Consider the following 57,149-nt stretch of genomic DNA (forward strand, 5'->3'; position numbering starts at 1 on the left):
GAATAGGTTATAGCTTTGTCGCTTACATTCTTGACGTTTTTGTTCTTAGAGAGCAGCTCCTGATCTGCCTTGGAGAAAAGTTTCTTACTCATGATAACCTCCTTAGATGCCCATACCAGTATACAAAAAGGACCCCACAGCCTAAACACTTTTTTTCAAGTGTTCAGTCTATGGGGTCCAGTTTATTAAGCGGCCTTCCTTTTCTTTCGGTCCCCCAAAAATAAGACAACGGGCGAGGAATAGAGGGAATTGTTCTCCTGGAGGAGCGGAGCGCTTGCCTTTGTCAGTGTGAAATCTCGTTAAACGAGTATAATCAAAATTTCACACTGGCAACAGCAACCGGAAGGAGAACAATTCCCGCCATGACGAGCGCACTTGTCTCCAATTTCCGCTATGACAAGCTTAGTTGTCTTTGTAAACAAAATAGTCAAAGTCTGCATACCGACTCCGTCCCGAAGTATCCTGGCATTGCATGCCGACAAATGCGCCGGTGAAGAAGCCGCCGCCTTGAATGTAATCATCCGACAGCTTATGCGATTCGAAGGTAACCGGCAGCGTTATCCAGCTCTCTCCGTCGAACGAGTACGAGTAGCGGTAAGTCAGCTCCGTAACGTCAACGCGGAGAAATACATATTCCACATTGCCTGGGATAACAACCTCTGAGCCTTGCAGCGGCTGCGAGAACGAGAAGTTATCGCACGCAACCAGCTCCAGAATACGGCCTTTCTCTTCATGCCGGGTAATCTGGCACGAAGTCCAGTTCTGCGTATTGTAATAGTTCACGAGACCGGCGGATTGCTGGAACGTCTCCGGGCTAAACGCTACCTTCGTCTCCGCGGTGAAGTTAAAATGCTGCCAGCGGCGGGCGACAAAAGCCTGCGTGAACTTCGAAGTCAGCGATTCTTTCCCATAGATACGCAGGTGGCCCGGGTTGTCCTTCAAGGACACAATCTTCTCGCCGAGCGGGATTCGCAAGGTCTGGAAATGAGGATTCAGCGTCTCCGAATCGAACTCGTCCTTCTCGGGGAAGTCGGGTCCCCACGCCACTTCTTCGATGTTTGGTCCTTCAATAGTCAGCGAAGGTTTATTGCCGCCTGCCACATAGGGCCAATCGTTATGCCACTCAAGACGTTGAATAGCCGTTTCTCGTCCAAGCGGGCAATAACCGCGCGGGTCCAGCAAAGGTTGTCCTTCGCGGGAGAGCGGACGACCTACCAGGTGGACAAGGAACCATTCATCCGTATGCGTCTGGACGATCGAAGCATGTCCCGCTTTTTGCAGCGCAATCCGCGGATGAGCGTGCGAAGAAATAAGCGGATTTTCCGGATGTACCTCATACGGTCCACGAATATCCTTGGAACGCGCAATAGTCGCCTGATGATCGTATTTAGTGCCGCCCTCAGCGGTCAGCAAGTAGTAATAGCCGCCTATTTTGTACAAATGCGGTGCTTCGGTCAGCTTAATGTCGGTGCCTTTGAAAATGATTTCCGCTTTGCCGACCAGACGTTGCTCAGCCGCATCATACTCCTGCAGCACGATACCGTAGAACGGGTGATTGCCAACGCGTTGATCCCACATCATGTTTACGAAATATTTTCTGCCGTCCTCATCATGGAAAAGGGAGGGGTCAAAGCCGGAGCTGTTCATATGAATCGGCTCGGACCATTCGCCGTCAATCGTATCGCAGGTAACGAGGTAGTTGTGGCAATCCTTCCATTGGCCTTCAACAACCTTTACGTCGGTGTAAATCAGCCAGAACTGATTGTCGCTGTAAGACAATTGAGGCGCCCAGATCCCGCCGGAATCCGGATTGCCCATCATGTTCAGCTGGCTTAGACGGTTCAGCGGGCGGGAGGCAAGCCGCCAATTTTTCAGATCCTTGGAATGGTAAATCCCCACGCCCGGAAACCACTCGAACGTCGATACCGCAATATAATAATCTTCGCCTACACGGCAAATGCAAGGATCCGGATTAAAGCCCGGCAAAATAGGGTTTGTAATAGTAGCCATTTCGACAAAAATCTCCTCTCGTGAGTCAGCAAATAAGCCATTGGAAAGACTGGAATTACATAGAAATTACCCATCTTAATCACAGAAATCCGCTGGTTGCTATGTTATAATATCTTAATATTATCAAGGGTTATCTTGTTATCCCATATCCATAGCAGGACTTTATTTACCCAAATCAATCATGCTGGGGCGGCCGCCGGAGAGGAAATTGAAATGGAGCAAAAAGAACGTCAAAAAAGGGAGTATATGCTGCCCGATATGGACTCGACCTTCAGGGTGTTCGGAGCCCACTCCCGAACCGTTGATTCCGGCTGGACTTATCCGCTTCACAAGCATCCGTTGTTTGAGATCAATCTAGTTCTGACGGGTACCCAGCAGTTTAGCGTTGAACGGATAAGCTACACGCAACAAGCGGGCGACCTGCTGCTCTTCAGGCCAGGCGACCGGCATGAAAGCCGGGTGTCGGGGGAGGAAGACATGACGTATTACTGCCTTCATTTTGACGTGGACGAGCCATCGTTCCGGGAGTTGCTTAACAGGAGTCCAAGATGCTTCTACCCTGCGGACAGCGAGCTTGCTATGGCGATAAGGCCGGCGCTGGACAAGCTGATCGGATTAACGGTGTCGAAAGAGGCGGTGCTGCGAACGGAAGCCCGCATGCATGTCCTGTCTGCATTATTCGAGCTGTTTGCCGCCCTTAGCGGTACATTGTCCAAGCTGAATCAGGACCCTGCCAATCTTAGAAACTCCGAGCTGGCTTCACGGGTCGCGGTTATGCTGGAGGAGGCCGTGGAGGATGCTGCGGCTGCCGGATTTATGAATGACAAAGATACGATCACCTCGATTGCCGCTGCGGTTGGATACAGCACCTCGTCGGTGAATCGTCTGTTTAGTAGGGCTTTTGGCGTATCCCCGAGGCAATACCTGTCCACGATTATGCTGAAGAAGGCGAAGCTTCTGCTGATGGATCCCGAGCAGACGATTGAAGAGATCTCCTCGAGACTTGGCTACAACAATATTGCTCATTTCAGCAGACAGTTCAAGCGGTGGACCGGGGAATCGCCAAGCCGTTTCAGGGATAGATTCCACGATTATACATATAGTGGTAAACTATAGGGAGAGGTATCTATCGCGAAACGCATGCTTCCGGCAGTCGTTTACGCTTAGATTTTTGAAGAGGAGTGACGCAGCCATGCATAACTTTAGTCGTATGCGCTCCCTGTTAGGACTGCTAATAGGTATGCTGTTTATCCTATCGGCATGTAGTAGAACGGAACTATCCATGAAGCCAATCTCCTCGGCAAAAACCGTTAATATCGGAGTAACGTACTCGCCAAATACTCTAAATCCATTGTCGCCTGTTGGACAGGTCTCTTCTTATATTTCCGGTTTAATGTATTTGCCGCTTTTTGAACTGGATCAGGATCTGACCTTTAAGCCGATGCTGGCGGATTCCATTACAACAACGGATCATAGGTTATTTACGATCAATCTGAATCCGGCCGCCGAATGGAGCGACGGGAGTCCAGTCACGGCGGATGATGTTGTTTTTACGCTGCAGCTAATGACAAGCAGGGAGATTGCTTCGACTTATGCGTATATGTTTTCCATTATAGAGGGGACAGATTCAGCGGGCTTCCGGCCGGAGGAGCAGTTGGCGTTAACCGGCGTGCAAGCCGTGGACGAGCATACGCTTACGATTAAAACCAAGGAACCGACAACCTTAACCATTATGCAGGACGCGATAGGCCGGAACTTGCTTACGCTCCCGAAAAAGTCGCTTGAAAATGCATCGATTGATCAGCTGAGGAATGGTGATTTTGTGCAAAAAACGGCTGTCGTCAGCGGTCCTTATCAGTTCGATAGCTATGTGCAGGATCAACTTGTCCAGCTGAAGGCAAACGCCGGTTATTTCAAGGGACCGCCAAGAATCAGCCGGTTAAACTTTAAAATATTGAAGGGCGAGGCGCTTGCCGATCAGCTCGAAAACGGGGATGTGGATCTTAATATTCCGTCGTTTGGAGTTATTCCGATTGATGACTACGGTAAGATCAAATCGCTCCCGAAGGTGACAACGATCAATGAGCCATCCGTTGCGACCCAATTTATGTATATCAATGAACAAGAGCTGCCGGATGCAAGGCAAAGGCAAGCCATCTCTTACGCGATCAACCGGGAGAGGATTGTAAACGATCTGCTGCGTGGAGCGGGAGAGACGGTAGACGGATTTTTCACCAGCTACAGCCCTTACCTTGACCCGTCGGTCAAACAGGCCGAATATGATCCGGACAAAGCAAAAAGCCTGCTCGCAGAGTCAGGCTGGATACCCGGTACAAAGCTGACGTTATCCGTCTTGGCCGGGGACAGCACGCTGGAGCAGGCAGCCCAAATGGCAGCCGATGATTTAAAGGCTGTTGGAATAGACGCGGAGATTCAGATGGTAAGTCTGGCCCCGCTAATCCATAAAATCGTTGAAAGAGACTACGATCTTGGCGTTATGACGGTCTCGATGTCACTCGTTAACCCGCTGCCGGACGTGAGCTATTTCCTGCAGGAAGGGAATCCCAACGGGTACCGTAATCCCGAAGTGGACAAGCTGCTCTCTTTGCTGAAATCGGAGACGCGAGAGCAGGATATGATGCAGACTTACAGCAGGCTGCAGCAAATTATGGCTGAAGATGTGCCAATGCTGTCCGTTTACGCGACCCGTTCGTTGGGCGTAGTTAATAATGCGGTCACCGGCGTGCATCCTTCCGATTACGGCATGTTTATCGATGTGCAGGATTGGGACATTAAGCGTTAAGCTTGATGTCTCTTTTCCATGTCGAGGGTGAGCACAACCGGGCAATGGTCGCTGCCGAGAATTTGGGAATCGATGCCGGCATCAACAATGGCCGGAGCAAGTCTTGCTGATGTTAGGAAATAGTCGATGCGCCAGCCGACATTCCGTTCTCTGATTTTCGGCATAAAAGACCACCAGGTATACGCATCCGTCCGGTCCGGGTAAAGGTAACGGAAGGAGTCGATAAATCCGGCGTCAAGCAGACGCGTCATTTTTTCCCGTTCCTCGTCCGTGAAGCCGGAGTTGCCTCGGTTCGACTTCGCGTTTTTCAGATCGATTTCCTGATGAGCCACGTTTAAATCCCCGCATACGATCACCGGTTTATGTTCGTCCAGCTTAGTGAGATAACCTCTGAACAGCTCTTCCCAAGCCAGCCGGAAATCCAGCCTCGACAGGTCCCGCCTGGCATTTGGCGTGTACACCGTTACGAGATAAAAGCTCTCGTACTCAAGCGTGATAACCCGTCCTTCGTTATCTTCGTCTTCTTCGCCTAAGCCGTAGCTTACGGACAGAGGCTTATGCTTCGTAAAAATCGCGGTGCCGGAGTACCCTTTTTTCTCGGCATAATGCCAGAACAGATGATAGGCTTCGCCAAGCTCCAGGTTGATTTGTCCTTCCTGAAGCTTCGTCTCCTGCAGGCAGAAGAAATCCGCGTCCATCTCGTTAAAATAATCCAAAAATCCTTTATTTACACAGGCTCTAAGGCCGTTAACATTCCAGGAAACAAACTTCATCGCTCGCGAATCTCCTTCTCTATTAACTCTCGTACTCTAGTGTAACATACGCTTATCCGTTCGAAGGCTTTAAAATTTTGCCTATGCGGCATACGCCATGGCGGACAGTTCTGTTACAATAAAGGGACTTAAAGACGAGAAAGAGGAGATCGCATGAAGTTCAGACCGTGTATCGACCTGCATAGCGGGAAAGTGAAGCAAATTGTCGGAGAGACGCTGGATGCCAATCCGGGGCGCGTGGTTGAAAATTTTGTGTCCGAGCATGACTCGGCTTATTACGCTTCGATGTTCAAGCGGGATGCGCTCGCAGGCGGTCACGTCATTATGCTGGGCGGGGGCAATGAAGAGGCGGCGTTATCCGCTTTGCGCGAATATCCGGGAGGCCTGCAGATCGGCGGAGGGATTACGGCGGATAACGCGGCAAAATATCTCGAGGCCGGTGCCTCGCAGGTTATTGTGACGTCATATATTTTCCGCGACGGCGAGCTGAATATGGACAACCTGAAGCGGATTGTCTCCGAGGTTGGCAAGGACAAGCTAGTTATCGATCTGAGCTGCAAGCAAAAGGACGGAAGCTGGTATGTCGTGACGAATCAATGGCGGACCTTCAGCAGCTTCCAGGTGAACGAAGCCAATCTTCGCGAGCTGGAATCGTATTGCAGCGAGTTTCTCGTGCATGCGGTAGACGTGGAAGGGAAGCGGACGGGCATTCTGGAAAGCTTGGTGAAGCAGCTGGCCGATTGGGTAACCATCCCGACGACTTATGCCGGCGGCGCGCGCTCGCTGGAGGATCTCGAGCTGTTCCGCCGTTTGACGGACGGCAAGCTGGATATTACGATCGGCAGCGCGCTGGACATCTTCGGCGGCAACCTGTCCTATGATGAGGTAGTGGCTTACTGCCGGTAGAGAGAGTTGTTTTTCGCTTAATAGCAGGAGCACGAGAAAATGTATCTTCTTCCACTGCTGTTGCCTTCCCTTTGCCTGAACAATTTTTAAAGGTTGCAAAGGGAAGGCAAAGGCAGGCGCTAACGCTCTCCAGAAGATACATTTTCTCTGCCCTGAAAGCGAAAAACAGACTACTCTTTACCGTGGCGCATAAACAGCCACACGCCGAAGAGGATCACGATGCCTGCGCCAAGCTGCCAACCCGTGAGAGCCTCCTTGAGCAGTGCCCAGGCTAACAGCGAAGCGATAACCGGCTCGCCCAGCACGGACATGGAGACGGCCGTTGCGTTCATATACTTCAGCAGCCAATTGAACAGATAATGGCCGAACAGCGTTGGCACAATTGCCAGCAGCAGGAAGATGCCCCACTCATGCGAGCTGTAGCCGGTAAACCGGTAGCCTTGAATAAGGTTATAGACGGCAAGCGTCGTAGCGGCAATGGCAAACACAAGGAAGTTATAGGCGAAGGCGCTTGTGCTGCTCCGGAGCTGCTTGCCGATCAGCATATGGAGCGCTACCGCAATCGTGCCGAGAATCGACAGGACGTCGCCGTACAAAGCTTCCTTCGATAAGGCCAGGTCGCTCGAGCCGATAATAACCGTGCCGATCATGGCAATTCCCATGCCGATCAGCATTATTTTGTTGGCCTTCGTCTTGAAGATGAAATAAGAGCCCAGCATGACGAGCACCGGTTCAAGCGCCAGGAAGATCGTTGAGCTTGCAACCGTGGTATGCTTGAGCGACGACATCCAGAACAGGAAATGCAAGGCAAGCATAACACCCGAAGCAAGCAGCAGTAGAAGCTGGCGGATCGTATGGTAGAGCAGCTCCTGCTTGTATCTCCATGCCAGCGGCAGCATAATCAGGACAGTCAGGTAGAGGCGGTACATGCCGATAACCGATGGCTCGGCGCTGGACCATTTGATGAAGATGGACGAGAACGAAATGGCGATGATGCCAACGACGTAGAGGAGCTCGTAGGCGGAGAAAGACTTGGATGCGCGATTCATGAATGATACTTCTCCCATGCAATAAAATTCGTATAAAAACCCCAACATGTAATACTACTACAGGAGGGTATCGGGAGCAATTTGAAACTGTTGGTTTTAGACTTCAAAAAACGATTGACAGCCTTTTCCCAACCCGCTATGATCTTATCAACAGATACGGATTGACGAAAATGTCAGTCTGTAACAGGAGATCGAATCGACTGGACCAACCAGAGATTCAATGGAGCTGTCTGCTTAGACGTCCATTGGATCTTTTTTTATACCCTAATTCCAACTATTCCAATAAGGAAAAATAAAATTAGGGGAGAACAATCCAACAGAGGAGGTGCCGGCTATGTCGACGGCATTATTGGAGATTGTAGACGTAAGCAAAACGTTCCGCAATTCAAACGAGGCGGTTCCCGTGCTTGACCGGTTGAAGCTGACCATCAACCAAGGGGAGATTGTATCGATCATTGGACCAAGCGGCTGCGGGAAAAGCACGCTGCTCAAGATTGTAGCGGGGCTGGATGTCGATATCGAAGGCCGTGTTCTGCTTGAAGGCGAGCAAGTGAAGAAGCCGTCCCAGGAGAAAGGGTTTATTTTTCAGGAGCATCGTTTATTTCCTTGGCTCACGGTTGAGCGCAACATCGCGGCCGACCTATCTCTTCGCAACCCGGAAACCCGCAAGAAGGTAGATCAGCTGATCAAGCTGGTTAAATTGGAGGGCTTCGAAAAAGCTTATCCGAAGCAGCTGTCCGGGGGCATGTCCCAGCGGGTGGCTATCGCGAGAGCGTTGCTCCGAAATCCGAAGGTGCTGCTGCTCGATGAGCCGTTTGGCGCGCTGGATGCCTTCACCCGCAGCCATATGCAGGAGGCGCTGCTGGATATTTGGCGCGAAAACCGCACAACGATGCTATTTGTCACTCACGATATCGACGAAGCGGTCTTCCTGTCTCACCGGGTTATCGTTCTGGACCCTCGTCCCGGCCGGATCAAAACGATTGTTCCGATCGATCTTCCGTTCCCTCGCAAAAGAACAGGCACGGCGTTCCAGGACCTCCGCACGTTAATCCTCCGTGCTCTCGATCACGAGGAGCCGGATAAAGAAACGTATACCATCTAACTCCGACCGATGTTTAGGCCTCTTGTGACTCTTGTTTTAACGTCCAGCGGAGATTGTTTCGGTGGAATGCGACTTTGCGTGTTTTTAAAGGCTAGCGGAGGTTGTTTGGTCGAGTGCGAATGTCCTGCTGTTAGCGGAGGTTGAACGGTCGAGTGTGACTATTGCGCGGTTGTTTCAACCTATGAAAAATTCTAATTCAAGAAACAAACCGCAAGGAACAATCGATCGATCAACCGGAGCGTCGCAAGGAGCAATCGACCGAACAACCGAAGCCTCAGCGCCGAACAAACCGCAAGGAGCATCTGCTCTAAACAACCGGAGCCATGAAAGGAAGATAACCATGTCAAATCCTGCAACTGAAGCATTAAAAGGAGTATCCCCGGCGGCTTCCAAGCCTGCCGCTGCTGTTCGCGCCTCGAGGAAGAAAGGCGATTTCAAGGGAAGAAAGCTTCTGATGGGCAGCTTACTGCCTCTTATTATTCTTGGAGGGTGGCAATATGTAAGCGGCACGGGAATCGTAGACGCGATGATGTTCCCGGCTCCGTCTTCCATTATTAAAGAGTTTTATGAAATGATCGTCTCCGGAGAACTGTTCCGCCATCTGGAGATTAGCGTACTACGGGCGTTGCTCGGATTTCTGCTTGGCGGCAGCCTTGGCCTGATTTTTGGCCTAACGGTTGGCATGTTCAGCAAGGTCGAGGAGATCGTGGATCCTACCGTTCAAATGATTCGCACCGTACCGCTGCTCGCGATTACGCCGCTGTTTATTTTGTGGTTTGGGTTTGGGGAGACGTCGAAAATCCTGCTGATTGCGCTGGGAGCGTTTTTCCCGCTGTATGTAAATACGTTTCTTGGCGTACGGAACGTGGATTCCAAGCTGTTTGACGTGGCGAGGGTGTTGGAATTCAAGAAGGTGAACCAGATGATCCGCCTTGTCCTTCCGGCGGCAATGCCCAACGTGCTGCTGGGACTCCGGCTTTCGATCAGTATTGCGTGGCTGGTGCTTGTCGTGGCTGAACTGATGGGTGCCGACCGGGGCATCGGCTACTTGATCCAAGATGCCCGGTCGTTTATGCGCACCGAGGTTGTGTTTATCGGCATTATCCTGTTTGCTGCCGTCGGCAAGCTGACGGACTCGCTGGTACGGGTACTGGAGCGGCGCCTTCTCAAATGGCGCGACAGCTACAAGGGTTAGCTGCCGGCCGGGCTTTGCTGCGGCGGAGCCTGACGCGGCGGCAGCTTGGCGGCCTCCGCTTCGAAATATTCCTTCAGCTCGGCTTCCTTGCGCGGATCCGTCAAAGCAATCTTGCCTTCCAAATGCTTGCTGACCAGCAGCTCCCAAGTGGGGGCTGCCTTTTGAGTACGCATCGCGCGCACGGCGTTTTTGACCATGCGGCGTTCCTTCGCGTTGGTGTACAGGTCCTTGTACTTCTGCTTATAAGCATCGAGATCCAAGTGATCGAAGATGGCGCGGAATACGTCGGCCGTCATAATCGCATCGTCCAGCGCCCGGTGGGCATTCCCTTCGAAGACCAGGTTAAGATCGGCCAAAGCGGCTTCTACGCTGACGTCGTTTGTGATATTTTTATAGCGGAGATAGCCCTTCAGCAGGTCGAAAGTATCCATGGACAGCCAGAAAGCGTCATCCAGCTTATGCATCCGCGTATCGTAGACGATCCGTTTCAGGTCTTCGCCGCCCCAAGTAAAGAGCATAAAGGGCTCTCCGCGGTCCAGCCACTTCATAAACTCGCCGATCACGCGAGGGAATTTTGGCGCTATATCAATCTCTTCCTGCGGAATACCCGTTTTTTTCTTGATAAAGGAATTCAGCTTGGAGAAGTAGACCGGCTTGATCAAGGAAGAAAAAATATCGGTCTGCTGCAAATCGGCATTCAGCCGTACGGCGCCAATCTCAATGACTTCCATGGGGAGGTCGCTTGCGAATTTGCGTCCGTTAAATTCAATGTCTAGAATTATATAATCCATGTATTAACCCCCGATAAATTGCTCATGCCTATCCATTCTAACAGAAATGCGAAGGAAACAGGAATGAGCGTATGAGAACCTCTTGAGAGGATCATGGCGAAGGAGCAGATATTATGGCCAGGAACGTCATCAAAGACCAGCAGCAGAGGGAACTGCGCCGCAATCAGATATTGTCGGCGGCGGCTTCCGTATTTACCGTGCGCGGCGTAGCCGTAGCGAAAATATCCGATATTGCGACCGAAGCGGGATTAAGCTACGGTCATGTTTATAATTTTTTCGAATCCAAGGAGAAGATTCTATTGGCACTTGTACAGTCCTCGCAGGAAAGGTACACCGAGCTGTTGCTCGAAGCGCGCGGCGGCAGCGGTACGTCACTCGATAAACTCAGATGGCTCATCGAGCAATATCTGCAGAAGGGCAGGACGTCCACGCATTTCTGGGTCGTGCTGCAGGCACAGGCGACCGAAGTGCTGAATCCGGAGGAGAAAGCGGAGATCAATCAGAAGGCTCAGGCTAACCGCGATCTGCTCGCGGATATTATACGCGACGGGCAGGCGGAAGGTACAATCGTGGAAGGGGATGCGGTTGAACTGGCAACGCTCCTGCTGTCCCTGTTTCAAAGTACGTCGATATGGGGCTACCGCGGCTTTGGCGAGCCTTCCGGTCATGCCGTCGATATTATGCTGAGGCTTGTTGCGAAAAAGTAAACCAAGCAGGTTGGAATAATCGGAAAAAAGTGGTTGACAGCCAAAAAGTCAGCTGGTATGATCAGAATCACCAAATGACAAATTGATCATTTTATCAGTTTGTCGAACGAAGAGAATGAAGAATCGACTGGACGACCGGAGATTCGATTTCCTGACCTTTTACCTGATCACAGGGGGAGGGTAGGGATCGAATCTTTTTTTATTCTCTAAATCCGATTAAACAAATAAATAAACTTGTATTAAAGGAGATGGAGCATGATGAAGAGAAACAAATTTCGGGCTTTAACGCTGACAGCCTTGTCGGTAATCGCGCTGGTGACGGTGCTGGCCGGCTGCGGCGGCAAGGCGTCAAAGGATTCAACCGCATCCGCGGCATCGGCTAACGGAGATGCGGCTGAACGGCCGCATGTAACGGTCAACGTAGCGATCAACGGAGGATTATCGCCGCTGCTTCTGGCAAAGGAAAAGGGTTGGCTTGAGGAGGAGTTCAAGACGCTAAACGCCGACGTCAGCTGGAGCGAATTCCAGAGCGGGCCTCCGCTGCTTGAGTCGCTTGCTTCCAAACGCGTCGATCTCTCCTTCCTGGGGGATGGCGCTACGATTTCCGGTTTATCGGCCAACCTGCCTTTCGAGGTTATCGCTCTTCTAAGCGACGGTAAGCTGTCCAACTCGATTATTACGCCGAAGGATAAAGGGATCTCGAAGGTTGAGGACCTGAAGGGCAAGTCCATTGCGGTTGCCAAAGGCACAACGGCGCATGTGTTCCTGCTGAAAGTGCTGGAGAAGTACGGGCTGAGCGACAAGGACGTCAATCTGATTGCTCTGCAGCCGGAGGATGCGCTGCCGGCTTTCGAGACCGGCAAAGTGGATGCATGGGTAACGTGGGATCCTTACACGACGAAGGAGACGGCATCGGGCAAAGCGACGATTATCGCGGGCTCCAATGAAGGCATTGCCGCACCGGTATCGGCTATCGCAAGAACGGATTTTGCAAAGAGCAATCCGGAGCTGGTCACGGCGTTCCTGAAAGTTTACAAGCAGGCGATTGATTGGCAGAACGCCAACACCGACGAAGCGGTTAAGATCTATGCGGATCTGAAAAAGATTGACGCAAGCGTGGTAAAAGCGCTGCTCGCCAGCTCCGCGCCGAGTCTTCGCGCTTATTCTCAGGAAGAGCTGGATGCGCAGCAGAAGTCGGCGGAGCTCTTGCTCAGCAACGGCTTCATTAAGAACAAGATTAGCTTCCAGGATCATGTCGACGCGAGTTTTCTTGAGAAGCTGTCCCAATAAACCTTTTATAAAAGGAGCGATTAACCATGACTCAATTAACCGTAGACACATCCCGTCAATTTGATCTTTTTTCGAAACGCACGATTCAAGGCGGCCCGCGATTCCTGCAGCGTTTGGCTGATGGCCTGGAAGACCGTCCTTATACGTTGTTCACGCTGAAGCCGCTTGGCCCGGTGATTGGCGCCGAGATTGAAGGAGTAGACCTCAGAGAGCAAGTATCGCCGGATGTAAAAGCAGAGCTTCACCGCGCGCTGCTGGAGTGGAAGGTGTTGTTTTTCCGCAACCAGGACATTACAAGCGAGCAGCAGCTGAATTTTGCCAAACAATGGGGAGAGCTTGAGAACCATCCGTTCCTGCCAAAGGGCGCGGCGGCGGAGATTACCCGTTTCGAGAAGGATGCGAACATGAAGGGGCAGGAGAACAACTGGCATACCGACGTAAGCTGGCGCTTGGAGCCATCCCTCGGAGCTGTTCTGCGGTTGTCCGAAGTGCCTCCACAAGGCGGAGATACGCTGTGGGCAGACATGGGTGCTGCTTACGATAACCTTCCTGAAGCCGTGAAGGAACGGATTAACGGCTTAACCGCCATTCATGATTTTACGCCAACCTTTGGCCGGAACATGCCGCCGGAGCTGCTTGCGCAGAAGCAGGCTGAATTCCCTGCCGCAGAGCATCCGGTTGTCCGTACGCATCCGGAGACGGGACGCAAGACGTTGTTCGTGAATCCGATTTTTACGACGCGTATTGTTGGCCTGGATGAGGAAGAAGGAGAGAAGCTGCTCCAGTACCTGTTCCGTCAAGCGGAGATTCCGGAATATCAAGTGCGTTTTAATTGGGAGAAAAATTCGATTGCGCTGTGGGATAACCGCGCGACCCAGCATTACGCCTCTTCCGATTATTATCCGAACCGCCGCGTTGCGGAACGGATTTCCATTCTTGGCGACCGTCCTTATTAATTATATACTTAGGGCAGGCTTGGCCTATCATAGCGTTCTAAAAGGAGAGGAAGCACTTGCCCGCATCAACATGGATTCAGCATTCCGTTATTTTTACCTTGAAGCATGCCGAAGGCTCGGAGCAGGAACGTCAGTTTCTCGAGGACGGCAAAGCGATTCTAAGTTCTATTCCCACGGTTCAGCAGTTCCGGGTTTTCCGTCAAGTAAGCCCGAAGAATGACTATAAATTCGGGTTCTCGATGGAGTTCGCCGATCAGGCGGCTTACGAGGCTTATAATGCGCATCCGCTGCATGTTGCCTTCGTATCGGAGCGTTGGGAGAAGGAAGTAGAAGCGTTCCTCGAAATCGATTATTCGGAAGTTTAAAGAAGTATAGACAATGGAGGGTGTTCCTTTGGAGCCGGTTCAGGCTGTTGGGGACACCCTCTTTTTGCTTGCTCAAAACATTAATATGCCGGTTCAAAGGTAAACGAAGCAATATTCATGACAAGCACGTATTTGGTCTGGTTTGTATTCGTAGTCAAGGTGAGGTAAGCAGGGTCAAAAGCCGTCAGAATGCCTTGTACATCGCCGGCTGCGGTCGATACGGTCATTAACTGGCCCTTGTGGCGGGTCATCAGGGAGAAAAGGGTGGAGCCTGGCGTAATAAGATGGGAAGCGGATGGCGTTGTCATTGGATTCATTCCTTTCTGGTTAGGTCTGACTCGTATATTATAAGTATCCGCTTACAAGCGAAAACGGAACCAGTTTTTTTGCAGGGTTGTCCGAAGGTTAAACATAGGCCTATAATGGAGCGGGAATGTTCAATCTTTTTGCGTTTATTTCACCTATGACTATGGGAGGTCATTTTTCATGAAGAAGCTGAAAGTACTTGGGCAATTAACAGAGGCGGGTGTCGTAGCGGTTCTGCGCGCGGATTCGCCGGAGGAAGTAGCTGAGATGGCGCGCCGTGCCATTAAAGGCGGAATTAAAGCGATTGAAATTACGATGACAGTGCCGTTCGCGCTCCGTGCGATTGAACAGCTGTCCAAAGAGTATTCCAGCACGGCTTCGCCGGATGCGGACAACTTCGCTATTATCGGCGTAGGTACCGTGCTTGATCCGGAAACGGCACGCGCGGCGATTATGGCCGGAGCGGAATTTGTAGTGGCACCTGCTTTTAACCCGGATACGATTAAGCTTTGCAACCGTTACGCGATTCCGGTTATGCCGGGCACGATGACGGTTCATGAAATTCAAAGCGCTCTTGAGATGGGCGTTGACGTAGTCAAGCTGTTCCCTGGCAACCTGTTCTCGCCAAGCATCATTCCATCGATTAAAGGTCCGCTGCCGCAGGCAAACATTATGCCAACGGGCGGCGTATCGCTCTCCAACCTGAAGGATTGGGTCAAAGCGGGCGCCGTGGCAGTAGGTATCGGTTCCGACCTGACGAAGGATGCCGTAGCAACAGGCGACTTCTCGCTGATCGAGCAAAAAGCAAGCGCTTATATGGAAGCCTATCGCGCCGCGAAAGGGCTGTAAGATTTTGAAACGTCCCGGGGATGGAGAGCTTAGCCGCTCCCTCTTGGGGCGTTTTTGCATGCTGGGCCTGGAATTATGCCGACCCGGCATGGATATGAAGCGGTAATCGTATTGAAATGACCCGGTGATTTTGTATAAAGTAGTACTATGTGCATGTAAACATGAAGGAGGCCGTTAAAGAGCATGGAATACCGGATTGAGAAAGACACAATGGGCGAGATCAAAGTTGCTGCGGATAGAATGTGGGGAGCTCAAACCCAACGCAGCTTGGAAAACTTCAAAATCAGCGGCGAGAAAATGCCGATTCAAGTCGTATATGCGATGGCGATCATCAAGAAAGCAGCTGCAAACGCAAACCTGAAGCTTGGCAAGCTTGATGCGGAGAAAGCCGGCGTCATCGGCGAAGCGGTTGACGAGATTCTGGCTGGCAAATGGGACGAGCATTTCCCGCTTGTTGTATGGCAGACAGGCAGCGGCACGCAAACGAACATGAACGTGAACGAAGTGGTTGCTCACCGTGCGAACCAATTGCTTGCTGAACGCGGCAGCGAAGCCCGCATCCACCCGAACGATGACGTGAACCGTTCCCAAAGCTCGAACGATACGTTCCCGGCAGCTCTGCATATCGCGGGCGTAATCGACGTGGAAGACAAGCTGATCCCTTCGATCGATGTACTGGCTGGTACATTTGTTGAGAAGATGGAGAAGTTCGACAACATCGTTAAAATCGGCAGAACGCATCTGCAGGATGCTACTCCGATTACGCTTGGCCAAGAAATCAGCGGCTGGCATGCTATGCTCGAGAAAACACGCGCGATGCTGATCCAAAGCATTGATCAAATGCGTGAACTGGCGCTTGGCGGCACGGCGGTTGGTACAGGCCTGAACGCTCATCCGGACTTCGCGGTGAAGGTAGCGGAAGAAGTAACGGCTCTGACTGGCAAAACGTTCATCACAGCTCCTAACAAGTTCCACTCGCTGACAAGCCATGATCAAATCGTGTACGCGCATGGTGCGGTAAAAGCGCTCGCGGCGGATCTGATGAAGATCGCGAACGACGTTCGCTGGCTGGCAAGCGGTCCTCGCTGCGGGATCGGCGAGATCTCCATTCCGGAGAACGAACCGGGCAGCTCCATCATGCCGGGTAAAGTAAACCCTACGCAAAGCGAAGCGCTGACAATGGCAGCTTGCCAAGTGTTCGGCAATGACGCAACGATTGGCTTCGCGGCAAGCCAAGGCAACTTCGAGCTTAACGTGTTCAAGCCGGTTATTATCTACAACTTCCTGCAATCCGTTGCTCTGATGGCGGACGGCATGATCTCGTTCAACGATAACTGTGCGATTGGCATCGAGCCTAACGAAGCGGTAATCAAGCGCAACCTCGAGCAATCGCTCATGCTGGTAACGGCGCTGAACCCTTACATCGGCTACGAGAACGCGGCGGCAATCGCGAAAAACGCGCACAAAAAAGGACTGACGCTGAAAGAATCCGCGATCGCAAGCGGCCTTCTCACTTCGGAGCAGTTCGACGAATACGTGAAGCCGGAAGCGATGGTAGGCAAACGTTAATAGATGAGGCAGGCTCCGGTTCCCGGAGCCTGTTTTTTTGTGTGCGGGCCGTCCGGGGAGGCGCACCGCGTAGCTGGTGGATCCGCGCTGGAAAGTGGTAGGTTAAGGTCCCTGAGGGACCCTAAAGGTGTTCGGCGTGGTGCGACGTGGGTGCTTAAGGTCCATTAGGGACCTTAAGGCTGGCAGAGTACGCTGGAACTGGCGCAAATGGGTTGAAGTGTGGGAGGTTAAGGTCCCTGAGGGATCTTAACGATGTTGGGCTGGTGCTGAATAGGTCGCTTAAGGTCCTTAAGGGACCTTAAGGTTGGCGGAAATGCTGAAACCGGCGCAAATGCGTTGAAATGTGGGAGGTTAAGGTCCCTGAGGGATCTTAACGATGTTCTAGCGAGTGTAAAAGGGCTACTTAAGGTCCCTAAAGGGCCTTAAGGTGGGCCGAAGTAGCAGAGAATGGTTTGGTTGCAGGAGGCTGGCTAAGCTAAGCTTAACGATGCACGACATCGTTAAGCTGCTAGCGTGAGGCGGGACTTCTGAGCTTGCAAGTTGCAGGGGCTCGGGTGCCAGCAGGCGGCGGAATATGGTATGATACGGATGGCAGATGCCGCAAGCGGCGGCTGCACATTTTGGATGTAAAGTAGGGTAACTTATTATGCATTTATTATCGGTTGAACATATAACTAAAAGCTACGGCGAGAAAATGCTCTTCGAGGACGTGACCTTTGGCGTCGAAGAGGGGGACAAAATCGGCATTATCGGTGTCAACGGTACAGGCAAGTCGACGTTCCTGAAGGTTATCGCGGGATTTGAGCCTGCCGATTCCGGCAGCATCTCGATCGGCAACCGCGTCATTGTCCGGATGCTGGCGCAGGACCCGGCATTTGCGCCCGGCGAGACGGCGCTCGAGCATGTGCTTGGCGGGGATTCGCCGCAGCTGCGCGCCGTTCGCGAATATGCGGCTTCGCTTGAAGCGCTTGAGCTGAAGCCAAGCGACGAGTCGCTGCAGGAACGCCTGATCAAGGCGAATCAGAAGATGGACGAGCTGGACGCCTGGACGCTGGAAAGCGAAGCAAAGACGGCGCTTGGCCGGCTGGGGATTCAGAACTTCAACGATAAGGTAGAGACGTTCTCCGGCGGGCAGAGAAAACGCGTTGCGATGGCGGCGGCTTTGCTTCAGCCTTCGGATATTCTTATTCTGGACGAGCCTACCAACCATATTGATAACGAATCCGTTGCGTGGCTGGAGAGCATGCTGCAAAAGCGCAGAGGCGCGCTGCTCATGATTACCCATGATCGCTACTTCCTGGACCGGGTAAGCAATCGCGTTATCGAGCTGGATAAAGGTCGGGCGTTCTTCTATGAAGCGAACTACAGCCGTTTCCTCGAGCTGAAGGTGGAACGCGAGGAGCGGGAAGCGGCTTCGGAGGACAAGCGGCAGAATCTGCTGAGGAGCGAGCTGGCTTGGATCCGGCGGGGAGCGAAAGCCAGGTCGACCAAGCAGAAGGCCCGGATCGACCGGTTCGAAGCGCTTAAGGCGCAAGCGCCGAAGCAAGCAGGCGGCAAAATGGACGTATCGGTAGCGTCAACGCGCCTCGGCAAAAAAATCGTGGAGATCGAGTCGGTCAGCAAACGATTTGGCGACCGTACGCTTATCCGCGATTTCAGCTATATCGCCGTACCGGAAGACCGCGTCGGCATCGTTGGCCGTAACGGCGAAGGCAAGTCTACTTTGCTGAAGCTCATCGCGGACAAGCTTCAGCCCGACGAAGGCAAGATCGAGCTAGGCATGACCGTTAAGCTGGGCTGGTTCTCGCAGGAGCATGAAGAGATGGATGAGTCGCTTCGCGTCATCGAGTATATCCGCGAAGGAGCGGAGCAGGTGAAGACGGCAGACGGCACGACCATTTCTGCCGGTCAGATGCTGGAGCGGTTTCTTTTCGAGCCTGCGATGCAATGGTCGATTATCGGCAAGCTCTCCGGCGGCGAGAAGCGCCGTCTGCAACTGCTGCGCGTCCTGATGAACGCGCCTAACGTGCTTTTGCTCGACGAGCCTACCAATGACCTCGATATTGCGACGTTGTCGGTACTCGAGGATTACCTCGACGATTTCCCAGGCGTTGTGTTTGTGGTATCCCATGACCGTTACTTCCTTGACCGGACCGTCGATAAAATCCTCGCCTTTGAAGGCGATGGCGTCATTACGCAGCATGTCGGCAACTACACCGAATACCAGGAGTATGTCGAGAAGTATGGGGTCACTGCGGACTCGGGGAGCAGCGTAAAACAGGCGGCTGCTAAGCCGGCTGCAGAACCTTCTGCTTCTACGGCAGTTGACGGCGGGAGCAAGCCATCCGGCGAACGTTTGCGCATGTCGTACAAGGACCAGAAGGATTTCGAGCAGATTGACGGCTGGATTGCGAAAGCGGAGGGACAGCTGGCAGCCGTGACGGAAAAGATGAATAACGCAGGCAGCGACTCTGCGCTCTTGCAGCAATTAGTGGATGAGCAGCAGCAGCTGGAGTCCAAGCTGGAAGAGCTGATGGACCGCTGGGCGGAGCTGAACGAGCTGGCGGAGCAGATTGCGGCTCAGAAGAAATAAGTTCATGCTTTCGATGACAATTTTTTGCAGGAGGAACTCCAACCATGGCTAACGAAATTCGCAACATCTACTGCATCGGCCGGAACTACCGGCTGCATGCGCTTGAGCTTGGTAACGAAGTGCCGGAGGAGCCGCTTGTCTTTACGAAGCCTTCTCATGCGGTCGCGCCGATGAACGGCAACGTCGTCGAAATTCCGGGCGGACGCGGGGAAGTGCATTTCGAGCTGGAGCTGGTGCTTCGCATTGCGCGTCCGCTTGAGCCGGGCATGTCGCCGGACGAGATTATTGACGGACTGGCGCTTGGACTCGACCTGACGCTGCGCGACGTGCAAAGCAAGCTGAAGGCCAAAGGCCAGCCTTGGCTGGATGCCAAAGGCTTCAAAGCCTCCGCGCCGCTTGGCGAATGGATGGCTTATCCGGGCGAGGAGGGGCTGAAAGCCTTTGATTTTGCCCTGATTCGCAACGGCGAGCAGGCTCAGCTTGGCAACTCGCGGGATATGCTGTTCAGCATCTCGGAGCTGGTGCGTCATATCGATTCCCGTTACGGCCTTGGCGAAGGCGACATTATCTTTACCGGCACGCCTGCCGGCGTAGCTGCTCTGCATGACGGCGACGTGCTTGAAGCACTGTTTAACGGCGAAAAAGCAGCAAGCTGCACGGTGAAGCTGGTATAGCACACCTCATAAAACGAGCCATAAAACGAGCCATAAAACGAGTTAGACTGTCGAGATAGAATCGACAGTCTTTTTTTCTTTTTCTGCTTCGGTTTAAATTCCGTTTAAATTCGGCAGGTATGATGATTCCAGATCAAAGAAGTGGAGAGGTGCTTATCTGTGACTGTGAATAAAAACAATAAAACGCTCATCCTGATCGGCTTGCTTCTTGGCCTTATATTTGCCGAGATGGATGAGACGGTCGTCTCAACCGCAATGCCAACGATTATCCGCGAGCTGCACGGTTTATCGCTGTACGGCTGGGTAGCAGGAGTGTATATGCTGGCTATGACGATTGCTATGCCGATATTGGGCAGGCTTGCGGATGTATTTGGCCGGAAAAAAATATACATGAGCTGTATGGCCTTGTTCTGTCTCGGTTCCATCGTGTGCGGCTCCGCCGACTCCATGGCCCAGCTGCTTATCGGCAGAGGCATTCAAGGGATCGGTGCCGGCGGATTAATGCCGATCGCTCTTGTTATTATCGGAGAATCCTTCCCGCTCGAACAGCGCGCGAAGGTGCAGAGCCTTATTGGTCCATTGATGATTCTGCCGCAGCTAATCGGACCAACCATCGGTGGTTATTTTGTCGGAAATCTCAATTGGCATTGGTTGTTCCTGATCAATATTCCCGTAGCGGTTATCGCGGTTGCCTTCTTATTCAAAGGACTGCATGAGTCCAAAGGGGAAGAAAAGCATACCATTGACTGGGCAGGGGCGGGAACGCTTGTCGCCGCATTGCTGTCCTTCCTGATTGCGCCCGTATTGATCGATAATCAGGGATTAAGCTGGTCGTCCCCGATCATCATCGGTCTGCTGGTTTTATCTGCCGCTCTGATCGCCCTGTTTATTCGTATCGAATCAAGAGCGAAGCAGCCGATCATTCCGCTGCATCTATTCCGCAACCGGAATGTCGTTGTATTGTCCCTTCTTGTCTTTACGTTAATGCTTGGACTTATGGGCGGAATCGCAACCTTCCCGTTCTTCGCGCAAAATGTGATGGGACTTACGCCTACCGAAGCGGGTTATCTGATGTTCGCCTTTATGGCGGGAGCAATCCCGTCCAGTATCGTAAACGGCTTTTTGATTACACGCGTCGCTTATCGCAACCTGTTTATTACCTGCTTCATTCTGCCGCTTGTGGGAATATTCATGCTCACGCAGCTGGCCGTAAGCACAACTCCGCTGTTTGTTATTATTGCCTTCTTTGTTATGGGACTTGGCATTGGGGCGTTGTTTGGCGGAGATAACCTGATCGTGCAGGAGTCCGTAGAGAAAAAGCATAGCGGCGTAGCGCTTGGCACGGTTCAGCTGTTCCAGTCTCTTGGCGCTACGGTTGGTCTTAGCGTATTCGGCAGTGTTCTCGCTAAGAGCATTAAAGACGGCATAAACGGCTTAGCCAGCGGAATGGACCCCGGGACGGTCGATTCGATCAAGACAGGCGGAATTCCGGCCGGATTGCCATCGGACCTCGTGCTGAAGATCCAAACGGTATTTGCCAATTCCTTTGACCATATCTTCGTTATAGCACTTGGATTTGCAGTAGTATCCTTTGTAATCACCTGGTTCTTGAAGAAGGAAGTGCTCACGAAGCATGAGGATGCAGCAGAAGCGGAGGCGGCTGGACAAACGGTTGCTTAGATTCTTACATCATAACAAACCCCCGCGGAGGCCCGAAGGCTTCAGCGGGGGTGTTTGTTATAGAACGAGATCAAGCGTTAAAAGCGGTCAGCATCCAGACATGCTTCTCGAGGGTGGTGTGGATGGCAAGCAGCATATCGGCGGTCGTTTCGTCGCCTGCGTCTTGCGCAATATCCATGCCTTCCTTCAGCTCGCTGATGACGATAGAGAAATCGGTAATAAGCGTCTCGACCATCTGGTGGGCCGATTCGCTGCCGGATGCTTCCTTGATGCTGGCAATTCTCAAGTATTCCGCCATCGTTGCAACCGGTGCGCCTTTTAGCGCCAGCAGCCGTTCGGCAAGCTCATCGACATGAAGAGCCGCTTCCTCGTAGAACTCCTGGAACTTCACATGCAGGGTGAAAAACTGAGTGCCTTTGACATACCAATGGAAGTTGTGCAATTTGATGTACAGGACGCTCCAATTGGCGATTTGTTTATTGAGAACGTCATTTGTTTGTGTCATAGGGTTTCACATTCCTTTCCTAGGCAGTAGTGTGCGCACGGGAAAGGTTTTGCATACTTAAAAACCGCGGCTGGCGGCAAGGCGAACGGAGGATTCCCGAACGATCAGCCGGTGCGGGATAATGACATGCGACTGATGGATCGGCTCGTCCTGAATTTGGCGAATTAAGAGCTGCGAGGCCGTATAGCCGAGCTGGTACGTACCGATATCTACCGAACTGATTGGCGGCGTGGCAAGCTCGGACAACGCAATATTGTTAAAGCTGACAAGGCTGATATCATCGGGCACCTTGTAGCCGATTTCGGTTAAGCCGCGAAGCACGCCAAACGCCACCACGTCATCGATAACCACAAGCCCTGTCGGGCGTTCCGGCAGTCCCATGATAAAAGACATGGCCCGGAAGCCGCTTTCCTGCAGGAACTCGCCTTCCACAATCCACTCCGACTGCATGGGCAGTCCTGCCTCGCGCATCGCTTTTTTATAGCCTTCCATCCGGTCGTTCGAAACGGTCAGATTGGTTGGTCCGCTCACAAAGCCGATCCGGGCATGGCCTTGCTTGATCAAGTGCTGGGTGGCGTTGTAAGCAGCTAGAACGTTATCGTTATTGACCGTCATTACGCGGCTGTATTCCTCGCCGGCGCGGCCGATCAGAATGCTGGGGAAGTCCTGCTCGTTCAAATAACGGATAAGCGGATCGTTCACCCTTGCGGACAGCAGAATGACGCCGTCTACGCGTCTGCCGAACACAAGCCGGGATATCGTCTCGGTCTCGTCGTGCGCGCTTGTTGCCGTCGTAAGCAGCATATCGTAGCCCGCTCTGGTGGAGTGGGTCAGTATTCCTCTTAACAGTTCTCCGAAAAAGAAGTCCTGGAACAGCTCTTCCGCAGGGCGGGGGAGCATGATGGCTAACGTCTTGGTTGTCTTGGAGACCAGGCTTTTGGCCATGACGTTCGGGTGATAGCCCATTTCCTCCATGATCTTTTTCACCTTGGCGGACGTTTCCTTGCTGATCCGAGGATGATTGGATACCACCCTCGACACGGTCGAAGGGGAAACGCCTGCCGCTTTCGCAATATCTTTAATGGTTACCATCGTTATCGTGATCCCCTTACCCTTATGCAATCGTTTGAACTCTATGCATCCATGTTACTTGAATGGTTCTTTAAAGTAAACTGGCAGTTCGGAACTTTGCCGAGCAATAAGTGAAATATTGGGCAAATCTAAGAAAATCGAAGAAAACAGGAGATAACCATAAAATTACTTGCGCAGATCATCTGTGCAAACGTTTTAACAAACGCAATAGGCTGTTGTATGATGAACTCGTGGATATAACGCTTTCATTGCGATAATTGGCGTGAAGACAGCCAAAAAAGGATGAAAACGACGTGTACCCTTACTTTTCTTTTGCCTTTTGCACAAACGTTTGCACAAAACGACAAATAGCGGCATACCCGCTGCAGGCACGGAAAACGGGTAAGATCGGGCGCATCTATCCCAAGTCATACAATACGGAAGGGGATCATTAAGAATGAAAAAATGGTTTGTAACGACGATGATCACGGCATTGTTCATCGTGTCGGCTTGCGGAAGCGGCGGCAGCAATAACAACGGCAATTCTGCGGCAACAAACGCTCCTGCGGCAACGGAAGAAGCTTCGGCTGACGCAGGCAATGCAGGCGCAAGCGAGGAACCTGCGGACGAGGCGATCGTGCCGGAAGAAGGCGCAACGCTTACCGTATGGGATTCGAAGAACGAGCGCGGCTTCGTAGAGGAAATGGCGAAGGAATTTACGGCGCAATACAATATTCCGGTCAAAATCGAAGAAGTAGAGTCGCCGGACCAAGTGAAAAAGCTGACAACCGACGGCCCTGCGGGCATCGGTGCCGATATCGTAACGTTCCCGCATGACAACCTTGGCCAAGCGGTAGCGGCCGGACTTATTCTTCCTAACGATTTCTACGAAGAAGAGACAAAAACGGCAAACGCGGAAGCTGCGGTTAACGCGGTAACTTCAGGCGGTATCCTGTACGGTTACCCGCGTTCGGTAGAAACCTACGCGCTGTTCTACAACAAAAACCTGGTGCAGACGCCTCCGGCATCGTTTGACGACATCGTTACCTTCTCGAAAACATTCAATGATCCCGCAAAAAATAAATACGCCCTCATGTGGGAAATGGGCAACTTCTACTTCAACTACATCTTCTTCGCGTCAACCGGAGGCTACGTGTTTGGCGAGAACGGCACAAACGCTGCCGACATCGGTCTGAACAACGATGGCGCGGTTGAAGGTCTGAAGTACTTCCAATCCTTGAAGCAAATTCTGCCGATCAAATCCGGCGACGCTTCCGCGGACATTATCCAAGGCAAATTCGCCGACAAATCGCTGGCGATGACGATTACGGGTCCTTGGAAAGTCGGCGACTTCAAGAACCTGGGCATTAACTTTGGCGTAGCGCCAATCCCGACCATTAACGGCAAACCGGCTGTTTCGTTCTCCGGCGTAAAAGCTTGGTACGTGAACTCGTTTACGAAATACCCGAATGCTTCCCGTTTGTTTGCTAACTTCATTTCTTCCAAGGAAGGCCAACTGAAAGACTACTCGCTGACTGGCGCGATTCCGGCGAACAAAGAAGCAATGGAAGATCCAACGTTCAAAGCGGATGAGATCTCGAGCGGCTTTGCGGCGCAATTCGTCAACTCGCAGGCGATGCCTTCGATTCCGGAAATGGGCAAGGTATGGGATCCGATCGGCGCAGCTCTGGCTGATATCTGGAACGAGAACAAAGATCCGAAGGCGGCTCTCGACAACGCGGTCAAGCAAATCCAAGATGCGGCTAAAGGCACGACGAAATAATAGCATAGCGAAATAAGAGACAGATGGCTCGCCCGCCGAAAGCAGTTTCGGCGGGCGTAAGCCGTGGAAGGAGTACACGGGTATGAATGGTCGTCGCAGTGCTATTTTGTCCGCCATATCTATGGGGCTTGGCCAACTGTACAACCGACAATACATGAAGGGAATACTGCTGCTCCTGACGGAGGCGGCAGCGCTTGTTTATTTTATCCCTCGCCTCGTGCATGACCTGTGGGGGATTTGGACGCTTGGCGATACGCCATCCAAGATGGTAAAGGTAGGCAAGGTTTATCAGACGGTCAAAGGGGATCATTCGATCTTCCTGATGATTAACGGGCTAATTACGGTTCTGGTATTGGCGCTTTTTATCACCATTTACATTATGAATATCCGCGATGCGTACCGTACGGGGGCGAAAAGAGAGCAAGGCATTCGGGCCGCGACCTTCCGGGAGTCTATCAGCTATGTGTGGGACCGCAAGTTTCCTCATTTGCTGCTGACCATTCCGGGCCTTGGCGTATTGTTCCTGACGATTATGCCGATTGTCTTCATGATTTTGCTTTCCTTCACGAACTACTCATTGCCTCAACATATTCCGCCGGCGAAGCTGGTCGATTGGGTCGGCTTCAACACCTTTAAAGACTTGCTGACGCTGAAATCCTGGAGCAGAACGTTTTTTGGCGTATTTACATGGACGATTATTTGGGCCGTGCTGGCGACCGCAACCTGCTATTTCGGCGGCCTGCTTGTTGCTCTGCTTATTGAACAGAAGGATGTGAAGTTTAAAAAGCTGTGGCGGACGCTCTTTATCCTGCCTTACGCGATTCCGCAGCTGATCTCGCTGCTTGTTATGCGCAATCTGTTCAACGGACAATTTGGCCCGATTAACCAGTATCTGTCGTACTTCGGCTTTGGCAAGCTGCCTTGGCTGACGGATCCGACCTGGGCGAAGGCAACCGCTATTCTCGTTAATATGTGGGTGGGCATTCCGGTTTCGATGGTTCTTATTCTTGGCGTGCTTACCGCCATTCCGAAGGATCTCTACGAAGCGGCGGACGTGGACGGAGCCTCCGGTTACCAGAAGTTCCGGATCGTTACGCTGCCGTTTGTCCTGTTCGCCACCGCACCGATTCTGATAACGCAGTTTGCGGGCAACATCAATAACTTCAACCTGATTTTCCTGCTGACGAACGGCGAACCGCTGAACGGCAATTATCAATATGCGGGCAGCACGGATCTGCTTGTCACGTGGCTGTACAAACTGACGCTGAACAACAGCCAATTCAATATGGCTTCGGCGATTGGCATTATTATTTTCATCATTATCGCAACGTTCTCGATTATTAACTACCGTCGTACGAAGTCGTTCAAAGAGGAGGATATGATCCAATGAAGGCTGGTCAATCGAGGAACCGTTATATACGGCTGACGCTTAGCTATGTGGTGCTGACCGTCATCGCGATCTGTTGTCTTTATCCTGCCCTTTGGGTGCTGCTGTCATCGCTGCGGCCGGGCACTTCGCTGTACAGCGATTCGTTTATTCCAAAGACGTTTACGCTGTCGCACTACACGGAGCTGTTCCACTCGAAGGTATTTCTATACGGCAGATGGTATCTGAATACGCTCAAAATTGCTTTCCTGTCCATGATCTTCTCGACGATTCTGTCGACGATGAGCATGTACGCGTTGTCGCGCTTCCGCTTCAAGGGGCGGAAAACCCTGCTGACAACCCTGCTTGTCCTGGGCATGTTCCCCGGTTTCATGAGCTTGGTGCCGGTGTATATTTTCCTGCTTCAGCTTAACCTGCTTGATACTCACACGGCGATTATCATCGTTTATTCCGCGGGCTCGGTATTGATGAACGGGTTTGTGATAAAAGGGTTCTTCGATACGATTCCGCGCAGCCTCGATGAGTCGGCACGGATTGACGGCGCGAATCATTTGCAGATTTTCTACCGGATCATGCTGCCGCTTGCCCGTCCGATTCTGATCTATGTCGCGCTGACGACGTTTGCGGGAGCTTGGGTCGACTTTATTTTCGCCCGGCTGGTGCTCCGCTCGAAAGAGAATTGGACGCTTGCCGTCGGCATGTGGGATCTGGTCAGCTCGTACCAGAACTCGAACTTTACGATGTTTGCTGCCGGCGCCGTGCTTATCGCGGTTCCGATCACGCTGCTCTTCGTCTTCCTGCAGAAGTTCCTTGTTCAAGGGCTTACGGCAGGCGCTTCGAAAGGATAAGGCTTGGCTATGGCGTATGGAGGTTGGTTTGTGCGTGCCGCGATTGCTGCTGCCTTGGCAGCTTCGCTTGCGGGCTGCTCGGCGAATAACGCTGGCGGCGGGAAGGCTGAGAGTGAGCCTGTTGCCTCGGCATCGCCGACGGCTGCCGCTGCTGTGAAGGAGGCTTCTGCGGAGCCGGTGGATGAACAGCCGGGCACCGTTTATTACGAGATTTTTGTCCGGTCCTTTTATGATTCGAATGGGGACGGGATTGGCGATCTGAACGGCGTAACGGCTAAGCTGGACTATCTGCAGCAGCTCGGCGTCGGAGCGATCTGGCTTATGCCGATTAATCCTTCGCCAAGCTATCACGGGTATGACGTGATGGATTACCGGGCGGTCAATCCGGATTACGGTACGCTGGAAGATCTGAAGAAGCTGACGGATGAGGCGCATAAGCGCGGCATCAAGGTTATTATGGATCTGGTCGTGAATCATACGAGCACGGAGCATCCGTGGTTTAAGGAGGCGCTTGCGGATCCGGATAGTCCGTATCGGAGCTGGTACCATTTTGCCGGGGCCGATGAGGATGTGAAGGCGGACGGCGCGGTTGGCAGTAATCCGTGGCATGTGACGGCTGATGGGAAAAGCAAATATTTAGGCGTGTTCTGGGAAGGCATGCCGGATTTGGATTTTGATAATGCGGATGTACGCCAAGAGCTTGTGTCCATCGGCCAATATTGGCTGGAGCAGGGGCTGGACGGCTTCCGACTCGATGCGGCCAAGCATATTTACGGAGACTATGCTTCAACCATTAACAGCGCCGGGATTCAAGCCGCGAATAAAAAATGGTGGCAGGAGTTTCGCAGTGGCTTGTCCGGCGTGAAGCCGGATGCCTACCTGGTAGGCGAGGTATGGGATTCGCCGGTTGTTATTGCTCCTTATCTGGATAAGGCGCTGGACTCGGCTTTTGATTTCGATCTTGCCGGCAAGCTGATCAGCTCGGCTGACCGGGAGCGGGATTCGGATCTGGCCTTTACGCTTGGCAAGGCATACGGGTTGTATGAGAAGTCCTCGGGCGGAACGTATGTGGACGCGCCGTTCCTGAGCAACCATGATCAGACTCGGGTGATGACCGCTTTGAACGGCAATCTGGCCCATGCCAGGATGGCTGCGGCCATGTTGCTCACCCTGCCGGGAAATCCGTTTATTTATTACGGCGAAGAGATCGGCATGGCTGGGGCTAAGCCGGATGAGTATTTGCGCGAGCCGATGGTCTGGTATGCTGAGCCTGCGGGCGGGGAGGGGCAAACCAGCTGGGAAGCGAGCAAGTATAATGCGGCCGGCTCTGCCGTATCGGTGGAGAATGAGCAGCGGGATGCTCAGTCGCTCCTTGCTTGGTATCGGATGCTGCTCAAGTGGCGCAGCGAGGAGCCTGCTTTGCGCGACGGGGGTATCGCCGCGTACAGCTTGAAAAACGCGGTACCGCAGGTATCCGCGTATGTGAGGGCAACAGCAGACGAGCGCGTGCTCGTGCTGCACAATTTGTCCGGCCAGCCGCAAAAGGCGGAGCTGGCCGAAGAGTACGGCTCATTCGCAAAGCTGAGCCGCAAGAGCGACAACGCCGCCGAGTTAAGCGGCGGCGTCGTCACGCTGCCGCCATACAGCAGCGTTATATTGAAGTAGACGAATCCGGTGCCTCAGGCGCCGGATTTTTTGTTATTTGGACGGCGGGGGCTTTGCCGCTGGCGGGTAAGCAGGAAGAAGGCTACGATGAAGAAACCGGAGCAACCGGGGTTTGAACCAACCGTTAGAGCGGTACAATAGTAGTCTGCGGGAAATGGCGTGAGACTCGGCGTGGGCTGTGGGAGGTGGCGAACATTGAATACGAAAGCATTGCGGATCGTGACGCTCATTGTGTTCTTGATTAATGTTATTCTTATTTTTCTTGTTGATCTGTTTACGATCGAGATGACTCCGGATAAAGGAATTTCAGGCAACGGCAATCCTGCGGTTATCCTTTGGTTTATTGAGCTGCCGATGTATTTGATGCTATTAACCGGTATTGCTTTAATCGTGCACAGGGAACGGTATCTGGTTCAATACAACAGAATCCGGGTACTGCTTATTCTTCTCTTCTTTTTTGCGGTATCGCTCCTGCTTCAGGTGGATAAAGCTCAGCGGATTCATGATCGGATCGATGGCCGAATCACGGAATTCGGCTGGTTGAACCAATATACGAATACGATCTATATCAACTTTTATTCCTTTCTTAGCGGTATGCTGCTGCTGCTTCTGATTCAGACGGCAGTTGCTTTAATACGTAATCGCTTCTATCGGGCAGGCAAGCCTGATGAAAATAATAGAGACGGACCAGCTTGATGCTGTGTCCGTCTCTCCTTTTTATACAAGCTGCTTCCACATGCCGTAGCCGTACCCCGGGAGCCGCAGCCGCAGCTTCCCGGCTGCCGGCTCAAGCCGCTGCTCATCGCCGAGCAGCGACACCCAGCTGCCGCCGGCTGGCACGGCGGCAACAGCCTCGCGCCCTCGCGCATTCATCGCGACGAGGATGCGCTCGTCCCCATCGCGGCGTTCGTACACGATAACGCCGCCATCTTCGCCATCCGCTGCCTGCAGGAAGCGGATGTCCGCGCTGCGCAGCGCGGCATGCTTGCTCCGCAGCGCAAGCGCCTGCTTATAGAAAGCGAGCAGCTCTTGATTTTGCTGCTCCGGCTCCCACACCATGCACTTCCGGCAGTCGGGATCGCCCTCGCCGTTCATGCCCACTTCATCGCCGTAATAAATGCACGGCGTACCCGGATAGGTCAGCTGGAACAGAGCCGCCAGCTTCATCGAATCCACTTCATCGCCGCAGATCGTCAGAAGACGCGGCGTATCATGGCTGTCCAGCAGGTTAAACGCCGTTTCCGTTACCTGCTGCGGATAAGCGGCAAGCTGCCGGCCGATGGCATCGGCGAAGGTTTTGCCGTTAATCGTCTGATGACCGAAGAAGTCGAGCACCGCGTTCGTAAACGGATAGTTCATCACCGCATCGAACTGGTCGCCTTCCAGCCACATCATTGCGTCATGCCAGATCTCGCCGAGGATATACGCATCGGGTTTCACGGATTTCACCGCTTGGCGGAACTCCCGCCAGAACTGGTGATCCACCTCGTTGGCCACGTCAAGCCGCCAGCCGTCGATACCGATTTTCTCGATCCAATAGCGCGCCACATTGAACAAGTAGGCTTTTACATCCGGATTTTCCGTATTCAGCTTAGGCATCATCGGCTCGAAAGCAAACGTCTCGTAAGTAGGGATGCCGTCCTCCACCCGAAGCGGCCATTCCCGCACATGAAACCAGTTCGCATAGACGGATTTCTCGCCGTTTTTCAGCAGATCCACAAACGGCGGGAACGTCTGGCCCGCATGGTTAAACACCGCATCCAGCAGCACCCGGATTCCGCGTTTATGACATTCCTCAACTAGCTCCTTCAGCTTCTCGTTTGTGCCAAAATGACGGTCCACCTGCATATAGTTTTCGGTATCGTATTTATGGTTCGTTGTTGCTTCAAACAGCGGGGTGAAATAGACCGCGTTAATGCCAAGCTCGGCCAAATAATCCAGATGGTCCAGCACGCCTTGCAGGTCCCCGCCGAAGAAGTTTGTTGGCGTTGGTTTGCCGCCCCAAGCTTCCGTTTTCTCCGGGTTCAGCGAAGGATCACCGTTTGCGAAACGTTCCGGGAAGATCTGATAGAACACCGCGTCCTTCACCCAAGCCGGAGGGGAGAACACATCCACCGGATTAATATAAGGGAAGTCAAAAAACGTATTCGGATTATCCGGCAGCTCGGCCGGAAAGCCGCTCTCCGTCATAATCACCGTTTCATCGCCATCCGTCAGGCGGAACGCATACCGAAGCCGGCGGAAGGGAGGCTCTATGGAAGCTTCCCAGTAATCAAAAAGCGCGTCCGAGGAGAGCACGCTCATCTGGGCAACGGTAAACGTTCCAGCCCAGTTGTATTTATCTCCAGCAATAAGCTCTACGCGCTCCGCGTCATTGCGTTTTGTGCGGATCCGGATATGCAGGGTGGTATGGTTATAAGCGTAAGCCCAGTTTTGCTTCGGTCTGTGATAGATCGCTTCCAGCAGCATAAAGGTAAGATCACTCCAATCGGATAATGGGGTAGAAAACAGAAAAAGGCACAACCTGCTAATTATAAAAATCAGCGAGGTTGTACCTTTATAGGTAGCATTGCCTTTAAATTATCGTTCGAACTTCCTCATTATACTATGAACCGTCCGAACGAGCCACAGGCAATTCCGGATTTATAAAATCTTAAGCATGCACCGCGTCATGGCTTTGCGCTTCCAGGAAGCGTTCCGCATCCAGTGCTGCCATACAGCCGCTGCCTGCCGCCGTGATCGCTTGACGGTATTGACGGTCTTGTACGTCGCCGCACGCGAATACGCCAGGAATGTTAGTCTCCGAAGTGCCGGGCTTCACGATGATGTAGCCTTGCTCGTCGGTGTCGATTTGGCCGCCGAGGAATTTCGTGTTAGGCGTATGGCCGATCGTGATGAACACGCCGTCCGCTTCCACGAATTCTTCTTCGCCGGTCGCGTTGTTGCGTACTTTCAGGCCTTTCAGGCCCATTTCGCCGGGAACGATCTCAAGCGGAGTTTTGTTCAGGTTCCAGCTGATTTTTTCGTTCGCGCGTGCGCGGTCCTGCATGATTTTCGAAGCGCGGAGCTCATCGCGACGGTTAACAACGGTTACTTCGGATGCAAAGCGAGTCAGGAAGACCGCTTCTTCCATTGCGGAGTCGCCGCCGCCAACGATGATCAGCTTTTTGTTGCGGAAGAAGAAGCCGTCGCAAGTTGCGCAAGTGCTGACGCCGCGGCCGATGTTTTCTTGCTCGCCCGGAATGCCGAGGTATTTCGCGGAAGCGCCCGTCGAGATAATAACGGATTCGGCTTGAATTTCGCCGATGCCTTCAACGTCAAGCGTATAAGGACGTTTGCTAAAGTCGACGCTTTTTACGGAGCCATTGCGGAAGGATGCGCCGAAACGCTGCGCTTGCTTACGCATGTTGGACATCAGTTCGCTGCCGAGAATGCCTTCAGGGAAACCCGGGAAGTTCTCGATTTCCGTTGTTGTCGTCAGCTGACCGCCTGGCTGCCAGCCTTCGATAACGAGGGGCTCCATATTTGCGCGCGCCAGATAGATCGCCGCCGTCAATCCGGCAGGGCCGGTACCGATAATGACTGTTTTGTGCATGAAGAATTCCTCCACTCATCTATATGTTGTTGGTATATGTCGCAATTTCTAGTTTAAAATTATTACAATCTGTAAACTTTGTCAATACAGTTCATCTTAATTTCATCTAGATGTATTATTGTAGAAAGATAGTTTACGGGAGGTGCTCTATAATGCCGAAAATACTCGTCGTGGACGACGATCCGAATATACGGGAGCTTGTCAGCTTGTTTTTGCGGAGAGAAGGCTACGAAGTGATCGAAGCGACCAACGGGGATGACGCTTTAACCCGGTTGGAGGCGGTCAAGCCGGATCTCGCGGTGATTGATGTGATGATGCCCAAAATGGACGGATGGGCCTTATGCTCGGCTTTGCGTGAGTCGTTCGATATGCCGCTCTTGATGCTGACGGCCAAGGGCGAGACGGCTCACAAGGTAAAAGGCTTTGAGCTTGGCGCCGATGATTACGTGGTGAAGCCCTTTGATCCGCCGGAGCTGATCGTCAGAGTCAAAGCGCTTCTCAAGCGGTACCGCATTGCTTCCTCGCAGGTCGTGGAGCTTGGCGGGCTGTCAATGAACCGCTCGGACTTCCAGCTTGCCGCGAACGGCGAGAAGATTCTGCTGCCGCCGAAGGAATTCGAGCTGCTCTTCAAGCTGGCGAGCTATCCGGGCAAAACCTTCACGAGGGAGCATCTGATCGAGCAGTTGTGGGGGATGAACTACGAAGGGGACGAGCGTACGGTTGATGTACATATTAAGCGTCTTCGCGAACGGTTTCCGGAGGACGATTTTGGCTTCCGCATCGTGACGATCCGCGGCCTTGGCTACCGATTGGAGGAGCGGGCATGATCCGCAGCTTGTATGTAAGAATAGCGGTGACTTTTCTGGTCATCGTATTAGTAAGTATAAGTATTGCCTATTATACGGCGAACCAGCTGTTCAAGCGGGATCTGCAGGGGCAGAACGGCCTGGAGGAAATGATGATAACCCGGCTTGAGCGGCTGTACAACGATTCGTCTCCGCGGTCCTTGCCGATGTTCCTCGAGCAGGTCTCGAGCCTTCAAGAGATGTCGATCGTTGCCGTCAACCGAAACGGGCTTGTTATTCAGGTCGGCCGGACAAGCCGGGCGATCGTGAATCATTTGACTTACAAGACGGTCGAGAACATTTTTGGAGGCAAAACGGAACGGGTAAACTACGCGGACGAGCATGCGGGCGGGCCGCCATCGCCTCCGGCATACGGCCGCCTGGCGCAATTCGGCAATACGGAATGGGCGGTATTTATTACTCCGGATCATGTCCGGCAGGTCCGAAGCTTTCAGCGGAATACGTTCACCATTCTGATTACGCTGCTGGTGGTCGGCTGTATCCTGATTCTGTTCGCTGCCCGTTATCTGGTGAAGCCGCTCAAAATGATGACGGCCGCCACAACCCGCATAGCCAAAGGCGACTTTGGCGTACAGCTTCCGATGTCGCACAAGAACGAGCTGGGCGAGCTTGCGGACAGCATCAACAAGATGGCGCATAGCTTGTCGCAGCTGGAGACGATGCGGCGCGATTTCGTATCCAACGTATCGCATGAAATCCAGTCACCGCTCACCTCGATCGGCGGCTTTGCAGAGGCGCTGCGCAGCGAGGATTTGACGGAAGGGGACCGAAATCGTTATGTTGGTATTATTAAGCAGGAGAGCAGTCGCCTATCCCGGCTAAGCGAAAACCTGCTGAAGCTGGCGTCACTGGATTCCGAGCATCATCCGTACAAACCGGTCACCTACCGGCTGGACAGGCAGCTTCGCGACGTTGTTTTGTCCTGCGAGCCGACCTGGCTTGCGAAGCGGCTGACGGTAGAGCTCTTAATGGAAGAGACCGTGATTAAAGCGGACGAAGATCAACTGAGCCAGGTATGGATCAACCTGCTTACGAACAGTATTAAATTTACGCCCGAGGAAGGCAAAATCTCGTTCCAGCTCTCGGAGAAAAACGGCTATGCCGTCGTCCGGATCTCCGATACGGGCAGCGGAATACCGGAGGAGGAACGGGACCGGGTATTTGAAAGGTTTTACAAAATCGATCCGTCGAGGGACCGTTCTGAGGGCGGAAGCGGGCTTGGCTTATCTATTGTGAAGAAGATTATCGACATTCATGGCGGAACGATCGAGATCGAGGATGCGGAGCAAGGGGCGGTATTTGTCGTTCGGCTGCCGCTCAATCCCGAACCGTCAATGTGAAACAAGAAAGGGTGACGGCCATGTTTCATGAGAAGAAGAGGCAGCAGGTACGCAAAGCCATTATTCCGGCGGGGGGACTCGGTACGCGATTTCTTCCCGCCACCAAGGCGCAGCCGAAGGAAATGCTACCGATTATCGATAAGCCGGCTATTCAATATATTGTAGAAGAAGCGGTGCAGTCCGGCATCGACAGCATCATTATCGTCAGCGGGCGGCATAAGCGGGCGATCGAGGACCATTTTGACAAATCTTATGAATTGGAAAAAGAACTCGAGGAACGCGGCAACGAAGAGATGCTCGCCATCGTCCGGGATATCTCGCATCTGGCCGATATCTATTACGTCCGCCAGAAGGAGCCGCTTGGGCTTGGACATGCCGTTTTGTGCGCGCGGCGTTTTATCGGGGACGAGCCGTTTGCAGTGCTGCTTGGCGATGACATCCTGCGTTCCGAGCCGCCATGCCTGCAGCAGATGATTCATCAGTACGAGGAGACGGGCTCCTCGGTTGTCGCCCTGATGGAAGTGCCTTGGAATCAGACGCATAAATACGGCATTGCCGCTTTTGATAACGCCGACCCTTCCCATAAACGCATTCTTGACCTGATCGAAAAGCCTGCGCCGGGGCAGGCGCCATCCAATTGGGCGGTTGTTGGGCGGTATGTGCTGGATCCGGCGATCTTCGAGCTGCTGGAGCATGCCAAGCCGGGCAAGGCGGGAGAAATTCAACTGACGGACAGCCTTCAGCAGCTGAATCATTTTGCTCCGATTCAGGCGCATCGGTTCACGGGCAAACGCCATGACGTGGGCGATAAGCTGGGCTTCGTGAAAGCAACGATTGATTTTGCGCTGGAGCGGGAGGATCTGTCGGAGGAAGTCCGCAAATATTTGCGCGAGCGACTGGGCTGAATAATGAACGGAAAAGCATGCTGCTGTGAAGGGGGAACCTCTTTCAGCAGCGTTTTTTATTATTATAAGATAACTTTGCATAATTACCGGCCTGATTCGAGCCAAAGCTTGTGCCGGGAAGAACGCTTTTGGCCTCCCCCGCTTGAGGCGATTTTGCCTACTTTGGATTTGCTCCATTAAAATTAGCTATTTAAGTTACTTCGCATGTTATAGAGTGGATTTCCTCCAACGTAGATCGCTTTTGTTGCAAAAAAAAAGCAAAGCCCTCAAACCGAGGGCTTGCCGAACAGGTCATTTACCTATTGCGCTGCTGTCTCATCCAACGCCGTTTCCGTAATCGGATTGCGTCTGATTTTTACTTCCTGGAACGTAATTTTATTATCGAGAATATAGTCCGGGATGTTGCGGTTTTTATGCGATTCGCGGAACGCTTCGCTTTTGGTCCACGCCTGGAAAGCATCCTTGGAAGTCCAGCGGGTAACAACGGCCACCTCGTCATACTCTTTCAGATTTTGCGTCCACAATACTTCGAGTCCGAGGAAGCCCTCCATCTGCTCAACCTTGCCAATCCGGTCAAAACGCTCAACAAGCTTGTCACCGCTGCCTTTTACGATCTGCGATGTGTTCGTTACGATAATCATCGTTTGTTCCTCCTCGTTTTGTTTTCGAACCGGAATAATAATGGGGTAATGGCCGTCGAAGCTGACCTTTGCCTCCAGTTCATACACTTCTCTCATGAATCCTTTAGATAATACGTTTTTAGGCCCGCCGGCAGAATGAATCTCTCCATCCTTCATTGCAATCAGATGATCGCAATAAGCGGCAGCCTGCTGAAGGTCATGCAATACCATAACAATCGTTGTCTGCTGCTGACGGTTAAGACTGACAAGCGCTTCAAGCACTTCGAGCTGATGCGCGATATCCAGATAAGTCGTTGGTTCGTCAAGTAGAAGCAGTCCGGTCTTCTGGGCAAGCGCCATTGCGATCCGGGCTTTCTGCTGCTCCCCTCCGGAGAGGGTGTTAAACATACGGTCGTCATGCCGTCTGATTCTCATCAGGCGCATCGCCCATTCGATCACGTCGTGATCTTCCTTGGAGAGCTTCTGCGAGAACATGGGACGGTGAGGGGACCGGCCGTATTCGATTAATTCCCGGACCGTGACATTGGGCATAAACTCCTTGGACTGCGGGAGCATGGAGACCGCCTTTGCGAAGTCCGCCCTGGAATATTGCTCCGCAGGCTTGCCTAATATCGTGATGCTGCCTTCATCGGGAGAAGACAGTCCTGTAATAAGAGAGAGAAGGGTGGATTTGCCGGAACCGTTTGGTCCAACGATAGCGGTTATTTTGCCCTTCGGAATGATGGCATTGACGTCTGTGAGCTTGAACATGCCCCGCTCCAGCGTCAGTCCTTTTGTCTCTGCTGCTGTCATCGCCAATTGCTCCTTTTCCTAAGCAGATATAAGAAAAAGGGTGCTCCAAGACAGGCCAGCAAAATGCCGACGGGCAGCTCGACGGGATCGAGCACCGTCCGGGCGGCCGTATCCGCCAGCGCTACAAGCGCTGCGCCGCCAAGAATGGACGCCGGCATCAGATAACGGTAATCGTCGCCGATCATGAGTCTTATCGCATGCGGGACAATCAGGCCGACAAAGCCGATCAGTCCGGCGACGCTGACGGCCGTTCCGGCCAGCAGAGAGGCGAGAAGAATAAGCAGCATGCGCTGCGTCTCTACCTTTTGTCCAAGCAGCTTGGCGGAATCATCCCCTAGCATAAGCAGATTGACAGGCTTGATGGCCAGGAAGGACAATAGAAGACCTGCCGCCGCGTAAGGCAGCATGAAGGAGAGATGATGCCAGCTTCTGCCGTTTAGTCCGCCGGACAGCCAAGGCAGCACGGCTTGAATACGGTTGCTGTACATAACCATCACGCCGTTCATGACAGCTCCGATCAGCGCATTTAAGGCAATGCCGGCAAGTACGATTTTGCCCGGGGAAGCGCCTTTATCCCATGACAGCGTGTAGATGATGATCGATGATATTAAGGCGCCAAGGAAGGCTGCCGCCGGCAAGAGATAGCTGAATTGCGGCAGCAGAACCATCGTAATAACGGCTGCCAGGCCAGCGCCGGAGGATACGCCGATCACGCCGGGATCGGCAAGCGGATTGCGCATGATGCCCTGCAGGATAGCGCCGGAGGCGGCAAGACAAGCACCGGTTAATAATCCGATCAGAACGCGGGGCAGCCGGAGATCGAAGACGATCGTATCCTGGGGCGATTCTCCCCGGGCCGTTAAGGCATGCCAAATATCTTCGAGCGCGACAGGCACGGAGCCCGCCATAAGGCCAAGCAGCAGGCTTGCGATAACGAGAACCGGCGCGATGGAGAGTACGAGTTTTCGGCGTTTGGTACGTTGCTTGATGTTCATGATTTTCCCTTTCAGCTTGCGGACAAGTGATTGCGCATGAGTGTCAAAGCTTCCATGACCCTGGTTCCCGGATTGGTGCCGAACAGATCATTGGGAAGAATCTCGACATGCCCTTGCTTTACCGCGTCTACATTGTTCCAAGCCGCGTTGTCCGCCATTTCCTTCAAGAAGCTTTCCTTTACCTGCTCCGCATTCCCATGCGTCATGATAAATATGTATTGCGGATTCGCCTGTACGATCCTTTCATTGCTAAGCTGCGCGTATTGCGGGTAGCTTTGCAGGCGGGGATAGTCGGCAGCGATGTTTACGCCTCCGGCGAGTTCAAGAATGTTGCCGCCAAGCGAAGAAGGAAGGGCGGCCATAAACGTCCCGGGAGCTCCGTATATGAGCAACACTTTAGGGCTGTTTGCCGCTGCGGCTGCCTTATACTCCGCCAGTTGGCCGTTGATTTGGTCGACGAGCCCGCTTGCCCGGTCCTCATTTTGAAGAAGCTTGCCGAACAATTCGATTTGCTGCGTAATTTCCTGCACGGAATTAGCGCTCGTAAGCAGCATCTTGGAGCCGATGCTCTCGATGGTCGGGATGTCCTTCGTGTTCATTGGACTGTTGCCAAGCACAACATCCGGATGCAGCAGCGTAATTTTCTCGAGATCGACCTCATGCGCGGTCCCGATCTGCTTCACCTCGCTCAAGGCATCCAGACTTTGAGGCAGCTCGGAGGTAGGGCGACCAATCAGGTTGCCGCCAAGCGCGTAGATAATATCGGCTTCGCCGTTGCCAAGCGCAACAATTCGTTCCGGAACATGGTTAAAGCCCAGGCTTCTTCCGGTGAAGTCCTTGATCGCGATTGCACTGCCTGCTTCAGCGGGCGACGAAGTATTGCCACAAGCGCAACAGCTTATAACGATACTGGCCACAACGGCTGCTAATAGCGATAAGCGATTACGCATGATTGCCCTCCTTTACGGGTAAAAATGGCCAAGTAATCAAGAATGATTCTCAGTTTAACAATAATGATATTCATTCTCATTTGAAACGTCAATAGTTTTTCAGGAATTTTTTAGATAAAAATTTTTGATGATAAAAAATAAAAATAATTGAACCGAATTTCATATTTATGGTTGACGTTCTCAATTAAACTGTGTTAATTTTCTCATTGAGTTTACATGAGGTCTGGCAAGCGAGGGAGAACGATGGAAAGATACGGGTGTTTTATGGGCCCGATGTACTTCTTCATGCCCGAAATCCTTGATTATTAAAGGACTAGGTTTGCTTATAGCCCCAAATTTTATTATCAGCTAGGAAGGAGGATGCAGGTCCTATTTTTTTTGATCTTTATTGAGAATGATAATCAATAAAGTATTATCATAATATTTATGTACAATTATTTTCTCTTAATTCCAGTTAATAAAAGTAAATAAATGTCATTAAGTGAAATAATTTTGGAGGTTTCAATGAAAAGGATAATAGGGAGAATGGGCGCGTGGATCCTCTCGTTAATGGTCATCATCGCCTGTATTCCAACTTACGCAGCCGCCGCTGCCTCATTGGAAGCCGGAAGCTACTCGGCCGGTTACGTGGTGCTCAGAGCCGAGGATGATTCCGCATCGATTGCCAACGATTATTGGGAGAAGCCGGCGACCGTCACGGTTGCGGACAGCGGGACTACAGTCCGGATGACCATTAATCACAGCAAGTGGGTGAAAGAGTTCAGCGTTCCGTCGGGAAGCGGATCCTACTCCGCCGTGAAAGTGGTGGGCACGGATGAAGTCGCGGACAAAAGAACGGTTGAATTTCGGGCGGATGATCTCTCGAAGCCTATTTCCGCCAAGATCCACGTGACGGTTGAGGATATCGGATACGACCATAAGTACACGATCCGATTTTCTTTTGATACAAAGAGCTTCAAGCTGATTAAAGCGGCGGAGAAGCCTGCGGAAAAACCGCCGGAGACGCCAAAAGAAACGCCGGCGGAGACGCCGAAGGAAACACCAAAGGAAACACCAAAGGAAACACCAAAGGAAACGCAGGCAGCGGATAAGGGCACAAGCACCGGCACGGCAAAGCCATCCGGCAGCAAGGAGCCCCCGGCTTCAACGGCGAAGCCAACCTCCACGGAGGAGAAGGGGGCAAGCGGCGCAACGGCTGCCGGTTCCGGCGACGGCAAAGGGAGCTCGGAAGCGGTTGGCGCTTCCGCTGAGCAGGAGCCGTCATCAACATCGGCAGCCAGCGCGATTAGTCCGGAGGCGAGCGAGTCTCCAGGCACGCCTGCGGATTCAACCGCGGTGGAGGAACCGGAAGCAGCGGAAGCGAGCGATCCGGGCAGCGATGAAGCTGCTGCCGCGGGAATCGCGGACGATGCCGATGCAGAAACAGCTTCCGCCCCGCTTGCAGAGGAAGCTTTGCAGCCGGCAGGCGGCAACGGTCGGGATTCGAAAGGCATATATATTCTGGCTGGCGTTATTATAACCGGGGCAGTGATGTTCATCGTCCAACGGCGCAAACGTTCGACCAGACAATAAATGAGGCTTTTGAACTTTAGAAACTTTACTTAAGGAGAGGTTGTCGGAAATGTTGAAGAGTGTTCTGCAAAAGAAAAGTAAACAAAAGATATCCATAATGATGATTATCGCATTAGTTCTGGCCTTATTTTCAGGTTTTTCTAAAGCTGCTTATGCGGCTGAGGATGTACAGTTTACCGATGTTACTCTAAATTACGTAAAACTCTCGGATAAAACCGTATCTTACGATGCGACGGTCGGAACCAATTACTATGACGCTAAAACGTATGAGCTTGATGGCCAAAAGTATTTGCGCGTAAGCGTTTTGAGCACCGGCATTAATCTGCAGCTTGTCATCGATGGCGTAACGCCTATCGAGGTGTCTTCGATTTACAATGCGGAAAACGCCGTTATCGGTCATGTCTACGATTATGCGATTGCAAGCTTTACCGATCCAATCGTTGGTAAGATCACTTACCAGGCTGGCCCGCAGCAAGGCAACCACCCTATGTATATCCTTATCAATCAGGATGCAAAGGCTGAAACGAGAGCGGCGTTAAAAGCGAAGCTTACGGAAGCTAACGCTATCGCGAATAAGAGCACTCAACTAACGCAAGCGATCGCTGCCGCTGCCGAGGTTGATCATTTGCTTTCCCGCGAAGCGGAGCTTCTTGCTCAATTACAAGCTCTTACAACCGCTATTGCTCGAGAAGCGGTACAGCCTGCCGCCGTTACGCTAAACTACGTGAAATTGACAGACAAAACCGTATCTTACGATGCGACGGTGGGAACCAATTACTATGACGCCAAAACGTATGAGCTTGATGGCCAAAAGTATTTGCGCGTAAGCGTTTTGAGCGCCGGCATCAATCTGCAGCTTGTCATCGATGGCGTTACGCCTATCGAGGTGTCTTCGATTTACAATGCGGAAAACGCGGTTATCGGTCATGTCTATGATTATACGATTGCAAGCTTCACCGATCCAATCGTTGGTAAGATCATTTATCAGGCCGGCCCAACACAAGGCAACCACCCGATGTATATCGTTATCAATCAGGATGCGAAGGCTGAAACGAGAGCGGCGCTGAAAGCGATGCTTGCCGAAGCTAACGCGATCGCGAATAAGAGCACTCAACTAACGCAAGCGATCGCTGCCGCTGCCGAGGTTGATCATTTGCTTTCCCGCGAAGCGGAGCTTCTTGCACAATTGCAAGCTCTCACAACTGCTGTTGCCAACGCGACGGGCGGCGGTACTGCTCCGGTTGATCCTAACCAGATCCCGAACGGTACGTACAGCCTGAACTTCACGATTTTGAAAGAAGGAACGACCCAAGCGTCGGTTATGGACGGTTATACCGTTCATCCGGCTACGCTGGTTGCGAATAACGGCGTCTATTCCGTAACCCTTCGCTTAACGCAAAGCAAAGAGATTACGGGCTTCAAGGTTAACGGCGTGGCGCCAACCACAGTTTCTTCCAATGCCGAGAAAAACACTCGCGATGTGAAGTTTACGGTTAGCGACCTGTCCCAGATGGTAAACGGCTGGGTCAAAATCGACTGGGATGCTGTTAATTATCACGAAGAGTATAACGTTCAAATCAAGTTCGGCAGCTATTTCGCTTACACCGAGCCGGGTTGGATGGGTAATCCGTCGATCCCGTCCACTCCTGATGAAGAGGAAGAAACAACGGGTCCTTCGACCGAACAACCTTCCGCAACCTTCAAGGATGTTGAAAAGCATTGGGCGAACGAGTCGATCAAACGCGCCGTCCAGCTTGGTATCGTAAACGGTTATAGCGACGGTACATTCAAACCGGACGGCGTTATTAACCGCGCCGAGTTTACGGCGATGATCAGCCGTGCCCTGAAGCTTAAAGCGCCTGTAGACGGCACAACCGTTAACTTCAGCGATCTGACCTCCATTCCGGCATGGGCGAAGCCGTTTGTCGAACAGGCGGCGGCATCGGGCATCATCAGCGGTTATGCCGATGAGTCGTTCCGTCCGGCGCAAGAGATTTCGCGTACCGAGATTGCCGTTATGGTTGTAAAAGCATTAGGCCTGCCGCTTGAGCCGACAGCATCGCTTACCTTTGCGGATGCAAACAGCGTACCGGAATACGCGAAAGCAGCCGTAGCTACGGCAATGAAATACGGCCTTTTCCAAGGCAAAGGCAATAACAAGTTTGATCCGACTGCTAATGCAACACGCGCCGAGGCTCTGACTTTGATCCTTCGCGCTCTGGATTTTGCGGCGGCACAAGCAGCGCAGCAAGCAGCAGCGAAATAAAAGCACGCAAGGGGATGTCCGGCAGACCGGACGTCCTCTGCCTTGTTTTCCGGAAAGGAGAGATAAGATGTTTGCCAGATTGGCGAAAATGCTGGTCGTTACTCTATCCATAAGCGCCTTGGCTGCTTGTTCCTCGGGCGGCAAACCGGCACGGGAGCCGGAATCCACCGCCGCAAATGCAAGCAAGCCCGCGGCAACGGAAGCCGCGAAGGAAGAGCCGCGTATCGTATCCACTACCGTAGCCGTTACTCAAATCATGGATGCGCTTGAGCTTGACCTTGTAGGCATTCCGACCAGCGTGAAGACGCTGCCGGATCGTTACGAGGAGGTTAAGGAGGTCGGGAACCCCATGAGCCCGGATATGGAGCTGGTGAAGTCGCTCAGGCCTACCGAGGTATTATCGGTTACGACCTTGAAGGTGGATTTGGAGCCAACGTTTGAAGCGGCCAAGATTAACGCAACCTTTCTCGACTTGACGAGTCTCGCGAGTATGGAAGAGGCGATCAAGAGTTTGGGGCAGAAGTATGACCGCACGGAGCAGGCCGCTAAGATCGTGATTCAAATCGATGAACGGATTGCCGAGATCAGCAAAACGACGGAAGGAAAAACAAAGCCTACCGTGCTCATTCTGCTAGGCGTTCCCGGCAGCTATCTCGTGGCGACGGAAAAATCCTATATCGGCAACCTTGCGCTGCTGGCAGGCGGCGTGAACATCGCGAGCGGCGCGAAGGTGGAGTATCTGGCTTCCAACACCGAATATTTGCAGAAGGCCAATCCGGACATTATTTTGCGTGCCGCTCACGGGATGCCGGATGAGGTGATCAAGATGTTTGACGAAGAGTTCAAGAAGAACGATATCTGGAAGCATTTTAACGCGGTGAAGAACGGACGGGTCTACGATCTTCCGGAAGAGCTGTTTGGCACAACGGCTAATCTGGCCGCGGCCGAAGCGCTGAAGTCGCTTGTTCCGATGTTGTATCCCGAAGCGAAGGATGCTGCGTAACGCGATGAGAAAAACAATCAGCTTTGCCGTTATCCTCTTGCTGCTGCTTGGCGTTACCTTCTGGTCGATGACAACGGGCAGCATTAAGGTCGGATTTATTGAGCTTATAGACGGATTATTAAACGGAAACAACGAAGAAGTGGCGGTTGTCCGCGATTTGCGGCTGCCCCGTATTATTGTCTCCATGCTCAGCGGGGCAGCGCTTGCGGTGTCGGGCGCGCTTCTTCAGGCTGTCATGCGCAATCCGCTGGCGGACGCGGGGGTCATCGGGATTTCATCCGGCGCCGGCTTTGTGTCCGTGCTGATGGTGACCATCTTTCCGGCGATGTTTTTCTGGATGCCGATTTTTTCGATTGCCGGCGGCGTATTTGCTTTCCTGCTCGTGTATTCGTTGTCCTGGAAATCCGGACTTAACCCGATGAGAACTCTGCTGGTGGGTGTCGCGATTAACGCAACCTTCACGGGGCTGGGGCAGTCCTTCAACTACCGGGGCAGTTACGCGGTGACGTCGGTGAACCAGGCGATCAGCTCGATTTTTACGATGAAAACGTGGACAGATGTTCAGGTGCTTGGTCTTTACGGCTCCGTTGGCCTGCTGCTTTCCCTGCTGGTCATTCCATGGTGCAATATTCTGGCGCTCCAGGATAAGACGGCGGGCAGCCTTGGGCTGAACGTGGCGCGCGCTCGGATTGTGATTTCCGTTATTGCGGTCCTGCTTGCTTCGGTGGCTACCGCGGTTGGCGGACTGATCCTGTTCGTAGGCCTGCTGATTCCGCATATATCCAGGCTGCTTATCGGTTCCGACCATAAAGCGCTTATCCCTTTCTCGGCACTGGCCGGAGCGCTGCTTATTTTATCCGCGGATACGATTGGACGCACGGTCCTGGCGCCTACCGAAATTCCCGCATCGATTATTATGACCGTTATTGGCGGACCGTTTCTTGTCTTTATGCTGAGAAAAGGAGGACGCGAATTTGGAGCTTAATCGGGTGACGTTTGCTTATAACGAGAAGTCCCATACGCTTCATGAGGTGACCGCCTCGATCGAGCAAGGGAAAATCACAACCATAATCGGTCCAAACGGCAGCGGCAAGTCCACCTTACTTGGCGTATTGTCGCGGCACTACCTGCCGCAAAGCGGCGAAGCGGTGCTTGACGGCAAAGCGATCCCGGCGTACAAGCCGCGAGAGCTTGCCCGCAAGCTGGCGGTCGTCCACCAGCAGAATGAAGCCCCTTCGGATATCACGGTGGAGAAGCTTGTTGCCTTCGGAAGGCTGCCTCACCGCAAGATGTGGATGCCCGGCGGAGAAGAGGACGATGCCGCCATTGAGTGGGCAATGGAGCTGACGGGTTTGTCCGAGAGGCGGAAGCAGCGCTTGAAAGAGATGTCGGGCGGTGAGCGGCAGCGCGTATGGATCGCGATGGCGCTGGCGCAGCGTACGCCAATCTTGTTTTTGGATGAACCAACGACCTTTCTGGATATGTTCTATCAATATGAGCTGCTGGAGCTTATCCGCAGGCTGAATGTCGAGCATGGTCTGACGATCGTCATGGTGCTGCATGATCTGAATCAGGCGATCCGCTACAGCGACCGTTTGCTTGTCATGAAGGAAGGGAAGCTGCTGCTTCAGGGACCTCCCGAATTTGTGGTGACGGAGCATACGATGAAGGAGATTTACGGCATCGAGGTTGCCATCCGCTGCGATGAACGAACGGGAATGTATATGGTGCCGATTGGAGTAAAATAGGCGATTTACGATGTGCCGGATCCTGCTGAAGCGGGGTTCGGCTTTTTTGACGTAAAAATTGGAAAGGGTTGGAGAAACTTTTTTTATTTTCCGTAAAGGAAAAATGGAGATCATTTATTTTTTCATATAGAATAGATAAGAGATATAAAGAGATGAACACTCAAGTTGGAGGAGAATGAAATTGTATTGCCATCATTGCGTTAGGGAGCATGATGCGGATGCCGTATACTGCAGCAGATGCGGCAGGCTGCTGGAGCCAGAGCGGAATTTGCAGCAAGGAACAGAGGATCAGGCGGCAGCGTTGGTAGAATGGGATACAGCAAAGGACCAGGCAAGCTCAGCATTGGAAACGTCGCAACTGCCGTTAAAGCAGACTGGCCGGGGCAATTTGTTCATTGGATTGATCCCCGTCATTGTACTCGTTGGCATTGCAGCGGTGCTGTTGTCTTATTATTTATATGAAAGTAGATTAAATAACCGTGTCCTGGATTGGCAGAATGCTGCCAGACAGGAGGCATTGGCGGGTAAATACGAAGAGGCATTCCGGCAACTGAACAAAGCGGCGGATGCTCGTCCGGATTTTAAGCCGGTACAGGCGGATTTGAAGGTCGTGGAGGAAGCATTATCGCTTGACCGTACGTTGACGGAAATTCAGCAGCGTCTGGACGACCAGGATCTAGGTGAAGCATCTATCCAGCTGGAGCAGGTGAAGTCGAAGCTGCGCGGACGGGAAGAGCCGATTTTCGGCAGAGTGCGGGATCAGGTTGACGCAATGTCGACGAAGGTAACAGTGCTTCAAGTATCGGCGGAGTACGAGAGCATGACCGGTATTGACGATCTTGCGGGGGAGTATAACCAGGTGAAGGGCTTGTCCGGCGATGAGGCGCTTGCGCTGCGTCATAAGATTGAAGCGAAGATTGCGGATATCAGCTATGAAGAGGCCGACGCGATGCGGAAGAAAAAGAACTTCTCGGCGGCTATTACGGCAGCGCAAAAAGGACTCATCTACGCGCCCGACAACGATAAGCTGGCTAAGCTGTACGACCGGATTGTAGCAGAGAAGAAAAACTTCGAAGACGCGGAGCAGCAGCGGATTGAGCAGGCGATGCAAAAGGCGGCGGAAGAGGATCTGATCAATCAGACGGCAGCGGTTAAGGTGAAGCATATCGATGCGCAGCTTGATCTTTTCGGCGATTTTAACGTGAAGGGGGAACTGCTCAACGCAGCAACCCGGCCGATTTACTCCGTGGTTATTGAATATACGGTTCATGATTCGGAAGGAAAAGTGATTACAACGGGCAAGGTGGATGCAACCCCGTCTTATATTGAGGCGGGCGAGACGTTCAGCTTCTCCTTTGTTGTTCATCATGTGCAGGATGAGAATGCAACAGTGGCTATCGATCATATGACTTGGTATTTGGATTAGGGGAATTAGTCATGAAAAAAGGAACATGGATTAGTCTCATCGCTTCTGTGGCGGTGCTCTGCGCGGGAGCGGGCACCGCTGCGTATATACATGCGGAGGTGCCGAAGCAGCTAAGCGGCCTGCCTTTACTCGCTGATGCTAACGCTGGTGCGCCTAAGTCGTTAAAGGATATTATTTACGCAACGCAAAAGCTGGTTGTCATGATCGAAACGGAGGACGGAACGCAAGGCTCGGGTTTCGTCTATAACGATAAAGGCGACCTGATTACGAATGCCCATGTGGTTGCCGGTGCGAGCAAGGTAACGGTAAAAACGGCCGATGCGCGCGAGCTCGAAGGAGATGTCATCGGTATCAGTACGGAGACCGACGTTGCGGTTGTGCGGGTTGCCGGACTAGCGGGAGTAGAACCGCTGTCGATGGTGCGCAAGGAAAAGGCGGAGATTGGCGACGAGGTTATCGCGATCGGTAGTCCGCTTGGCTTCCAGAATACCGTTACAACCGGCATTGTCAGCGGCGTAGGCCGGAGCTTCGAGATCAAGCCTTACACGTATAACGATCTATACCAGATTTCTGCGCCTATTGCTCCGGGCAACAGCGGCGGGCCGCTGGTCGACAAGAAGACCGGCGAAGTTCTGGGCATCAACTCTGCCGGTATCGAGCAAAGCTCGATTGGCTTCAGCATACCCATCGTAAACGTGCTGGACATGGCCGAGGCATGGTCGGAGCATCCGATGAAGACCTTGCCGGAATGGAAGCCGGCCGAGGATGACGGCAACGTGAAGAAGGATGCATCGATTACCGAGTATGCGGAATATTTGGTTACGCACTTTTACGATAGTCTAAATAATGCCGACTACGTTTACGCTTATTCCCTGCTTGGCGGCAACTGGAAGCTTGGTACCAGCTATGAGGTATTCCGTCAAGGTTACATGATGACCCGGAACGTGGTGATCGACAACATCCACGTCACGAAGGAAAGCAGTGACGAGGCGATTGTAACGGCAATTATCTCGGTTGATGAACGGGTGGACGGGGAATACCGGCTCAGCAAGTATCAGGTGACCTACGACGTGGGCTACGAGAACGATCAGCTCAAGCTGATCAGCGGCAAGGGCAAAGTCATTAAGCAAGGTGAAGAGCAAGATAAGCCTGCCAAGGCTAAATGAGGTAGAACGGGTTGAAGGAAAGGCCGCGGGCAGAGGCTCGCGGCCTTTTTGTATGCCCTATAAAGAGGTGCGACTCGCTTGCTTACTAGCGTTAGAGTTCCAGCTTCCGAACCAAACGTGTCTTCCGGCTCGCGATGAGGCTTGACCGCCGACGTGAGACTGAGCACCGCATTTTGCGATGGCGATTTCTGAGATGTCAGCGCTAACACGTTAGTTAAAGAACTTGATCCACCACGTTGCACTTTATGCATCATACCGGAGTCTTAGGGTGACATGATACGGAAAATCCTGCACGAAGTGCAGGGTATCTGGCTTGGGGGCAGCTATATTACCTCAATTTGAAGAAATATAGTGTACTATGTGCAGCATATTACGCTCAGCCCTGTCTTATTGGCTGTATATGCTGCATTTCGTGCAACGTGCATCTAAGCACGCCGAGTTGTGCGGCGAAAGCATGATCTCGAAAGGAGAATAGCCGCCTCTCAGAGGGCTGATCGGCAAGATTGTAGAGCGGAAAGGCTGGAAAAAGCCTTTCGGCGGGTAAGCGGCGCCTATAAGGGGGTATGCAGATGCTTGAAAGGCGGAAATCCGCCTTTCAGGGCAAGGAGGGCATGAAATCGCCCAAAAAAGAAAGCTGCAAGGCCGTATTAAGCCTTGCAGCTCGGATAAATCTTTATACCTCTTCCGGATCATAGGTGGCGAAGTGTTCCGCAACGTTCAGATGGGCAATGTCCGTCAGCTCCTGCGGCAGTTCATCCTCTTCGTCTGATCTTCCGGTTGCAGTGAAGATCAACTCGATTGCCACCGTATCAAAGCGTTGTACCGGGAATGTCAACAACGTTTGCGGTATAACGCGGCCATTCAAGCGGAGAATGCACTGAATTGGCCCGCCGATCGGGATTCCGCTTACCGAAGCAATCTGGCCGTTAAACGAGAAGCGTACAACGCCGGTTTGAGCAAGCGAATCGCGAATGCTCATTCCAGGCCAGAACGGTACGCGGTAAGCGTTCGTTACGTTCGGAAAGAAACGTCCGCCATTAATGACAACAGTGACATATGCCGGACCGGGCTGAGGAGGGAAAGGCGGGAAGAACGGCGGGAAAAACGGTGGAAACGGCCCTGGTCCTGGCGGGAACGGTCCCGGCCCTGGCGGAAATGGTCCCGGTCCTGGCGGAAACGGTCCCGGCCCTGGCGGAAACGGCCCCGGCCCTGGCGGAAACGGCCCCGGTCCTGGTGGGAACGGTCCCGGCCCAGGTCCCGGCCCAGGTCCTGGCCCCGGCCCTGGACCTGGGCCAGGAGGTGGCGGAGGCGGTCCGGGCATTAACGTCCGCGTGCCCCCGCAGCCGCAGTTGCTCACAACGGTATTGTTGCCTTTCCCTTCGATATACTTATAAGTATAGCTGCTCATGCGTTTTGTCAGACTCCTTCGTATGACAGATTAGGCAATCATCCTGATCCATCTTATGCGGCGGATGCCTATCCGTGTGCACGAAGCAGCAGCTACGGGACATTTTTCGAGAAAAATAAACAAGGCTGCCCCAAAGGGACAGCCTTGTTGTATTCAAGCAACTGCTTATTTAACAGCTGCTTCGTAACGTTTGCCAACTTCAGCCCAGTTTACAACGTTCCAGAACGCTGCAATATAGTCAGGGCGTTTGTTTTGGTAGTTCAGGTAGTAAGCATGCTCCCAAACGTCCAGACCAAGGATAGGCGTTTCGCCTTCGAAGATCGGGCTGTCTTGGTTAGGCAGGCTCGATACTTTCAGCTTGCCGTCTTTAACGGAGAGCCAAGCCCAGCCGCTGCCGAAGCGAGTTGTAGCTGCTTTCGCGAATTCAGCTTTGAACGCGTCGAAGCCGCCCAGTTCGCTGTCGATTGCCGCAGCAAGTGCGCCAGTTGGAGCGCCGCCGCCGTTAGGGCCGATAACTTCCCAGAACAGGGAGTGGTTTGCATGACCGCCGCCGTTGTTGCGTACAGCCGTTTTGATTGCGTCCGGAACGATTGCCAGGTTGTTAGCCAGCAGTTCTTCCAAGGACTTGTCTTGCAGCTCAGGAGCTTGTTCCAGAGCAGCATTCAGGTTAGTCACGTAAGTGTTGTGGTGACGGCCGTGGTGGATTTCCATTGTCAGCGCGTCGATATGCGGTTCAAGAGCGTCTTTAGCGTAAGGCAAAGCAGGTAATTGATGAGCCATGATTAACAGCCTCCCATAAATAGGTTATGTAAAACTCTTCTCATATTATCCCTTATCCGAGTACATAAATCAACATTAATGTTGCGAAAGTCGAATGGTGACGGACAAAGTCGTACGAGTTGTAGAATGTCACGAGAGTCACGGAAATATGCAAAAACGTTAGAAAACGAGCCGAATCCAGAGTAAACGGCTAATAAATACATGTAAGCGCTTAAAATAAAGCGTTTTCAACGTAATTTAGCAAATTTCTTTAAAATTTTTAAGTTATTTTTAAGACAAAAAGAGGATTTCGTTATAAAATGTCGTAAAATATATTAATGCAGCACTATGACAATGTATAGAAGGTGTATAATTAATGAACGTTCGTTCCTTCCAGCTGTCTGACTACAGACCGGTAACTACACTCCTTGAGGAAGTATTGTCCGAAGAGTGTTACGAACAAACGATGGAAGCTTTTGCGCGTCAATTGTCATGGGACAGTGAGCTTGTACTTGTCGCTGTCGAAGAGTCGGAAATTGTAGGTATGATCATCGGCACGATTGATAATAACAAGGGTTATTACTATCGTATCGCTGTTCATACAGAGTATCGTCGCCAAGGAATTGGCAAGGCGCTTATACAAGCTTTGCGGCAGCGCTTCGAGCAGCGCAACGTTTCCAAAATATTAATTACCGCCGATGAGCATAATGAACCGGTGTTGCCGTTATACGAAGCGATGGGATATGCTTCGAACGACTTTTTCCGTTCATTCCAGAAATTAAGTATTGTAGCAGGCTAAACGGCTTCCAAATTCAGCCTAACAGCCATATTGTGCAGGGCATATCTGCATCGCCATTGCTTTTGGCGGTCAGATATGCTTTTCTATTTAAAAGGACTATTGTTTGGAACATACGAATGGGGCGCTTGATGCCGCCCTGGCCCGTTTCACAATAAGTAAGGAGAGGCGTCATGGACATTTATCGGCACTGTGTTATCAAAAGCTTCAAGCACGACGGTCATATTCACCGAACATGGCAGCGCAACTACCTTGTGCCGGCAGAACGGCTTGCGCCGGTGCACAGGGATAACCAAATCATTGTGCTTATAAATCGTCAGACGCCTATAGTGGAATCCGACGGCAAGCAATGGATCAGCCGCGTGCCGGCAGTATCGTTCTTTATTCCGGGTGAATGGTTTAATGTCGTAGCGCTGCTGGAAGACAGCGGCATTCGTTACTATTGCAATATCGCATCTCCTCCTTATTTGCAGGGGGACGTGCTTACTTATATCGATTATGATCTGGATGTGATCCGCACGACCGAAGGCAACCGCTATGTCGTGGATCAGGACGAGTACCAGATGCACAAGCTGGCTTATCATTATCCGCAGATGGTGGAGGACAAGGTTCAGCAAGGACTGGCAGCTCTTCTCAAACGAATGGACGAGGGAGCGGTGCCTTTCCAGGATGATATTGTCCAAAGCTACTATGCAGACTGGCATAGCACATGTGGGGAAAGCGAGGGGTAGGCTGCATGAGTGTATCCCCTTCTGATCTGAATGAAACCGCCCCGCGGGAGGCTCATGAGAAGCCTCATTGGTTCAAGGAAGTGCTGGAGTGGGCGAAGACCATTACGATTTCTTTTCTGATCGTGATGGTGCTGCATCTGTTTGTCTTTAATCTCTCGACAGTCGAAGGGCATTCCATGGAGCCGACGCTTCGGGACCGGGAGTGGCTGTTCGTGAATAAGGCCGCTTATCTGATTGGCAATCCCAAGCTGGGAGATGTCGTTATTCTCGAGGACCCTTCCGCATACGGCACCGAAAAAGACTATCTGGTGAAGCGTGTCGTTGGCGTAGCGGGCGACCGTATCGAAATTTACAATAAACAGCTCTACCGTAACGGAGAAAAGGTATCGGAAGCCTATACCGATGTCGAAATCGAGGATCTGGATTTTATGCCGGTCATTGTTCCGAAGGGGCAATATTTCGTCATGGGGGACAACCGCCATGCGAGAGCCAGCAAGGACAGCCGGATTTTTGGCACCGTACCGCGTTCCATGATTCACGGCAGAGCGGATATTATTTTATGGCCGTTCAAGCAGGTGAAGGTGTTATAGCCTTATAGAATGCTCCGCAATTTTCTTTGTAGGAGATGGACGAATGAAGGAAGTAACGATTTATACGGACGGCGCCTGCTCGGGGAATCCGGGGCCGGGCGGCTGGGGAGCCGTTCTGTTCTACGGTGCTCACCGTAAAGAGCTTTCCGGGGGCGAGAAGCATTCGACGAACAACCGTATGGAGATTCAGGCGGTCATTGAAGCGCTGAGCCTTCTGAAGGAGCCGTGCAAAGCAAAGATATACAGCGATTCCGCTTGCGTCGTGAACTGTTTCCAGAAGGGCTGGATTCACGGCTGGCTGCGCAACGGCTGGAAGAACAGCAAGAAGGAGCCGGTGGAAAATCAGGATCTGTGGAAAATCTTATGGGATCTGATGAAGCGCCATCAGGTGGAATACATCAAAGTAAAAGGGCATAGCGACAATGAGTGGAATAACCGCTGCGACGAGCTTGCCCGCGAAGCGATTAAACGGTTGTAAATTTTAAAAGGAAGGGAGCCAGGTGCTAATGGGCGGCAGCCGTTGGATATCATTAAGAGAAGAATTACGCGAAGCGGCGGCAAGCCTTGGCATCGACAAGATTGGCTTTGCTTCCGCCGATCCGTTTACCGAGCTGAAAACAAGACTGATCCGGCATCGCGAGTTAGGCCGCGAGTCGGGCTTCGAGGAGCCGGATTTGGACAAGCGGACCAATCCGGCTTTGCTGTTTGATAATCCGCAGTCGATTATCGCGATTGCCGTGGCTTATCCGGCGAAGCTGCCTAATCCGCCGAAGTCGGAGCCCGGCGCCCGGCGCGGTATTTTATCGCGCTCCGCTTGGGGCGAAGATTATCATAAGGTGCTGCGGGACCGGATGGCTAAGCTGGAGGCCTGGCTTCTGGAACGCGTACCTGAAGCTCGGTTCGAGAGCATGGTCGATACGGGGGCTTTATCGGACCGGGCGGTTGCCGAGCGTGCCGGAATCGGCTGGAGCGCGAAGAACTGCTCGATCTTAAGCGAGGACCTGGGCTCCTGGATTTACCTCGGCGAGATGATCACCAATATCCCGTTTGAGCCGGACATGCCGGTGACGGAGGGCTGCGGGGAATGCACCAAATGCATCGACGCATGCCCGACGGACGCGCTGGTTGGTCCTGGACAGCTGGACTCGAATAAGTGCATCTCGTTTATTACGCAAACCAAAGGCTTTATCTCCGATGAATACATGCGCAAGATCGGCAACCGGCTGTATGGCTGCGATACGTGCCAGACCGTCTGCCCGGTGAACCGGGGCAAGAACTGGACCCATCAGCCGGAGCTTCAGCCGGATCCAGAGCTGGTCAAGCCGCTGCTCGTCCCGCTGCTGACGATCGGCAACCGGGAATTCAAGGAGCGTTACGGCCATACCTCTTCCGCCTGGCGCGGCAAGAAACCGATTCAGCGCAACGCGGTTATCGGCCTTGGCAATTTCAAAGAGAAAAGCGCCGTGCCGGACTTGATTGGCGTACTGAAGGACGACACGCGTCCGGTGCTGCGCGGAACGGCTGCTTGGGCACTCTCCCGGATCGGCGGCGACGAAGCGATGGAAGCCTTGATAGAAGCGCTGCCTAAGGAGTCGGACGAGGAAGCCAGAGTCTATTTGGAGCGTGCGATTGCCAGTCTGGAAGCTGACCTAGGCAGAGCGGAGGAAGGAGCTTCGATCCCGCGTGAAAGCTAGGAAAAATTACTTCCGCGGGACGTTTGCGAATGCCTGATTTACATGCTATTATAGGGGTCATTATAGACTATGGGCTGGATTAGTAGAAAGGGCCGGGTGAGTTCGTAATTATGTGGAACATCATTATTCCGATTGTAACTTTAATCGTAGGGGTTGCAGGCGGATTTTTTATCGGGGTATTCTACCTGCGCAAGCAGCTTGAGAAGATGCAGAGCGACCCTGAAATGATTCAAAAAATGGCCAAACAAATGGGCTACAACTTGAACAAGCAGCAAATGAATCGTGCACAGCAAATGATGAAAAATCAGAAAATGCCACGAAAATAAAGTGCGGTCAGTTGGTAGTAGCCGGAGAGGTGGTTCGAAATGGCGGGAATGAAAGACTACGTCAATTCGGCGGTATCGCGCAACCGGGATCAAATTGAGCACCATATAAAAGAAATTTTGAAGCTGGTTGGCGAAGACGTCGAAAGAGAAGGGCTGCTGGAGACACCAGCTCGCGTTACCCGGATGTATGAAGAGATTTTCGCGGGCTACGAGGTAGATCCGCGCGAGGTGCTGGGCGTTACGTTTGACGAGCGGCATGAAGAGCTTGTTATTGTCAAAGACATTGTCTACTACAGCCAATGCGAGCATCATATGGCGCCGTTCTTCGGGAAAGCGCATATCGGATATATTCCAAGCGGCAAAATCGCCGGTCTCAGCAAGCTTGCAAGACTGGTTGAAGCAGTATCGAGAAGACTGCAGGTGCAGGAGCGGATTACGACGCAGATCGCGGACATTATGCAGGAAGTGCTGAAGCCGCAAGGCGTGATGGTTGTCGTTGAAGGCGAGCATCTGTGCATGTGCGCACGTGGCGTGAAGAAGCCGGGCAGCAAGACGGTTACGTCGGCGGTCCGCGGCGTGTTCTCGGACAGTGCGCTTCGTTCGGAGTTTCTGTCTTTGCTCAAGCAATAGCAGATTTAAAAATAAAAGGCCACCGTGGCATCAAGCTTTATTAGATCGCTTGATGCTGCAGTGGCTTTTTTGTCATCCATATAAGGGCAGTATGCTAAGTGGTTTGCGTATTGTCTTTGGCAGTATGCGATTCCTGGAACTGCTGATCAACCTGACCGAGGAAAAGGGCCGCGCGCTGGATGTATTCGGTTGGCGAAGCGCGGAAGAGCATTTCGTGCTGGCCGCTCGGTACGATCCAGGAGCGGGACAGCGGATTGGTCTGATCCGCCGCTATTTGCTCGGCTAACTGGTAAGGTGCTTTGGCATCGCTTGTGCCATGCATAATGTAAAGCGGTATATCAAAGGACTTCGTTAATATTTGATCAACCGGCACCTGCTTCAGGTTTGTGCCCGACCAGGTTGGGAGCAGCATTTCGATCAACTGCTTGGACGGGAACTTCGGAAGCGGCAGAATTTGCGTCACGTTGTGGAACATCGTATCGGCCGTTGCCAGGAAGGTGCTGTCCAGAATCATCGCGTCAATATCCTTCGTCTGAAGCGCGGCTTGGAGAGCCGTGCCAGCTCCCATCGAGAAGCCCCATACGACAATCTCTTGGGCTCCGCGGGACTTGGCGAAGTTGATGGCTGCGAGCAGCTGCTGCGATTCTTCAATCCCCGCTGTAGCCGGCGCTTTGTATTTCTGCGAGGCATAGCCGTAGTCGAAAAGCACCACATTATAGTGAAGCCCGTGAAGCAGCTTTGTCAGATCATACATCGGTACCCAGTCTTCCTCACGGTTGGCGCCATAGCCGTGGCTGAAAATAACGGTACGTTCCGACTTCGCCGCGGAGCTTGCCAGAACAGCGTCGGAATCATTGTCCGAGGCCGGTACATACCAGCCGCTGACGGTTGTTTTTCCGCTGGCGCTTGGAAATAAAATATCTTCATAATCGAGGCCGGCAGCGGCCTTCGGATTGGAAGTGAGCGGTGCTACATAAGGATAAGTCAGCATCCAGGCGACATATCCGTAGAAAACGAGAACAAGCAACAGGCATAGCGCCGTGAACGAAGCAACCAGCGCGATGAAGAAATGTTTGCGCGTCTTAGCCTGCGGGCGCTGCTTTTGCAGTCCTCCATCAAGCGGAAAAGGCTGCAGCGTTTGGGGAAAGCCGGTTTCAAGCGGCATTGGTGTCATTATTGTTGTGCTCATCGCATCGTCCCTCCCTCACTACTAACTATGTAAGCGCTATTACAAATCTAGTACTTTTATCGTAGACCCGTAGGGTTAGGCCTGTCAATTGATGTCGATGTAATGTTAAGCATTTGTAATCAGGCTGTAATGAAAGATCTTTTCTTTACCATTATCGTTGAATTAAGGTATACTGGATGATAATAAGTTTCATTGTACGAAACAAAAAATTGAAGCGGATCAAGGAGGGCGGACTGGATGGAAGAAGGCAAATCAAATGTACGTGCGGTAGAACGGGCTCTGGATATTTTGCTCTGTTTCACGGAGGGAACGGATCTGGCAATGTCCGAAATCGCGGAAAAGGTAGGCCTGCATAAAAGCACCGTCCACCGCATGCTGGCAACGCTGGAAGACCGTGGCTTCGTAGAACGGGATCCGTCGTCCGAGCGTTATCACCTCGGAATGCGGATGTGGGAGCTGTCGGCGCATCTCTCCAGCTCGGATGATCAATCCGTCATCTGGCAGCCGGAGATGGAGCGCTTGCGCGACCGGCTCGGAGAGACGGTTAGTATATATGTACGCGACGGATCGGAGCGCGTGCGGATTCAGGCGGTTCAGAGCAATCAGCCGGTTCGCCGGGTAGCGCCGGTTGGCGCAAGGCTGCCGCTGTATGCCGGTGCATCCAGCAAAGTGCTGATCGCTTATTCCGACCGCTTTGTGCAGGAGCAGATTTTTGGCGATCCGGCCTGGCTTCTGGCAATCGACCTTGATCAGTACAAGCAGCAACTGGAGGAAATCGTGCAGCAGGGCTACGCGACCAGCTTCGAGGAACGCGAGCCGGGGGTAGCGGCATTGGCAGCGCCAATCTTCAATCGGCATGGGCAGGTGGCCGCGGCGTTGTC

At 52.5% G+C, this 57,149-nt stretch carries 52 protein-coding genes (1 of these 52 running past the window's edge); 37 read left to right on the forward strand and 15 right to left on the reverse strand.

All coding sequences use genetic code 11. The features are described 5' to 3' along the window. Nucleotides 1-402: 402 nt before the first annotated feature. Nucleotides 403-2,010, reverse strand: a complete 1,608-nt coding sequence (locus WFJ73_RS27070) for a glycoside hydrolase family 43 protein (RefSeq protein ID WP_336776058.1) — start codon at nucleotides 2,008-2,010, stop codon at nucleotides 403-405. 213 nt (nucleotides 2,011-2,223) lie between these two features. Between WFJ73_RS27070 and WFJ73_RS27075 the strand changes: the two genes are divergently transcribed. Together WFJ73_RS27075 and WFJ73_RS27080 are read left to right on the forward strand one after the other, a co-directional pair. Beyond that, nucleotides 2,224-3,126, forward strand: a complete 903-nt coding sequence (locus WFJ73_RS27075) for an AraC family transcriptional regulator (RefSeq protein ID WP_336776059.1) — start codon at nucleotides 2,224-2,226, stop codon at nucleotides 3,124-3,126. A 76-nt stretch (nucleotides 3,127-3,202) separates the two neighbouring features. Continuing rightward, entirely contained in the window at nucleotides 3,203-4,813 is a 1,611-nt protein-coding gene (locus WFJ73_RS27080) for an ABC transporter substrate-binding protein (protein ID WP_336776060.1), read from the forward strand. Here the strand turns inward: WFJ73_RS27080 and WFJ73_RS27085 are convergent. Continuing rightward, nucleotides 4,810-5,586 carry an exodeoxyribonuclease III gene (locus WFJ73_RS27085; RefSeq protein ID WP_336776061.1) on the reverse strand — a complete coding sequence of 259 codons (777 nt, stop codon included), beginning with the start codon at nucleotides 5,584-5,586 and terminating at the stop codon, nucleotides 4,810-4,812. The two genes, WFJ73_RS27080 and WFJ73_RS27085, sit on opposite strands and share 4 nt — an antisense overlap. A 153-nt stretch (nucleotides 5,587-5,739) precedes the next feature. Between WFJ73_RS27085 and hisA the strand changes: the two genes are divergently transcribed. Further along, complete coding sequence (hisA, locus tag WFJ73_RS27090) at nucleotides 5,740-6,492, forward strand: phosphoribosylformimino-5-aminoimidazole carboxamide ribotide isomerase (RefSeq protein WP_336776062.1); 753 nt, start codon at nucleotides 5,740-5,742, stop codon at nucleotides 6,490-6,492. A 170-nt stretch (nucleotides 6,493-6,662) separates the two neighbouring features. Here the strand turns inward: hisA and WFJ73_RS27095 are convergent, their stop codons facing one another. Continuing rightward, entirely contained in the window at nucleotides 6,663-7,541 is an 879-nt protein-coding gene (locus tag WFJ73_RS27095) for a DMT family transporter (protein ID WP_336776063.1), read from the reverse strand. 334 nt (nucleotides 7,542-7,875) lie between these two features. Here WFJ73_RS27095 and WFJ73_RS27100 point away from each other — a divergent pair, with 334 nt between their 5' ends. Then, complete coding sequence (locus WFJ73_RS27100; protein WP_336776064.1) at nucleotides 7,876-8,646, forward strand: ABC transporter ATP-binding protein; 771 nt, start codon at nucleotides 7,876-7,878, stop codon at nucleotides 8,644-8,646. A 340-nt stretch (nucleotides 8,647-8,986) separates the two neighbouring features. Next, nucleotides 8,987-9,841 carry an ABC transporter permease gene (locus tag WFJ73_RS27105; protein WP_336776065.1) on the forward strand — a complete coding sequence of 285 codons (855 nt, stop codon included), beginning with the start codon at nucleotides 8,987-8,989 and terminating at the stop codon, nucleotides 9,839-9,841. Here WFJ73_RS27105 and WFJ73_RS27110 read toward each other — a convergent pair. After that, nucleotides 9,838-10,632, reverse strand: a complete 795-nt coding sequence (locus WFJ73_RS27110) for a 3'-5' exonuclease (protein WP_336776066.1) — start codon at nucleotides 10,630-10,632, stop codon at nucleotides 9,838-9,840. The genes WFJ73_RS27105 and WFJ73_RS27110 overlap by 4 nt on opposite strands. 113 nt (nucleotides 10,633-10,745) lie before the next feature. Between WFJ73_RS27110 and WFJ73_RS27115 the strand changes: the two genes are divergently transcribed. The 4 genes from WFJ73_RS27115 to WFJ73_RS27130 all read left to right on the forward strand — a co-directional run bounded on the left by WFJ73_RS27115 (nucleotide 10,746) and on the right by WFJ73_RS27130 (nucleotide 13,950). Further along, nucleotides 10,746-11,339, forward strand: coding sequence for a TetR/AcrR family transcriptional regulator (locus tag WFJ73_RS27115; RefSeq protein ID WP_336776067.1), 594 nt, complete (start codon nucleotides 10,746-10,748; stop codon nucleotides 11,337-11,339). A 255-nt stretch (nucleotides 11,340-11,594) separates the two neighbouring features. Then, nucleotides 11,595-12,629, forward strand: coding sequence for an aliphatic sulfonate ABC transporter substrate-binding protein (locus tag WFJ73_RS27120; RefSeq protein WP_336776068.1), 1,035 nt, complete (start codon nucleotides 11,595-11,597; stop codon nucleotides 12,627-12,629). 26 nt (nucleotides 12,630-12,655) lie between these two features. Beyond that, nucleotides 12,656-13,585 carry a TauD/TfdA dioxygenase family protein gene (locus WFJ73_RS27125; protein ID WP_336776069.1) on the forward strand — a complete coding sequence of 310 codons (930 nt, stop codon included), beginning with the start codon at nucleotides 12,656-12,658 and terminating at the stop codon, nucleotides 13,583-13,585. A gap of 56 nt (nucleotides 13,586-13,641) precedes the next feature. After that, complete coding sequence (locus WFJ73_RS27130) at nucleotides 13,642-13,950, forward strand: Dabb family protein (RefSeq protein ID WP_336776070.1); 309 nt, start codon at nucleotides 13,642-13,644, stop codon at nucleotides 13,948-13,950. 80 nt (nucleotides 13,951-14,030) lie between these two features. Here the strand turns inward: WFJ73_RS27130 and WFJ73_RS27135 are convergent, their stop codons facing one another. Then, nucleotides 14,031-14,258: a DUF2642 domain-containing protein gene (locus tag WFJ73_RS27135; RefSeq protein ID WP_336776071.1), complete on the reverse strand. Its 228-nt coding sequence runs from the start codon at nucleotides 14,256-14,258 to the stop codon at nucleotides 14,031-14,033. A 178-nt stretch (nucleotides 14,259-14,436) separates the two neighbouring features. Here WFJ73_RS27135 and WFJ73_RS27140 point away from each other — a divergent pair, with 178 nt between their 5' ends. The 5 genes from WFJ73_RS27140 to WFJ73_RS27160 all read left to right on the forward strand — a co-directional run bounded on the left by WFJ73_RS27140 (nucleotide 14,437) and on the right by WFJ73_RS27160 (nucleotide 21,621). Beyond that, a complete protein-coding gene (locus WFJ73_RS27140) occupies nucleotides 14,437-15,105 on the forward strand; it encodes a bifunctional 2-keto-4-hydroxyglutarate aldolase/2-keto-3-deoxy-6-phosphogluconate aldolase (protein WP_015842390.1) in 669 nt (222 codons plus the stop codon). A gap of 183 nt (nucleotides 15,106-15,288) precedes the next feature. Continuing rightward, the gene (gene fumC, locus WFJ73_RS27145; RefSeq protein ID WP_336776072.1) at nucleotides 15,289-16,674 is read left to right on the forward strand and encodes a class II fumarate hydratase; all 1,386 of its coding nucleotides are present in this window, start codon (nucleotides 15,289-15,291) and stop codon (nucleotides 16,672-16,674) included. Between the two features lie 646 nt (nucleotides 16,675-17,320). Then, nucleotides 17,321-19,267 (forward strand): ABC-F family ATP-binding cassette domain-containing protein, encoded by a 1,947-nt coding sequence (locus tag WFJ73_RS27150; protein WP_336776073.1) that lies wholly within the window; start codon nucleotides 17,321-17,323, stop codon nucleotides 19,265-19,267. 44 nt (nucleotides 19,268-19,311) lie between these two features. Continuing rightward, nucleotides 19,312-19,941: a fumarylacetoacetate hydrolase family protein gene (locus WFJ73_RS27155; protein WP_336776074.1), complete on the forward strand. Its 630-nt coding sequence runs from the start codon at nucleotides 19,312-19,314 to the stop codon at nucleotides 19,939-19,941. A gap of 159 nt (nucleotides 19,942-20,100) precedes the next feature. Continuing rightward, nucleotides 20,101-21,621, forward strand: coding sequence for an MDR family MFS transporter (locus WFJ73_RS27160; RefSeq protein WP_336776075.1), 1,521 nt, complete (start codon nucleotides 20,101-20,103; stop codon nucleotides 21,619-21,621). A 70-nt stretch (nucleotides 21,622-21,691) separates the two neighbouring features. Here WFJ73_RS27160 and WFJ73_RS27165 read toward each other — a convergent pair whose 3' ends face one another. Next, complete coding sequence (locus WFJ73_RS27165; protein ID WP_116394051.1) at nucleotides 21,692-22,126, reverse strand: Dps family protein; 435 nt, start codon at nucleotides 22,124-22,126, stop codon at nucleotides 21,692-21,694. 57 nt (nucleotides 22,127-22,183) lie between these two features. Further along, the gene (locus WFJ73_RS27170; RefSeq protein WP_336776076.1) at nucleotides 22,184-23,218 is read right to left on the reverse strand and encodes a LacI family DNA-binding transcriptional regulator; all 1,035 of its coding nucleotides are present in this window, start codon (nucleotides 23,216-23,218) and stop codon (nucleotides 22,184-22,186) included. 436 nt (nucleotides 23,219-23,654) lie between these two features. Between WFJ73_RS27170 and WFJ73_RS27175 the strand changes: the two genes are divergently transcribed. From WFJ73_RS27175 to WFJ73_RS27195, 5 genes are all read left to right on the forward strand, one after another. Further along, nucleotides 23,655-24,980: a sugar ABC transporter substrate-binding protein gene (locus WFJ73_RS27175; protein ID WP_336776077.1), complete on the forward strand. Its 1,326-nt coding sequence runs from the start codon at nucleotides 23,655-23,657 to the stop codon at nucleotides 24,978-24,980. A gap of 82 nt (nucleotides 24,981-25,062) precedes the next feature. Then, complete coding sequence (locus WFJ73_RS27180) at nucleotides 25,063-26,370, forward strand: carbohydrate ABC transporter permease (protein WP_336776078.1); 1,308 nt, start codon at nucleotides 25,063-25,065, stop codon at nucleotides 26,368-26,370. Further along, nucleotides 26,367-27,215, forward strand: a complete 849-nt coding sequence (locus WFJ73_RS27185) for a sugar ABC transporter permease (protein ID WP_336776079.1) — start codon at nucleotides 26,367-26,369, stop codon at nucleotides 27,213-27,215. Before WFJ73_RS27180 ends, WFJ73_RS27185 begins: the two co-directional genes overlap by 4 nt. 9 nt (nucleotides 27,216-27,224) lie before the next feature. Further along, a complete protein-coding gene (locus WFJ73_RS27190; RefSeq protein WP_442955996.1) occupies nucleotides 27,225-28,880 on the forward strand; it encodes an alpha-amylase family glycosyl hydrolase in 1,656 nt (551 codons plus the stop codon). A gap of 195 nt (nucleotides 28,881-29,075) precedes the next feature. Then, the gene (locus WFJ73_RS27195) at nucleotides 29,076-29,576 is read left to right on the forward strand and encodes a hypothetical protein (RefSeq protein WP_336776081.1); all 501 of its coding nucleotides are present in this window, start codon (nucleotides 29,076-29,078) and stop codon (nucleotides 29,574-29,576) included. Nucleotides 29,577-29,597: 21 nt separating this feature from the next. Here WFJ73_RS27195 and WFJ73_RS27200 read toward each other — a convergent pair whose 3' ends face one another. Together WFJ73_RS27200 and trxB are read right to left on the reverse strand one after the other, a co-directional pair. Beyond that, nucleotides 29,598-31,349, reverse strand: coding sequence for an alpha-glycosidase (locus tag WFJ73_RS27200; protein WP_336776082.1), 1,752 nt, complete (start codon nucleotides 31,347-31,349; stop codon nucleotides 29,598-29,600). Between the two features lie 184 nt (nucleotides 31,350-31,533). Further along, nucleotides 31,534-32,475 carry a thioredoxin-disulfide reductase gene (gene trxB, locus WFJ73_RS27205; RefSeq protein ID WP_336776083.1) on the reverse strand — a complete coding sequence of 314 codons (942 nt, stop codon included), beginning with the start codon at nucleotides 32,473-32,475 and terminating at the stop codon, nucleotides 31,534-31,536. 152 nt (nucleotides 32,476-32,627) lie between these two features. Here trxB and WFJ73_RS27210 point away from each other — a divergent pair, with 152 nt between their 5' ends. The 3 genes from WFJ73_RS27210 to galU are packed head-to-tail and all read left to right on the forward strand — an operon-like array spanning nucleotide 32,628 to nucleotide 35,586. Next, the gene (locus WFJ73_RS27210; protein ID WP_336776084.1) at nucleotides 32,628-33,302 is read left to right on the forward strand and encodes a response regulator transcription factor; all 675 of its coding nucleotides are present in this window, start codon (nucleotides 32,628-32,630) and stop codon (nucleotides 33,300-33,302) included. Next, nucleotides 33,299-34,681 carry a HAMP domain-containing sensor histidine kinase gene (locus WFJ73_RS27215; RefSeq protein ID WP_336776085.1) on the forward strand — a complete coding sequence of 461 codons (1,383 nt, stop codon included), beginning with the start codon at nucleotides 33,299-33,301 and terminating at the stop codon, nucleotides 34,679-34,681. Before WFJ73_RS27210 ends, WFJ73_RS27215 begins: the two co-directional genes overlap by 4 nt. 20 nt (nucleotides 34,682-34,701) lie before the next feature. Further along, nucleotides 34,702-35,586 carry a UTP--glucose-1-phosphate uridylyltransferase GalU gene (gene galU, locus WFJ73_RS27220; protein WP_336776086.1) on the forward strand — a complete coding sequence of 295 codons (885 nt, stop codon included), beginning with the start codon at nucleotides 34,702-34,704 and terminating at the stop codon, nucleotides 35,584-35,586. A 299-nt stretch (nucleotides 35,587-35,885) separates the two neighbouring features. On the opposite strand, the gene isdG is transcribed toward galU, so the two are convergent. From isdG to WFJ73_RS27235, 3 genes are read right to left on the reverse strand one after another with little or no spacing between them, the layout of a single operon-like run. Next, complete coding sequence (gene isdG / locus WFJ73_RS27225; RefSeq protein ID WP_336776087.1) at nucleotides 35,886-37,019, reverse strand: heme oxygenase; 1,134 nt, start codon at nucleotides 37,017-37,019, stop codon at nucleotides 35,886-35,888. After that, entirely contained in the window at nucleotides 37,016-38,014 is a 999-nt protein-coding gene (locus WFJ73_RS27230) for a FecCD family ABC transporter permease (protein ID WP_336776088.1), read from the reverse strand. Before WFJ73_RS27230 ends, isdG begins: the two co-directional genes overlap by 4 nt. An 11-nt stretch (nucleotides 38,015-38,025) precedes the next feature. Beyond that, complete coding sequence (locus WFJ73_RS27235) at nucleotides 38,026-38,964, reverse strand: ABC transporter substrate-binding protein (RefSeq protein ID WP_336776089.1); 939 nt, start codon at nucleotides 38,962-38,964, stop codon at nucleotides 38,026-38,028. Between the two features lie 504 nt (nucleotides 38,965-39,468). On the opposite strand from WFJ73_RS27235, the gene isdC reads away from it, so the two are divergent. The 7 genes from isdC to WFJ73_RS27270 all read left to right on the forward strand — a co-directional run bounded on the left by isdC (nucleotide 39,469) and on the right by WFJ73_RS27270 (nucleotide 48,145). Beyond that, nucleotides 39,469-40,536, forward strand: a complete 1,068-nt coding sequence (isdC, locus tag WFJ73_RS27240) for a heme uptake protein IsdC (RefSeq protein WP_336776090.1) — start codon at nucleotides 39,469-39,471, stop codon at nucleotides 40,534-40,536. A 49-nt stretch (nucleotides 40,537-40,585) separates the two neighbouring features. After that, nucleotides 40,586-42,802 carry an S-layer homology domain-containing protein gene (locus WFJ73_RS27245; protein WP_336776091.1) on the forward strand — a complete coding sequence of 739 codons (2,217 nt, stop codon included), beginning with the start codon at nucleotides 40,586-40,588 and terminating at the stop codon, nucleotides 42,800-42,802. Between the two features lie 67 nt (nucleotides 42,803-42,869). Beyond that, complete coding sequence (isdE, locus tag WFJ73_RS27250; protein ID WP_336776092.1) at nucleotides 42,870-43,805, forward strand: heme ABC transporter substrate-binding protein IsdE; 936 nt, start codon at nucleotides 42,870-42,872, stop codon at nucleotides 43,803-43,805. A gap of 4 nt (nucleotides 43,806-43,809) precedes the next feature. Next, the gene (locus WFJ73_RS27255; RefSeq protein WP_336776093.1) at nucleotides 43,810-44,790 is read left to right on the forward strand and encodes a FecCD family ABC transporter permease; all 981 of its coding nucleotides are present in this window, start codon (nucleotides 43,810-43,812) and stop codon (nucleotides 44,788-44,790) included. After that, complete coding sequence (locus WFJ73_RS27260; protein WP_336776094.1) at nucleotides 44,780-45,553, forward strand: ABC transporter ATP-binding protein; 774 nt, start codon at nucleotides 44,780-44,782, stop codon at nucleotides 45,551-45,553. The genes WFJ73_RS27255 and WFJ73_RS27260 overlap by 11 nt, the downstream gene beginning before the upstream one ends. 175 nt (nucleotides 45,554-45,728) lie before the next feature. Beyond that, nucleotides 45,729-46,979, forward strand: a complete 1,251-nt coding sequence (locus WFJ73_RS27265; RefSeq protein WP_336776095.1) for an FxLYD domain-containing protein — start codon at nucleotides 45,729-45,731, stop codon at nucleotides 46,977-46,979. 11 nt (nucleotides 46,980-46,990) lie between these two features. Beyond that, nucleotides 46,991-48,145 carry a S1C family serine protease gene (locus tag WFJ73_RS27270; RefSeq protein ID WP_336776096.1) on the forward strand — a complete coding sequence of 385 codons (1,155 nt, stop codon included), beginning with the start codon at nucleotides 46,991-46,993 and terminating at the stop codon, nucleotides 48,143-48,145. Between the two features lie 673 nt (nucleotides 48,146-48,818). Here the strand turns inward: WFJ73_RS27270 and WFJ73_RS27275 are convergent. Continuing rightward, a complete protein-coding gene (locus WFJ73_RS27275) occupies nucleotides 48,819-49,553 on the reverse strand; it encodes a hypothetical protein (protein WP_336776097.1) in 735 nt (244 codons plus the stop codon). Nucleotides 49,554-49,718: 165 nt separating this feature from the next. Beyond that, a complete protein-coding gene (locus tag WFJ73_RS27280) occupies nucleotides 49,719-50,333 on the reverse strand; it encodes a superoxide dismutase (protein WP_116394081.1) in 615 nt (204 codons plus the stop codon). A 355-nt stretch (nucleotides 50,334-50,688) separates the two neighbouring features. Between WFJ73_RS27280 and WFJ73_RS27285 the strand changes: the two genes are divergently transcribed. From WFJ73_RS27285 to folE, 7 genes are all read left to right on the forward strand, one after another. Further along, the gene (locus WFJ73_RS27285; RefSeq protein WP_015842428.1) at nucleotides 50,689-51,111 is read left to right on the forward strand and encodes a GNAT family N-acetyltransferase; all 423 of its coding nucleotides are present in this window, start codon (nucleotides 50,689-50,691) and stop codon (nucleotides 51,109-51,111) included. 170 nt (nucleotides 51,112-51,281) lie between these two features. Further along, complete coding sequence (locus WFJ73_RS27290; RefSeq protein WP_116394082.1) at nucleotides 51,282-51,839, forward strand: DUF402 domain-containing protein; 558 nt, start codon at nucleotides 51,282-51,284, stop codon at nucleotides 51,837-51,839. Between the two features lie 5 nt (nucleotides 51,840-51,844). Next, on the forward strand, nucleotides 51,845-52,429 hold the full coding sequence (gene lepB, locus WFJ73_RS27295) for a signal peptidase I (RefSeq protein ID WP_336776098.1): 585 nt from the start codon (nucleotides 51,845-51,847) through the stop codon (nucleotides 52,427-52,429). 43 nt (nucleotides 52,430-52,472) lie between these two features. Next, nucleotides 52,473-52,907 (forward strand): ribonuclease HI, encoded by a 435-nt coding sequence (gene rnhA / locus WFJ73_RS27300; protein WP_336776099.1) that lies wholly within the window; start codon nucleotides 52,473-52,475, stop codon nucleotides 52,905-52,907. 28 nt (nucleotides 52,908-52,935) lie between these two features. Next, complete coding sequence (gene queG, locus WFJ73_RS27305) at nucleotides 52,936-54,123, forward strand: tRNA epoxyqueuosine(34) reductase QueG (protein ID WP_336776100.1); 1,188 nt, start codon at nucleotides 52,936-52,938, stop codon at nucleotides 54,121-54,123. Between the two features lie 110 nt (nucleotides 54,124-54,233). Then, entirely contained in the window at nucleotides 54,234-54,449 is a 216-nt protein-coding gene (locus tag WFJ73_RS27310; protein WP_015842433.1) for a YneF family protein, read from the forward strand. A 39-nt stretch (nucleotides 54,450-54,488) separates the two neighbouring features. Beyond that, nucleotides 54,489-55,079, forward strand: a complete 591-nt coding sequence (gene folE, locus WFJ73_RS27315) for a GTP cyclohydrolase I FolE (RefSeq protein WP_015842434.1) — start codon at nucleotides 54,489-54,491, stop codon at nucleotides 55,077-55,079. A gap of 94 nt (nucleotides 55,080-55,173) precedes the next feature. Here the strand turns inward: folE and WFJ73_RS27320 are convergent, their stop codons facing one another. Further along, nucleotides 55,174-56,268 carry an alpha/beta hydrolase gene (locus WFJ73_RS27320; protein WP_336776101.1) on the reverse strand — a complete coding sequence of 365 codons (1,095 nt, stop codon included), beginning with the start codon at nucleotides 56,266-56,268 and terminating at the stop codon, nucleotides 55,174-55,176. Nucleotides 56,269-56,505: 237 nt separating this feature from the next. Between WFJ73_RS27320 and WFJ73_RS27325 the strand changes: the two genes are divergently transcribed. Continuing rightward, a protein-coding gene (locus WFJ73_RS27325; RefSeq protein WP_336776102.1) for an IclR family transcriptional regulator crosses the window boundary here: on the forward strand, nucleotides 56,506-57,149 show its 5' portion. It continues 100 nt past the right edge of the window; 644 of the gene's 744 nt are visible here — the first part of the coding sequence; it begins with the start codon at nucleotides 56,506-56,508; its stop codon lies beyond the right edge, outside the window.

Origin of the sequence: Paenibacillus sp. MMO-58, from assembly GCF_037146255.1 — a bacterium.
In the GTDB taxonomy this organism is placed as follows: domain Bacteria; phylum Bacillota; class Bacilli; order Paenibacillales; family Paenibacillaceae; genus Pristimantibacillus.

Coding starts and splice junctions, on each gene's coding strand:
- WFJ73_RS27070 (WP_336776058.1), bottom strand. CDS start 2,010: ATGGCTACTATTACAAACCCTATTTTGCCGGGCTTTAATCCGGATCCT.
- WFJ73_RS27155 (WP_336776074.1), top strand. CDS start 19,312: ATGGCTAACGAAATTCGCAACATCTACTGCATCGGCCGGAACTACCGG.
- galU (WP_336776086.1), top strand. CDS start 34,702: ATGTTTCATGAGAAGAAGAGGCAGCAGGTACGCAAAGCCATTATTCCG.
- WFJ73_RS27135 (WP_336776071.1), bottom strand. CDS start 14,258: ATGACAACGCCATCCGCTTCCCATCTTATTACGCCAGGCTCCACCCTT.
- WFJ73_RS27100 (WP_336776064.1), top strand. CDS start 7,876: ATGTCGACGGCATTATTGGAGATTGTAGACGTAAGCAAAACGTTCCGC.
- WFJ73_RS27320 (WP_336776101.1), bottom strand. CDS start 56,268: ATGAGCACAACAATAATGACACCAATGCCGCTTGAAACCGGCTTTCCC.
- isdC (WP_336776090.1), top strand. CDS start 39,469: ATGAAAAGGATAATAGGGAGAATGGGCGCGTGGATCCTCTCGTTAATG.
- WFJ73_RS27085 (WP_336776061.1), bottom strand. CDS start 5,586: ATGAAGTTTGTTTCCTGGAATGTTAACGGCCTTAGAGCCTGTGTAAAT.
- fumC (WP_336776072.1), top strand. CDS start 15,289: ATGGAATACCGGATTGAGAAAGACACAATGGGCGAGATCAAAGTTGCT.
- lepB (WP_336776098.1), top strand. CDS start 51,845: ATGAGTGTATCCCCTTCTGATCTGAATGAAACCGCCCCGCGGGAGGCT.
- WFJ73_RS27095 (WP_336776063.1), bottom strand. CDS start 7,541: ATGAATCGCGCATCCAAGTCTTTCTCCGCCTACGAGCTCCTCTACGTC.
- rnhA (WP_336776099.1), top strand. CDS start 52,473: ATGAAGGAAGTAACGATTTATACGGACGGCGCCTGCTCGGGGAATCCG.
- WFJ73_RS27290 (WP_116394082.1), top strand. CDS start 51,282: ATGGACATTTATCGGCACTGTGTTATCAAAAGCTTCAAGCACGACGGT.
- isdE (WP_336776092.1), top strand. CDS start 42,870: ATGTTTGCCAGATTGGCGAAAATGCTGGTCGTTACTCTATCCATAAGC.
- WFJ73_RS27280 (WP_116394081.1), bottom strand. CDS start 50,333: ATGGCTCATCAATTACCTGCTTTGCCTTACGCTAAAGACGCTCTTGAA.
- WFJ73_RS27265 (WP_336776095.1), top strand. CDS start 45,729: ATGAAATTGTATTGCCATCATTGCGTTAGGGAGCATGATGCGGATGCC.
- WFJ73_RS27235 (WP_336776089.1), bottom strand. CDS start 38,964: ATGCGTAATCGCTTATCGCTATTAGCAGCCGTTGTGGCCAGTATCGTT.
- WFJ73_RS27270 (WP_336776096.1), top strand. CDS start 46,991: ATGAAAAAAGGAACATGGATTAGTCTCATCGCTTCTGTGGCGGTGCTC.
- WFJ73_RS27080 (WP_336776060.1), top strand. CDS start 3,203: ATGCATAACTTTAGTCGTATGCGCTCCCTGTTAGGACTGCTAATAGGT.
- WFJ73_RS27165 (WP_116394051.1), bottom strand. CDS start 22,126: ATGACACAAACAAATGACGTTCTCAATAAACAAATCGCCAATTGGAGC.
- trxB (WP_336776083.1), bottom strand. CDS start 32,475: ATGCACAAAACAGTCATTATCGGTACCGGCCCTGCCGGATTGACGGCG.
- WFJ73_RS27310 (WP_015842433.1), top strand. CDS start 54,234: ATGTGGAACATCATTATTCCGATTGTAACTTTAATCGTAGGGGTTGCA.
- WFJ73_RS27215 (WP_336776085.1), top strand. CDS start 33,299: ATGATCCGCAGCTTGTATGTAAGAATAGCGGTGACTTTTCTGGTCATC.
- WFJ73_RS27210 (WP_336776084.1), top strand. CDS start 32,628: ATGCCGAAAATACTCGTCGTGGACGACGATCCGAATATACGGGAGCTT.
- WFJ73_RS27185 (WP_336776079.1), top strand. CDS start 26,367: ATGAAGGCTGGTCAATCGAGGAACCGTTATATACGGCTGACGCTTAGC.
- WFJ73_RS27285 (WP_015842428.1), top strand. CDS start 50,689: ATGAACGTTCGTTCCTTCCAGCTGTCTGACTACAGACCGGTAACTACA.
- queG (WP_336776100.1), top strand. CDS start 52,936: ATGGGCGGCAGCCGTTGGATATCATTAAGAGAAGAATTACGCGAAGCG.
- folE (WP_015842434.1), top strand. CDS start 54,489: ATGGCGGGAATGAAAGACTACGTCAATTCGGCGGTATCGCGCAACCGG.
- WFJ73_RS27120 (WP_336776068.1), top strand. CDS start 11,595: ATGATGAAGAGAAACAAATTTCGGGCTTTAACGCTGACAGCCTTGTCG.
- WFJ73_RS27170 (WP_336776076.1), bottom strand. CDS start 23,218: ATGGTAACCATTAAAGATATTGCGAAAGCGGCAGGCGTTTCCCCTTCG.
- WFJ73_RS27105 (WP_336776065.1), top strand. CDS start 8,987: ATGTCAAATCCTGCAACTGAAGCATTAAAAGGAGTATCCCCGGCGGCT.
- WFJ73_RS27255 (WP_336776093.1), top strand. CDS start 43,810: ATGAGAAAAACAATCAGCTTTGCCGTTATCCTCTTGCTGCTGCTTGGC.
- WFJ73_RS27190 (WP_442955996.1), top strand. CDS start 27,225: ATGGCGTATGGAGGTTGGTTTGTGCGTGCCGCGATTGCTGCTGCCTTG.
- WFJ73_RS27200 (WP_336776082.1), bottom strand. CDS start 31,349: ATGCTGCTGGAAGCGATCTATCACAGACCGAAGCAAAACTGGGCTTAC.
- WFJ73_RS27140 (WP_015842390.1), top strand. CDS start 14,437: ATGAAGAAGCTGAAAGTACTTGGGCAATTAACAGAGGCGGGTGTCGTA.
- WFJ73_RS27245 (WP_336776091.1), top strand. CDS start 40,586: ATGTTGAAGAGTGTTCTGCAAAAGAAAAGTAAACAAAAGATATCCATA.
- WFJ73_RS27150 (WP_336776073.1), top strand. CDS start 17,321: ATGCATTTATTATCGGTTGAACATATAACTAAAAGCTACGGCGAGAAA.
- WFJ73_RS27115 (WP_336776067.1), top strand. CDS start 10,746: ATGGCCAGGAACGTCATCAAAGACCAGCAGCAGAGGGAACTGCGCCGC.
- WFJ73_RS27125 (WP_336776069.1), top strand. CDS start 12,656: ATGACTCAATTAACCGTAGACACATCCCGTCAATTTGATCTTTTTTCG.
- hisA (WP_336776062.1), top strand. CDS start 5,740: ATGAAGTTCAGACCGTGTATCGACCTGCATAGCGGGAAAGTGAAGCAA.
- WFJ73_RS27110 (WP_336776066.1), bottom strand. CDS start 10,632: ATGGATTATATAATTCTAGACATTGAATTTAACGGACGCAAATTCGCA.
- WFJ73_RS27275 (WP_336776097.1), bottom strand. CDS start 49,553: ATGAGCAGCTATACTTATAAGTATATCGAAGGGAAAGGCAACAATACC.
- WFJ73_RS27180 (WP_336776078.1), top strand. CDS start 25,063: ATGAATGGTCGTCGCAGTGCTATTTTGTCCGCCATATCTATGGGGCTT.
- WFJ73_RS27230 (WP_336776088.1), bottom strand. CDS start 38,014: ATGAACATCAAGCAACGTACCAAACGCCGAAAACTCGTACTCTCCATC.
- WFJ73_RS27075 (WP_336776059.1), top strand. CDS start 2,224: ATGGAGCAAAAAGAACGTCAAAAAAGGGAGTATATGCTGCCCGATATG.
- isdG (WP_336776087.1), bottom strand. CDS start 37,019: ATGACAGCAGCAGAGACAAAAGGACTGACGCTGGAGCGGGGCATGTTC.
- WFJ73_RS27175 (WP_336776077.1), top strand. CDS start 23,655: ATGAAAAAATGGTTTGTAACGACGATGATCACGGCATTGTTCATCGTG.